Origin of the sequence: Methylocystis rosea SV97 (genome assembly GCF_000372845.1) — a bacterium.
In the GTDB taxonomy this organism is placed as follows: domain Bacteria; phylum Pseudomonadota; class Alphaproteobacteria; order Rhizobiales; family Beijerinckiaceae; genus Methylocystis; species Methylocystis rosea.
This window is the reverse complement of record NZ_KB889963.1, coordinates 2,710,270-2,766,140: the sequence shown is the minus strand read 5'-3', so window position 1 is coordinate 2,766,140 and position 55,871 is coordinate 2,710,270. Positions and strand designations below refer to the sequence as shown.

The following is a 55,871-nucleotide window of genomic DNA, read 5'->3' as shown; positions in this document are numbered from 1 at the left end:
CGGCTCGGCTCCTATCTCGATCTTCTGTGCCAGGGCGGCACCCCGAACTGGGCGACGGCGCCTTATACGCCGAACTGTTCGACGCTTTGGTCGAGCTATGATCCCAATGCTACGATCGACGCGAGCTTTCAGATTCCGGGCTGGGCGATGGTGGAGACTTCCGATCTCGACTCGGTCAAGACGGTCATCGCCAATGGCGGCGCGCTCTGTTACGGCACGGCGCTGAATTCGGCGTTCATCGCTTATGACGGCTCGCCCAGCCCAATGAATGGGCCCTTCGACAAGATCAAGAACCCCGACGGTGGTCTCGTCGGCCACTGCATGCTGATCATCGGCTACGACGACTCCCAAGGGGCTATTCTGATCCAGAACAGCTTCGGGACGGATTGGGGCGCCACATGGAACGGCAGCGGCGGCTATATCTGGATGGCCTATGATCTCTTCCAGTTCTTGGCGCAGGGGCAGGCGCAGTATATTACGTCCTGATGGTCGGATCTCGCATGGCGCTGCTTGAGTCGAGCGGCCTTTTAGCGCCCCGAAATATCGCGCTGCTGATCCTCGCCGCCGCCGTCGCGGCGATCGGCGGCGCCTACGCCTATGAGTCGCTCGGCTATCTGCCGTGCGAGCTCTGCTACAAGGAGCGCGTGCCCTATTACGCGGCGTTCGCGCTCGCGCCGCTCGCGGCCTTCGCCGCGCAAACGGGGAGGGCGGGAATGGCCCGCGCGGCCTTCCTGCTGATGGCGCTGCTCTTTGCCGGCAACGCCATCCTTTCGATCTATCATTCGGGCGTCGAATGGAAGATTTTCGCCGGGCCGTCCGATTGTTCCGGGCCGCTTTCGACCGCGCCGTCGGTCGCCGATTTCATGAAGCAGCTTCAGTCGGTGAAAGTCGTGCGCTGCGACGAGCCGAACTTGTGGATTTTCGGTCTGACCCTGGCGAATTGGAACGTCGCGATTTCCGCAGCGCTGGCGTGGATGGCCGTCGTCGGCGCGCGCCGCATATGATCATCGTTCGCCGCCCCCGGTCGGCGCTCATCCAATGATCCGCGCGCTGCGCGACCCTGTTCCGTCATCTCTGACCGCCCGCTTGGCCTTAGCCCGCCGCCAACCGCGCACTGGCGCGCAGCTTTTCCGTCTCGCTCTTCAGTTGTCCGCAGGCGGCGAGTATGTCGCGCCCGCGCGGCGTGCGCACCGGGCTGGCGTAGCCGGCGTTAAAGACGATGTCGGAGAAGCGCTCGATCGTCTCCCAATCCGAACATTCGTAGGGCGCGCCCGGCCAGGGATTGAAGGGGATAAGATTGATCTTGGCCGGCAGGCCTTTCAGGAGCCGCACCAGCTCCCGGGCGTCGGCGGGCGAGTCGTTCACGCCCTTCAACATCACATATTCGAAGGTGATGCGCCTTGCGTTCGACGCGCCGGGATAGTCGCGACAGGCCTGCAGCAGTTCTTTGATCGGATATTTTTTGTTGAGCGGCACAAGATCGTTGCGCAGCTCGTCGCGCACCGCGTGCAGCGAAATCGCCAGCGCCGGCCCGCATTCGGCGCCCAAGCGTTCGAACTGCGGCACGACGCCGGAGGTCGAGACGGTGATGCGCCGCTTCGACAGCGCCAGCCCGTCGCCGTCGGCCATGATCTCGATCGCCGCCATGACATTGTCGAGATTGTACAGCGGTTCGCCCATGCCCATGAAGACGATGTTGGAAACGGCGCGCACGCCTTCGCCTGCCGGCACGAGACCGTCGGTCGGTCGTTCGCGATCGGGAAAATCGCCGAGCCGCTGCCGGGCGACGAGCAATTGCCCGACGATCTCTGCGGTCGTCAGATTGCGCACGAGCCGCTGCGTGCCCGTGTGGCAGAAGCTGCAATTTAAAGTGCAGCCCACCTGCGAGGAGACGCAAAGCGTTCCGCGGTCGCTTTCCGGGATGTAGACGCACTCGACTTCGGCGCCCTTGTCGAAGGCGTCGACGGGTTGCAGCCGCAGCAGCCATTTGCGCGTGCCGTCGACCGAAATCTGCTCCTCGACGATTTCCGGAAGGCGTAGCGCGAAGGCCTCCGTTAGCTGCGCCCGCATCGCCTTCGAGACATTCAGCATTTCGCCAAAGTCGCGCGCGCCGCGGAAATAGACCCAATGCCAGAGCTGCGACACGCGCATGCGGATTTCGCGCTCCGGCAGGCCGAAGGCGCGCAAGGCGTCGCCGATCTCTGCGCGGGTCATTCCGGCGAGCGAGGGCTTAAGCGTCGTCACGGGCGCAGCGGGAGTGTCGGATAGGCTCATGAAATCCTCTGAACTGCGCCTCTTATATCATGTCTCTGCGCGATATTTTGAGAGCGCCGTGGAGGCCGCCAGGTCGACGCACGGCCTCTGCGATGCGAGGCGCGCGTGGATCAGCCGGCGGTCGCTTCCGCGTTCTGCATCGACTGGAGGAAGCGCTTCCAGTTTTCAGGCGTCACAACCTCGCGATAGCGCGCGGTCTGCGCCGGGTCCAGGAATTCCAGCATGAATGCGCCTTCGACCCACACTTCCGACAGCTGGAACAATCCGCCGCCGCGATCGCAGGCCCGAGCCGGCCAGCCGGCCCGTGTGGCGATGGCGATGATCTCCTCCGCCGGCCGAGCCACGCAAATGGCGAGATGCGCTTCGGAAAGACGCGTTTCCTGATTTTGCGGGGTCCAGTAGCCCTCGTCTGGGCCACAGGCCAGCACATGGCCGCGCGGCGCGATCTCAAGCTCGACTTCGCCGTCGCCCGACCAAGCCATCCAGGAGCTCGGCCCTGCGGGAGGGAAGGGCGTCGCTTCGCCCTGCATGATCTCTGCGAGCACTTTGGCGACGACCTCCGGATTGTCGGCTGGGATGGAAGCGTGGGCGATGCAGGTCATTTCTCTTCTCCATGTAAAAAAACGCGTTCAGGCGACAATTCGCGTTCATCGGCGGCCGGGCGGCGACCGAGCAGAACGGCGATCGCCTCGGACGCCGCGCGGCCGGCCTCGGCGCCCTCCAATCCCCAGAAATCCTTCAGGACCGACCAGGCGTAGGCGCTGTCGATCAGCTGGGCGACCGCAGCGCGCCGGCGTTTGGCGGCGTCGTCCATCTCGGGCAGCGCGTCGGCGACGCAGGCGAGCATCGCCGCCTGACGCTGCGGATTCGAACTTAAGCGCATTTCGCGTCCGGGTTCGGAAGAGATCGACGCTCTGATCAGCCCCTCTTCTTCATCGAATCGAGGGAACAGCCGCAACGGCGTGGCGATCAAATCGTCAGCGGTCTGCGGAAAGCCCGAACTGCCGACGCGCGCCTGCATGCGCGGCCAGACCGCCTTCAAGAGATCCTCGCGCGTCAGGAAGTGACGGTAGACGGTTCGTTCGGTCACCTGCGCGCGCTCAGCCACTTTGGCGATGGTGAGCGCATCCAGCTTTCCCTCGCGCATCTCGTCGATCGCGGCCTCGAGAATACGCGTTCGCGTATGATCCTTATGAGTCTCGCGAAGTGATGTCAGTTTATGTGATGTCATGTCATAGCGTGTGACATTGCGTCTCGCCGATGTCAAGCGCCGTCTTGTATGAACTTCAAGACTCGATCGTGCTTCTTAAGGCGCGCTGCCACGCCTCGGGCAGGGGCGTTTATTGATGTCGCTCGTCAAAACCGATAAACGCTGCGCGCTCACGGCCAAGAGGGCCGACGGAGCGACTCCTTGCATAGCGCCGCGCCAGACACATCCGATCCTTCGCTCAAGGCGACGCGCCGGGAGTGGATCGGGCTCGCCATCCTCGCTCTGCCCTGCCTGGTCTATGCGATGGACTTCACGGTGCTCAATCTCGCCATTCCGGCGCTGACGGCGGAACTGCGGCCGAGCGCGTCGCAACTGCTGTGGATCATCGACGTCTACGGCTTCATGGTCTCCGGCTTCCTGATGATCATGGGCGGGCTCGGCGATCGCATCGGCCGGCGCAAGGTGCTGCTGCTGGGCGCTGCGGCGTTCGGCGCCGTATCGATCATCGCCGCTTTCTCCAAATCGGCGCAGATGCTGATTTTAGCGCGCGCCGCGCTTGGCATCGCGGGAGCGACCCTCGCGCCGTCGACGCTGTCGCTGCTCGCCAACATGTTCCGCGATCCGTCGGAACGCACCTTCGCGGTCAGCATGTGGATTTCGAGCTTCTCCGCCGGCGCCATCATCGGGCCGCTCGTCGGCGGCGCGCTCATTCAGTCTTTCGGCTGGGGCTCGGTCTTTCTCGCGGGCGTCCCGGTGATGGTCCTTCTGCTTATTCTTGGGCCGGTGCTTCTGCCGGAATATCGCGACCCTGACGCGGGCCGGCTGGATCTCGCCAGCGCGCTTCTGTCGCTCGCGGCGGTGCTGTCCTTCGTTTACGGATTGAAGCGCGCCGCCGAGGCGGGCTTCGGCGCCGACGCGATCGGAGCGACGGCGGCGGGCGTCGCGCTCGCGCTCCTGTTCTTGCGCCGACAGTCGCGGCTCGAAGACCCTTTGATCGATCTCGCGCTGTTTCGCTCACGGTCGCTGAATTTGGCGCTTTGCATCAACATGCTTGGCGTCTTCTTCATGTTCGGGTCGTTCATTCTGCTCGCCCAGTATTTTCAGCTCGTCGCTGGTTTGACGCCGCTCGATGCAGGGCTGTGGTCGACGCCGTCGGCGATCGTCTTCATGATCGGCTCCTTCGCCACGCCCGCGCTCGCGCGCCGCATCACGCCCGTCAATCTTCTCGCCGGCGGATTGATCGTCGCTGCGGCTGGATTTGTCGGCCTCGCGCTGGCGACTGGATTCTACGGGGTGCTTTTATCGTCTCTGCTTCTCGTCGGCTTCACGCCGGTGATCGCGCTGACGACGGAAATCATCGTCACGTCGGCGCCGCCCGAGCGCGCCGGCGCGGCGTCAGCCTTGTCGGAAACGGCGATAGAACTTGGCGGCGCCCTTGGCATCGCCGCGCTCGGCAGTCTTGGCACGCTGATCTATCGCGCCAAAATGGCCCACGTCGTCGCGGGGCTCCCGGCGGACGTCGCGCGGGCGGCGGGCGCGACGCTCGGCGGCGCGGCGGACGCCGTCAAATTCTTGCCTCCCGAAGTGGCCGAGCGGACCCTCGCCGCCGCGCGCGACGCCTTCTGCGCCGGTTTTCAAGCGACCGCCTGGTTGGGCGCCTTGGGGCTTGTCGGCGCCGCGTTCGCGACGAAGATTGCGCTCAAGCAAGCGCGTCCTCCGTCGCCGGAAGGCGCAGGCGAAAAGCCGAGTTCGGCCCCGGCGTAGCACGTCGCCCGTCAAGGGCTCGAGTCTAGGTTAACGAGGCGTCATCTCACCGCGTCATGGCCGCGCTTGGCGCGGCCATCCACGCGATGACACGAGGCAAATGTCAGGACATGAGCCGAACATGCCGTCTCCGCGTGATGCGTTCGCGATGTCCCGGCGTGGATGCCCGCGCCAAGCGCGGGCATGACGGCGGAAAGTGAGCTGAAACTAACCCGAGTTCGAAGGCCTGCATCGCCCGTCATGTGCTTGTCACGACGCGCGTCGAGCTTTAGCCTCCAGCGCATTGTGTTGTTTTTTGCGCTTGGGGGATTTCATGAGACTCGCCTCATACAATGTTGAGAATCTTTTCGATCGCGCACGCGCAATGAATCTCAAGAGCCTTTCGCAAGGCAAACCTATTCTCGAACGCTTCGCGGAACTGAGTGCGCTGCTGGCGCAGCCGTCGTACAGCGCCGCCGACAAGAAGCGCATGGCGAAACTTGTCATTGAACTTGATTTGGAAAAATCCGACATCGGCGATTTCGTTATCCTGCGGCGCAACAGGGGCGGACTGATCAAACGCCCCAAGTCGGGCGGCGTTGAGATTGTCGCGAGCGGGCGCGCCGATTGGGTCGGCTCGCTGGAGTTGCGCGACGAGCCCATCGATGAACAGGCGATGCGGAATACGGCGCGGGTGATGAGAGATATCGAGGCGGACGTTCTCGGCGTCGTCGAAGTCGAGAGCCGGCCGGTGCTGCGGGATTTCAACGCGGACGTCGTCGCTGCGCTCGGCGGCGAGGCATTTCGGCACGCGATGGTGATCGACGGCAACGACACGCGCGGCATCGACGTCGGCCTGTTGACGCGGCAGAAATTTCCCATCGGCGTGCTGCGCAGCCACGTCGACGAAATGCTGGACGAGCGCAATCCGATCTTTTCGCGTGATTGCGCCGAGTTCGAGGTGTCGTCGCCGTCCGGCGGGCGCCTGCTGGTGATGCTCAATCACTTCAAGAGCAAGGGTTTCGGCTCGCAGCAATCGTCCAACGCCAAACGTCGCGCGCAGGCGAAACGCGTCGCGGAGATCTACGACGAGCGCATCGCCATGGGGATCAAGAACATCGCCATCATGGGCGACTTCAACGACACGCCGGACAGCGAGCCTTTGAGTCCTCTCTTAGAAGGGACGGATCTGAAGGACATCTTCTTGCATCCGAAATTCGAGGACGGCGGTTTTCCGGGCACCTACGGCAGTTGCGCCGCGGACAACAAGATCGACTTCATTCTGCTGTCGCCAGCGCTGTTCGACAGGGTCACGAGCGGCGGCGTGTTTCGCAAAGGCATGTGGCCGGGCGCGCGGGCCAAACGCTGGGAGGCCTATCCGGAAGTCGCCCGCAAGGAGGACGCAGCGTCGGATCATGCGGCGATATGGGTGGACATCGACCTATAAAGTCAAATGTCGGAGCAGGTTCTCATCAAAAGTCTGTCAACCTTTTGGGCGCCCCTAGTGGGAGAGTCGCTCCATCAGCGCCATGGCGGCGGCCGGATTGCGTTCCTTGGCGCCGCTGATGACGTAGAGAAAAACATCGCGAGGCGTCGCCGCTTTCTGTTGCGTTCGCGCGACATAGTCAAGCCCGCTCGGCGCAGCGCCACTCGCCCATTGTCGCGCACGCTGCGTCCATTGCTCGAGCGCATTATCGTCATAGCCGAGTGGAGCATCGGGACGCGTTCCCATGATGCGCGCATAGACGAAGGGCGCCGTCAGATCGGCGATAAGCGGATATTTTGAATCGCCCGCGACGACGATGGCGACGCCATGCTGTCGCGCCAGCGCGATGAATTCAGCCGTCTTGAAGCTCTCATGGCGCGGCTCAATCGCGTGCATCAGTGGTAGGCCGCCGATGTTCTTCGGCAGCAGGGAAAGAAAGGCGTCGAAGAATCCCGCGTCGAATTTCTTGGTGGGCAGGAACTGCCACAAGATGGGTCCGAGTTTGTCTCCCAGCTCCATCACGCCGCTTGCGAAAAAGCGGTCGATCGACTCACCCGCCTCCTGTGGCGTCTTGCGCATCACCGCGAAGCGCGGCGCCTTGACGCTGAAGATGAAGCCTTCGGGCGTTTCATCGCGCCATTTGGCGAAGCTCGCGGCGCTCTGTGTGCGATAATAGGTGCCGTTGATTTCAATGGAGGAGAGCTTGCGACTCGCATATTCGAGTTCGCGCTTATGTGCGAGGTCAGCGGGATAAAAGGATTCGCGCCAGGGGGCGTAATTCCAGCCGCCGACGCCGACATAGACGCGTCCGGTCTTTCGACTCATTTGCGTTCCAGCCTAGTATGGACTGGCGAGGGCTTGAGACTTACCCCCGCCGCGCCATCTTAGCGGCGTCGTCGATAACATATTTGTCTTCGTCGCCGACTGTCGATGGTTGAAGCTGCGGCTTCTCGTATTTACCGCGGTTCGTTTGGGGAGAAGGCGCCATGGCGGCGAATTTTTTCTGGAGATTTCTGTTCGCGCTGACCGCTACCGCGCTCGCCGCCTGCGATCGCGGCCCCGAAATGCCAGAGAGCGCTGGCTATGGACCCAATCCGACGCTGCCGTCGCCGCATCCGACCGGCGCATTTCCTTACGTGAATATCGCTCGCGCCGTGGGCTGGCCAAGCGGCGAAAAACCTACGCCCGCCGAGGGTCTGGACGTTGAGGCTTTTGCGACGGGGCTCGACCATCCGCGCTGGCTGTACGAATTGCCGAACGGCGATATTCTTGTCGCGGAAACCGATGCGCCGCCCAAGTCCGAGAATGAAGGCGGCGGCGTTCGCGGTTTCTTCATGGGCCTTTATATGCGCCAGGCCGGCTCGAATAAGCCGAGCGCCAACCGCATCACGCTGCTACGCGACGCGGACGGCGACGGCGTCGCCGAGACCAAGGAAGTCTTTCTGGAAAACCTCAATTCGCCGTTTGGGATGGCGCTGGTGGGCGATCAGCTTTATGTCGCCAACGCCGATTCGCTCGTGCGCTTTCCGTACAAGGAAGGCGACACGCGCATCGAAGCGCCGCCGGAGAAGGTCGTGGAACTGCCGTCGGGTCGCAATCATCACTGGACGAAGAGCCTTGTCGCGGATCCAGTGGGCTCGCGTCTTTACGTCGGCGTCGGGTCCAACTCCAACGCCGCCGAGAATGGCATGGAGGAGGAGCATAACCGCGCCGACATTCTGGAGATCGATCCGGCGACCGGCGACACGCGGGTGTTCGCTTCTGGACTGCGCAACCCGGTCGGGATGGATTGGAACCCCGCGACAGGCGACCTGTGGGTCGCGGTGAACGAACGCGATGAGATCGGCGACAATCTCGTGCCCGACTACATGACAAAGGTGCGCGAGGGGGCCTTTTACGGCTGGCCATACAGCTACTACGGACAGCATGTCGACGAGCGCGTGCAGCCGCAAGATCGGGAACTCGTCAAGCAGGCGATCCGGCCGGACTATGCGCTCGGCTCTCACACGGCCTCGCTTGGATTTACCTTCGTCGGCGATTCCGCCCTCGGGCCGTTCCAGAACGGCGCGATCATCGGCCAGCACGGATCGTGGAATCGCAGTCCCCGCGTGGGCTACCGCGTCCTTTTCGTAAAGTTCGAGAATGGCGCGCCGGTGGGCGCCCCGAAAGAGGTGCTGACCGGCTTTCTGAACGAGCGCGGCGAAGCGCGGGGCAGGCCGGTCGGCGTTATCGTCGATAAGCGCGGCGCACTGCTGGTGGCCGACGACGCCGGGGGCGTCGTGTGGCGGGCGAGCGCCGCCAAGAAGCAAGCGGAATAGATAGCGGAATCGGGTGAGAAGAACACGCGCTTCCTCGTCCTTCGAGACGCGTGCTGCGCGCGCTCCTCAGAAGGAGGAAGCCCTTCACCCGATCGCCCTGGCGGAATAGCCGGCTGCGCTCGCATTTGGCCGCCGCCTATGCTATCGGCTGCGGTCAGTCCGGTTTTTTCGGGCGGAGTCAAGGGTCTGGCGCACATGTCCGATATTTTCCATGAGGTCGATGAAGATGTCCGGCGCGACAAGGCGGCGGACCTTTGGCGGCGCTATCACACGCCGATCCTGATCTTCGCCGTGCTGATCGTCGCTGCGACCGGCGCGTGGAGCTATTACCAGACCAACCGTCAAAAAACGGCGGAAGCCGCGAACGCCCGCTTTGAAGCCGCGATCGCGCTCGCCAACGAAGGCAAGGCTCAAGAGGCAGCGGCCGCTTTCGACGCTGTCGCCAAGGACGCTCCCAAAGGCTATGCGGCGCTCGCGCGCATCCGGGCCGCGGAACTGCGCGAAGACAGGGCGCGCGCGCTCCAAGAATTGGAGGCGATCGCCGACGACAAGAATGTCGACAAACTGAATCAGGAAGTCGCTTTGCTGCGCGCTGCGCTGATCATCCTCGAGAGCGGAGACCGCCAGAAGATGGAACGCGCGCTCGGACCGATGATGACGTCGAACGGCGCATTCCGCTTTTCGGCGCAAGAATTGAATGGTCTCGACGCGCTGGCCAATGACGATTTCGAAGAGGCCGAGAGGGACTTCAACATTCTGCTCAGCGATCGCGACGCTCCGCAATCCGTGCGTCAGCGCGCCGCGGCTTATCAAGGGTTGCTGCACGCCAAACGCGGACCCAAGCCGGCGGCGGCGGCGCCGACGGCCGGAGCCGGAGGAGCCGCGAGCGGCGGCAATGTCACCGTGACGCCGGTGATCGAGCCGGAACAGGAAGGCGCCGCATCGTCCGGCGAGGCGCCGTTCGAGGTGAAGCCCTCGAAGTAGCGGCGAAGGGCGCGGCAGCGCAGCGAGAAACGAGTCATGTCCTTTTCGCTCGCGATCATCGGCCGGCCGAACGTCGGCAAATCGACGCTGTTCAACCGGCTGACCGGCAAGAAGCTGGCGCTTGTCGATGACCGTCCCGGCGTCACCCGCGATCGCCGGGAGGGCGAAGCCAAGCTCGCCGATCTGCGCTTCACCATCATCGACACGGCCGGGCTGGAGGAAGGCCGGGGCCCGACTCTGGAAGGGCGCATGCGCGCCCAGACTGAGAACGCGATCCTCTCCGCCGACGCAATTCTCTTTCTCATCGACGCGCGCGTTGGCGTCACGCCTGACGACAAATATTTCGCCGATCTGGTCCGTCGCGCTGGCAAGCCGGTTATCCTGATCGCCAATAAGGCGGAAGGAAAGGCCGGCGGGCCAGGCGTCTACGACGCCTTTTCGCTGGGTCTTGGCGATCCCGTGCCGTTTTCCGCCGAGCATGGCGAAGGCATGAGCGCGCTCTATGACGCGCTGCGCGAGGCTCTACCCGAGGAGACCGCCGAGCCTTTCGAAGACGACGTCGCCATTGAAGAAAATCTGCGCAACGACGATGAGGACGGCAGCGACCTCGATGTCACGAAGCCGCTGCGCATCGCGGTCGTCGGACGGCCCAACGCCGGAAAATCGACGCTCATCAACCGCATTCTCGGCGAGGAGCGCCTGCTGACGGGACCCGAAGCGGGAATCACGCGCGATTCGATCTCGGTCGATTTCGTGTGGCGCGACCGCAAGATGAAGCTCTTCGACACGGCCGGTCTGCGCAAGCGCGCCCGCGTCGTCGACAAGCTGGAAAAGCTGTCGGCAGCCGACGCGCTGCGCGCCGTACGGTTCTCGGAAGTCGTCGTGCTGCTCGTCGATTCGACGATTCCATTCGAGAAGCAGGATCTCTCGATCGCCGACCTCGCGGCGCGCGAGGGGCGCGCCGTCGTCATTGCACTCGGCAAGTGGGACCTCGTCGAGAACCGCGACGCTACGCTCATCAAGCTGCGCGAAGACGCAGAACGCCTGCTGGCGCAGCTGCGCGGCTGTCCGGTGGTTCCGGTGTCGGGCGCGACGGGGCAGGGGCTCGATAAGCTCATGCAAGCGATCCTCGCGGTTCATGAAATTTGGAACAAGCGCATCGGCACCGGGCGACTCAACCGATGGCTGCTGACGCAAATCGAGGAGACGCCGCCGCCGGCGGTTTCCGGGCGGCGCATCAAGATACGCTATATGACGCAAGCCAAGTCGCGGCCGCCGCATTTCGTGCTCTTCGGCAATCAGCTCGACGAGCTGCCAACGAGCTACGAGCGCTTCCTGATCAACGGTCTGCGCAAGACCTTCGACCTTCCCGGCGTGCCGATCAGGATCTCGAAAAAGTCGGGGGAGAACCCGTTCGAAGGACGTCACAAGGGCTGAGCGACTCTTGTGTCATGACGTCGCTCGCGAGATTGTGGCGCCATGCTCAAGCCTTCTCCTGAAAAACTTCTCGCTCTCGGCATGTCGTTCTGGAACGCCAAGGCGCTGCTTTCGGCAGTGGAGCTCGGCGTCTTCGACGCTCTCGCCGACGGCCCCGCCGACCTTGCGACGCTGACGCCCCAACTCGGCTTACACAAGCGCTCCGCGCACGACTTCTTCGACGCTCTCGTAGCAATGAAAGTTCTGGAGCGCGACGCCAACGGGCGTTACGCCAATACGCCCGAAGCGGATTTTTTCCTTGTGCGCGGTCGGCCGAGCTATGTCGGCGGGCTGCTGGAGATGGCCAATGCGCGCCTGTACGAGAGCTGGGGACATCTGTCGGAGGCGCTGAGAACCGGCCGACGCCAAAGCGAAAATCAGGACGAGAGCGATTTCTTCGCCGCGCTTTACGCCGATCCGCAACGTCTGCGCGGCTTCCTCTCCGCGATGAGCGGCGTGAGCGCCGGCGCCGCCCAGGCGATCGCCGACAAATTCTCCTGGCGGGACTATCGGACCTTCGTCGACGTCGGCGCCGCGCAGGGCATGGTCCCCGTCACAATCGCGCGGGCGCATCCGCATCTTTCGGGCGGCGGCTTCGATCTCCCCCAAGTCGGACCGATATTCGAGGAATTTGTCGTCGCCAATGGGCTCGCGGAGCGACTGCGGTTCTACCCCGGCGACTTTTTCAAGGACGATTTGCCCAAGGCCGACGTCATCATCATGGGGCACATCCTTCATGATTGGGATCTTGAGCAAAAGCGGATGCTGTTGAAGAAGGCATATGACGCCCTCCCGGAAGGCGGCGCGCTGATCGTCTATGAAGCCATGATCGATAATGATCGTCGCGAGAACGCTTTCGGCCTGCTGATGAGCCTCAATATGCTGATCGAAACCGACGGCGGCTTCGACTTTACGGGGGCCGACTGTGAGGGCTGGATGAAGGAAGCCGGGTTCTCCAGCTCCCGGGTTGAGCATCTGACGGGGCTGGATTCCATGGTGGTCGGCGTCAAATAGAGCCACCGCGCGCGCGAACGCGTCCACGGCGCCTGCGACGAATCCCCGCGCCGCCGCTCTGGATTTTGGTTGGACAGAAGCTAGTTTTGAATTATTCTAATTCTTGCGTCGGGGGCCTAACGGCCGCGCCGACTCAGATACTCGGAGGCAAGAAATGGCTATGCTCAAGGGCAGCAAGACCGAAGAAAATTTGAAGGCCGCTTTCGCCGGCGAATCGCAGGCGAATCGCCGCTATCTCTATTTCGCTCAAAAGGCTGACGTCGAGGGCTACAATGACGTGGCCACCGTGTTCCGCTCCACCGCCGAAGGCGAGACCGGCCACGCGCACGGCCATCTGGAGTTCCTGGAGACCGTCGGCGATCCTGCGACCGGCCTGCCGATCGGCAAGACCGCCGATAACCTCAAGGCCGCGGTCGCCGGCGAAACGCACGAATATACGGACATGTATCCCGGCATGGCGCGCTCGGCCCGTGACGAGGGCTTCGAGGAGATCGCCGACTGGTTCGAAACGCTCGCCAAGGCTGAGCGTTCGCACGCCGGCCGCTTCCAGCGCGCCCTGGACGAGCTGAAGTAAGCAGAGAATTACGTCCTTCGCGTCATGGCCGGGCTTGACCCGGCCATCCACGCGATGGGACCGGCGAAAGGCTCAGAGCCTGACCCGCGCGCCAGCGGCTGGGCTTCAGCATCCCTGTCGTGCGGCGACCGCTCCGCAGCATCCCCGCGTGGATGGCCGGGACAAGCCCGGCCATGACGGCCGTTGTGTTTTGGAACAACAAAGATGAGAGAAGGCAGCCTCGAGGCTCCGATCCGGCATCCGCTGGATTGGCGGAGCGACGATTTCTATGACGATGCGAAGCTCGACGTGGAAATGCGCCGGGTTTTCGATATTTGTCATACGTGCCGACGCTGTTTCAATCTGTGCGACTCCTTTCCGCGGCTGTTCGATCTCATCGACGAATCGAAAAGCGGCGAGCTCGACACCGTCGCGAGCGCGGATTTCAAACAGGTCGTCGACGCCTGCACCCTCTGCGACATGTGTTTCATGTCGAAGTGCCCCTATGTGCCGCCACACGAGTTCAACATCGACTTTCCGCATCTGATCCTGCGCTACCGCGCGGTCGAAGCCAAAAAGAAGGGCGTGCCCGCCGTCGATCGCGCGCTTGCCGACACTGACCGCTACGGAAAATGGGCGACGCTGATCTCAGGCGCGGCCAATTGGGCGACGCGCCGCGACAACGCAATGATGCGCGGCCTCGAGGAGAAAGTCGCGGGCGTCGATCGCAACGCCGAGCTGCCAAAATACGCCAGCAAGACGCTCGAAGCGCAGGCGGCTTCGAATCCGCCGATGCGCGACGAGTCGGCGCCGGCCAAGGCGCGCAAGGCCGTGCTCTACGCCACCTGCTACGGCGACTACAACGATACGTCGATCGGCATGTCGGCGCTCGCCGTGCTGGCAAGAAACGGCGTCGAGACCAAAGTCGTGCACCCGGCCTGTTGCGGCATGCCGAAACTCGAACAGGGCATGCTCGACGACGTGGCGGAAGCGGCGCGCAAGGTCGCCGCCGCCTTCGCGCCCTACATCGACCAGGGCTACGACATTGTTGCGCCGGTGCCGTCGTGCGCGCTGATGCTGAAGTTCGAATGGCCGCTGATTCTGCCGGAGGATGAAAGCGTCAAGCGTCTGGCTGAGGCGACCTTCGACCTCTCCGAATATGTCGTGGACATCGCCCGCAAAGAGGGGCTGGCCGAAGGCATGGCGCCGCTCAATGGCGGCGTCGCCTTCCATGTCTCCTGTCATTCGCGCGCCCAGAATATCGGCCAGAAAGGCGCCGAGCTGCTTGCGCTGATCCCTGAAGCCGATGTCGCCGTGGTCGAGCGCTGCTCGGGTCATGGCGGCGCCTGGGGCTACAAGAAGGGCAATTTCGAAACGGCGATGAAGGTGGGCAAGCCCGCCGCGCGGCAGTTGCAGAACGCCGACAAGAAGCACGTCGTTTCCGAATGCCCGCTTGCCGGACTGCATATCGAACAGGAGATCGAGACGCTCGGCGGCGAGACGCCGAAGCCGGAACGCGTCGGCCATCCGATCGTGCTGATGGCGAGAGCTTATGGACTTGCGGGCGCGTAAAGGTCGGGTTTTTTCCTCATCCTTAGGTGCGAGCGAAGCTCGCGTCTCGAAGGACGAGGAAAAATTTGCATAGGATGCCTCGCCCTCGTGCTTCGGAGACGCATCCCCCGGATGCTCCTCAGCATGAGCGCTCAGGTTGATGGAGCATCAAAAAGATGACGACACGTCACGAACTGACCCGCGCCGATATCCTCCCCTGGGCGGAATACGCCAAGGACCGGGCGGAACATCGCAAGCGCATCACGGCGCTCAAGCGGGATCGCCGGGTTGAGGTCGGCCCTTACGTCACCTTCTACTTCGAGAATTTCGACACGATGTGGTTGCAGGTGCAGGAGATGCTGCACATCGAAAAAGGCGGCGAGGCGCAGATCACGGACGAGCTTGCGGCATATAATCCACTGATTCCAAAGGGTAATGAACTCGTCGCGACTTTCATGATCGAGATCGACGACGCGCTGCGGCGGGCCCGCGTATTGGCGCAACTTGGCGGCGTCGAGGAGACGGCCTCCATCGAAGTCGGCGGCGAGCGCGTCGCCGGCAAGGCCGAGCAGGATCAGGATCGCACCACGGCTGAAGGCAAGGCAAGCAGCGTGCAATTCGTGCACTTCCCCTTCACGAAGGCGCAGATTGCAGCGTTCAGGGAGCCGAACACGCGCGTGATTTTGGGCCTGTCGCATCCCAACTACAGCCATATGGCTGTTTTGTCGGAAGCGACGCGCGCATCGCTCGCGGAGGATTTTGCCTGAAGGCGCGCTTGGCGGCGATCGATGATACCTTGGCCTTTGATGAAGCAAGATTGCAGTGAGCCTCGCTTGCCATTAAGTCGTCTTCAAGCGTTTCCCTCACAACCGACAGTGCATTGACAACTCCCGCCAACGACCCCGTTTCACGCCGCCGCACCTTCGCGATCATCTCGCACCCTGACGCCGGCAAGACGACGCTCACCGAAAAGCTGCTGCTCTTCGGCGGCGCGATTCAGCTTGCCGGCGCCGTCAAGGCCAAGCGCAACGCTCAGCAGACGCGCTCGGACTGGATGAGCATCGAGCGCGAGCGCGGAATCTCTGTCGTCACTTCGGTGATGACCTTCGAATACGGCGGCTGCGTCTTCAATCTCTTGGATACGCCGGGCCACGAGGATTTTTCGGAAGACACCTACCGCACGCTGTCCGCCGTCGACGCCGCGGTGATGGTGATCGACGCCGCTAAGGGCATCGAGGCGCGCACGCGCAAGCTCTTTGAAGTCTGCCGCCTGCGCGACATTCCGATCGTCACCTTCATCAACAAGCTCGACCGCGAGGCGCGCGACCCGTTCGATCTGCTCGATGAAATCGAGAAGACGCTCGCGCTTGACGCGACGCCGATCACCTGGCCGATCGGTTCGGGCAGAAGCTTTGCCGGCACATACCGCTTCGCCACGAAAACTGTGCGCCGGATCGATGAGGACGCCGAGCTGCTGCAAACGAGCGGCCTCAATGATCCGCTCTTCGACACGCTTTTGCCGAACGGCGCGGATGCATGGCGGGAGGAGGCGATGCTTGCCGAAGAAGGCAACAAGCCTTTCGATCTCTCCGCCTTCCGCGAGGGCCATTTGACGCCCGTCTTCTTCGGCAGCGCGCTGCGCAACTTTGGCGTTCGCGATCTGATCGACGCGATGGCGGAATATGCGCCGAGCCCGCGTGCGCAGGAGGCGGACAAGCGCCTCGTCGAGGCGAAGGAGCCGAAGATGACCGGCTTCGTCTTCAAGATCCAGGCGAATATGGACCCCAACCATCGCGATCGCATCGCCTTCATGCGCGTCTGCTCGGGTCGGCTCACGCGCGGCATGAAGGCGAAACTCATTCGCACGGGCAAGAATATTCCCATCAACGCGCCGCAGTTCTTCTTTGCGCGCGACCGCTCGATCGCCGACGAAGCATATGCCGGCGACGTGGTGGGCCTGCCCAATCACGGGCAACTGCGCATCGGCGACACGCTGACCGAGGGCGAGGAGATCGTCTTTCGCGGCGTGCCGAGCTTCGCGCCGGAAATTCTGCGCCGCATTCTCATCGGCGACGCCATGAAGGCGAAGAAGCTGCGTGAAGCCTTGCAGCAGCTTGCGGAAGAGGGCGTCGTGCAGGTCTTCACGCCGCACGACGGCTCTGGCGCGATCGTCGGCGTTGTCGGCGCGCTGCAGCTCGACGTGCTGGCGACGCGGCTCGAGGGGGAATATGGATTGCAGACGCGCTATGAGCAGCCGCGCTTTACCGTTTGCCGTTGGATCGTCTCGGACGAGCCCGCGAAGTTGAAGAGCTTCATCGATTCGAACGGCTCCAGCATCGCCGACGATCTCGACGGCGCGCCGGTGTTCATGAGTTCGTCGGCGTTCCAGCTCAATTATGACGCCGAACGCAATCCGGCGATCACATTCTCGGATGTGAAGGACTATCAGAAGCGGGCGGCGTAGGCCGCCAACAGCGGCGAAGAAAAACCGCTCACCTGCAGTAATCGATCGCGAAGACGTCGTTGGTGAAGGCGCCCGAATATAGGATCTGCCTCGGAAGCGAAGTGATCAGCGTAATGTGCGCGTTCAGCAGCTTGCCATAGGCCTGAATGATGTATCCCCCGTTCTCTTTTGCAACGTCTTCGACGGCGTATGCGTCGGTTCGTCCATCGTCCACGATCGCGAGCGTCGAACTGAGCGGGGAATAGGCCACCATATAGGGGGCTGCATAGAGATTGTCGCTATGGCGGCAGAGCAGCGTCAAAGGCTTCGCTTGCGCCGAATTTGCAAAAACCGAGGCGGTCGCAACCGCTAACAACGCCGCTGCAATGTTCACTTTCATCACCCATGTGTTGCTTGGGGCGAGTTGAAACATGCCTTGTTTGCGCGACGACGACAAGAACGCGGCGCCCGGCCGGCGCAAAGGGCTAGGCGCCCTTGATCAGCGCCAAGAACGCCCCGACGAGCGCCACGGTCGCGGCGAGAATGAGGACGTTTGCGGAGAACTCCAGAGCCTTTTGGGTCTCGGTCAGGACCGCGGAGAAATAATTGCTGTGCAGCAGAGCTGTCATGTTTGTTCCCTAAGACGCGCCGCGAGCGGACGGGAGCGATTGGTCAGGTTTAGACTCCGGCGAGTCCACGAAGACTTAAGCCCGCCAGCGTGTCGACGAGCCGCTCGAGCGCGTCTTCGTCGAATTTGAGCGAGAAGGGCGGCTGCGCGAGCCGCTCCGCGTCTCGCACGAAGAACATCGGCTGCTGGGCAAGCCACAGCATCGCGAATGTGACGGTCTCCGCGGAGGCCTCTTGCGGCAGGAACCGCCGCACGACCCGTTCCGCCAAACGAAAGATGCGGGGCGGCGAATGCGCGATGAAGGCGCTGAAGACTTCGCTCGGCTGCACGCTTTCCCAGGCGAAGATGCGCAGGAAGCGGCTGACGCGATCGCGCTTGACGAGCGGCAGCAGAAATTGATGCAGATAGCGCCGAAGCGCGTCCTCAGGCGAAAGCGCATCGAGCTCTTCGGGGTCCAAGAACGCATTCTCCTCGAAGGCCCGCGTCGCAGCGATCAGCACTTCGCGATAAAGTCCGTCCTTGCCGCCGAAGTGGTAATTGACGGCCGCCTGGTTGGCCATCGCCCTTTGGGTGATGAGCCGCACCGAGCCGCCGTCATACCCATATTCCGCGAAGACCGACGTCGCCGCTTTGATGAGAGCGGCGCGCGTCGTTTCCGTCGAGCGAGACGCGACGCGCGCCTGATCCAGATTACTCAAGGCATCATCCTCAAAAAGGATATACGTTGACGAGGCTAGACACTGCGCCGCCGAGCGACGTCGCGCTATTCCATGCCTTGCGGCCGAGCGGAGCCAATTTGGATGAGAGCCCTGTCGGGTCGAGCTTGGCCAACAAACTCCGTTCCTGTTGCTCCGCTTTCTCGTCCATTGTCTGGGGAGAGGCGGGCGGCTCGGCGTTGGTGGTCGGGGGCGCCGGCGGCGTCGACTCGACAGGGTTTCTCTTTTCCGGAGACGGCCTGCGCAGGGCGACGACTTTCGTCGTCCTGACGGGGATCGTCTCAGTCTTTTCAGCGGCGGCTTCGTTCGACCAATCCGAGATGCGCTCCTGCGGATAGACGGCGAACAGCGCCACAGCCGGCGAAGCGTTTTTCAACTTCAAGGATGGGCGCTCCGTCTCCGCGGAAGCGATCCGATCGATGATTTTGCCGCTCACCGGGTCGGTCGTGAAAGCGATTTCCTTCAGCGCTTCGCCATTCTTCCATTGTGGCGGCAGGAAAGCGATGAGCCAGGTCGCGACGAAGCAGACCGCAGCATCGATGAGCAACCTCCGTGACTTGGCGCTAAGCGCCGCAAATTTTGTTTCCAGATGATCGCTCATGACGAACCTCCGTTTAAAACGACTGATTGAAATTCAAACGCTCGTTTGAAGCGAAAATATGGCGACGCGGTGACGCGCTATTTCTGGCTCTTTGCGCGAGCGCAACATGCGTCATTTTGGCGCTTTGAGGAAACGGAGACGCTGGCGTGCGAAGCTTGCGCGGCTCACCCAAAGCCCCCACAACAAAACTGGGCTGACGAAGCCCGCGCGAAACTTGGGTGGCCTTAGACCGCGACGACGGCCGCTCTTCCCGTCGCGGCTTCGCCGTGATAAGCGACGCGTCTCACGATGCGCGTCCTAGGGACCGGCTTCGCCGATTAAGACCGGGAGCCGGTTTTTGTTTTCGTTCAGCGCCGTTAGGCATAGAGGTCCATTCCAATGAGCCAATCCGGTTTCTTCACCGCCTCCCTCAGCGCTTCCGATCCGGAAATCGCGAAGGCGATCGAACTCGAACTCGGCCGCCAGAGGCACGAGATCGAACTGATCGCGTCGGAGAACATTGTCTCAAAGGCGGTGTTGGAGGCCCAGGGCTCGGTTCTCACCAACAAATATGCCGAGGGCTATCCGGGAAAGCGCTATTACGGCGGCTGCCAATTCGTCGACATCGCCGAAAATCTCGCGATCGACCGCGCCAAGAAGCTGTTTGACTGCGGCTTCGCCAATGTTCAGCCCAACTCCGGCTCGCAGGCCAATCAGGCGGTGTTCCTCGCGCTTCTTCAGCCGGGCGACGTCTTCATGGGGCTGGATCTCGCCGCGGGCGGTCATCTGACGCATGGATCGCCGGTCAATGTCTCCGGCCGCTGGTTCAAGCCGGTGAGCTATACGGTGCGCAAGGACGATCAGCGCATCGACATGGAGCAGGTCGCCGCGCTCGCCATGGAGCATAAGCCGAAGCTCATCATCGCCGGCGGCTCCGGCTATTCCCGCATCTGGGACTTCGAAGGCTTCCGCAAGATCGCCGACAGCGTCGGCGCCTATTTCATGGTGGACATGGCGCATTTCGCCGGTCTGGTCGCTGCGGGACTTCATCCGTCGCCGCTGCCGCATGCGCATGTCGTCACCACCACGACGCATAAGACGCTGCGCGGTCCGCGCGGCGGCATGGTGCTGACGAACGACGAGGCCATCGCCAAGAAGATCAACTCGGCGGTCTTCCCCGGCCTGCAGGGCGGTCCGCTGATGCATGTCATCGCCGGAAAGGCGGTGGCGTTCGGCGAGGCGCTGACCCCGCAGTTCAAGACCTATCAGCAGCAGGTCAAGGATAATGCGCAAATGCTCGCGCAGACGCTCGTCGACGCGGGCCTTGCGATCGTCTCGGGCGGCACCGACAACCATCTGATGCTCGTCGATCTGCGTCCCAAGAAGATCACCGGCAAGGCGGCGGAAGCCGCGCTTGGCCGCGCGCACATCACCTGCAACAAGAACGGCATTCCCTTCGATCCGGAAAAGCCCTTCGTCACCTCCGGCATTCGTCTCGGCTCGCCGGCGGCGACCTCGCGCGGCTTCGGCCAGAGCGAGTTCAAACAGGTCGGGCAGATGATCGTCGAGGTGCTCGACGGCCTCTCCTCGCAGGGCGAAGAAGGCAACGCCGCGACGGAAACCGCGGTGAAGGAAAAGGTTCACACGCTGACCGCGAAGTTCCCGATCTATTAAAAAAGTGGGACGTTCCCTTCTCCCGCTTGCGGGAGAAGGTGTCGCGCCGAAGGCGCGACGGATGAGGGTTCTCTCCGTCGCATCATTTGTGATAGCCCTCACCCGACCCCGCTTCGCGGGGCCTCCCTCTCCCGCATGCGGGAGGGGGGAAAGGCGCCCGAAATGCGCTGTCCCTATTGCGGTTCCGTCGACACGCAGGTGAAGGACTCCCGTCCTGCGGAGGATTCATCCTGCATAAGGCGGCGCCGCGTCTGTCCGACTTGCGGCGGCCGTTTCACGACCTTTGAGCGCGTGCAGCTGCGCGAAATCATCGTCGTGAAGAAGTCGGGTCGCCGTGCGCCGTTCAATCGCGACAAGCTGATGCGATCGGTTGAGATCGCCTTGCGTAAGCGTCCGGTCGAAGCGGAACGCGTCGAGCAGATGATTTCCGGAATCGTTCGTCAGCTCGAAAGCCTCGGCGAAGTCGAGGTCGAAAGTCAGCGGATCGGCGAACTGGTCATCGAAGGCCTGCGTTCGCTCGACCCCGTCGCCTATGTGCGTTTCGCCTCGGTGTATCGCGATTTCCGCGAAGTTCGCGACTTCTCCGCGGTGATCGATGAATTGGAGAGCGGCGGCGACGGCGCGGCTTTTGCACCGGACGCCGACGACCCAGAGAAGGCATGACGATCCACGAAGCCTTTCCACAGACCGCGACCGACGACGCCTATATGGCGGCGGCGCTTGCGCTTGGCCGGCGCAATTTGGGCCGTACCGCGCCAAATCCCGCGGTGGGCGCGTTGCTCGTGCGCGACGGCGTCGTTATCGCCCGCGGCTGGACCGGGCCCGGCGGGCGCCCGCATGCGGAGGCGATCGCCATGGCTGCGGCGGGCGAGGCTGCGCGCGGCGCGACGCTTTACGTCACTTTGGAGCCCTGCGCGCATCATGGGGCGACGCCCCCTTGCGTCAACTCGATCATCGCCGGCGGCGTCGCGCGCGTCGTCACCGCCCTCGAGGACCCCGACCCGCGCGTCTCGGGCGATGGCTTCGCCCGGCTGCGCGAAGCAGGAATCGACGTCATCATTGGTCCCGGCGCCGCGGCGGCGCGCGCCGATCATCTCGGGCATATTTTGCGCGTCACGCGTCGCCGCCCGATGATAACGCTCAAGCTCGCGCGGACGGCGGACGGCTACGCGGCGGGCGCCGCGCATGATCCGCGCCTGCACATCACCGGACCTATCGCTGACGCCTTCACTCATGTGCAGCGATCGCTGCACGACGCGATCATGATCGGCGGCGGCACGGCGCGCGACGACGATCCGCTGATGACTGTGCGCTTGCCAGGGATGCAACAATACAAGCCGCTCCGCGTCGTGCTCGACGAGAAGCTGTCGCTGTCGCCGCGTTCGCGCCTGGCGTCCACCGCGCGCGAAACGCCGCTGCTCATCATCGCTGGAGCGGCCGTCGCCGATGAAGCGGCCAAAGCGTTTGAAGACGCCACTGGCGCAGAGGTTGTCCGCATCGCGATGCGCGACGGCCTTCTTGATCTTACCAGCGCCTTAAGACTTTTGGCAGATCGCGGCGTCACCCGCGTCTTCAGCGAAGGCGGGCCCCGCGTCGCCGAAAGTCTGCTCGCCGCGGATCTTGCCGATGAGGTCATCCTGCACACCGCGGTCAAGCCGCTCGGGAGGGCAGGCCGTCCGGCGCTGACTTCTGCGGCGCGCGCCGCCCTCGATGACGACTCGCGCTACCGTCTGATCGAGACGCGCGCGCTCGGCGCCGACACGATGACTCGATACGCGCGGGTCGACTGATGTTCACCGGCATCGTCACCGATGTGGGCGAAGTCATTGCGATGACGCCGCGTGGCGAACTGCGCCGCCTGCGCATCGCCTGTTCATACGATCCCGACGGCATCGCTCTGGGCGCCTCCATCGCCTGCTCGGGCGTATGCCTGACGGTCGTCGCCGTCGCGCGCGAGGGCGCGCGAACGGTCTTCGAAGTGGACGCCGCCGCCGAGACGCTCGCCGTCACGACGGTCGGCACATGGGCCTGCGGAACGCGCGTCAATCTGGAACGCGCGTTGAAGATCGGCGACGAACTCGGCGGCCATATCGTCACCGGCCATGTCGACGGCGTCGCGCGCGTCACATCGCGCGACGACTTTGATGACATGTCCAGATTCTGGATCGAGGCGCCGCGAGCGCTGTCGCGCTTTATCGCCAAGAAAGGCTCCGTGGCGTTTGACGGCGTTTCGCTCACGGTGAACGAGGTCGACGGCGATACCTTTTCCGTGCTGCTCATTCCGCATACGCTTAGCGTTACGACGCTCGGCGCGCGCAGAGCAGGGGATGCGCTCAATATCGAGGTCGATCTGATGGCGCGCTATGCGGCAAGGTTGAGCGAAGCGCGGTAGCCTGAGTTTGGCGCCAGGATGTGTATAACGGCCATATCGGCTGACAGAGCGTCGCTCCTGTGACATAACGCGCCCATAATCGGTTCGCGGCGTCCCCCTCCCACAGGGAGAGGGATCCGGCCAAAGGGCGTCTGTAAGGACGCCCGTCGTCAACGACGGGCTTTTGGCAGTGTCGGGTGAGGGGTTTGCGCCTCAGCGTTAATGCGTTCGCTGTGGCGGCGCGTCCCGCACCTTTGCAATTGAGAACGCTAACCCTCGCTTGGCTGCTTCGCAGCCCAACCCTCTCCCCGCGGGAGAGGGTTGCGTGCACTCCTGGAGTCGCCTGAATGGCTGGTTTTGCACCCGACGACGCTGACGTCGCGCCCGTGCCGGGCGCGCATATTCTCGTCGTCTCGACGAAGTTCAACGGCGGAATCGTCGCCATGTTGCGCGAAGGCGCGCTTGATGCGTTGCGCGCGCTCCAAGCGCAGGCGACGGTGATCGAAGTCCCTGGCGCGCTGGAGATCGCAACAGCGGCCGCGATCGCGCTCGACGATGCGGAGCTTGCCGGCGCGCCTTACGATGGAGTCGTTGCGCTCGGCTGCGTCATCCGCGGCGAGACCTATCACTTCGAACTCGTCGCCAATGAAAGCACGCGCGCGCTGATGAATCTATCCGTCTCGCGCCGCCTGCCGCTCGGCAATGGCGTGCTCACTGTGGAGAATGAGGCGCAGGCGATCGTGCGCGCCGATCCCAAGCAGGGCGACAAGGGCGCCGACGCGGCGCGCGCGGCGCTCGCGCTTGTGCGCCTCAAACGGGGCGTCGTATGAGCGTCGATCAACGCTCGGCGTCGCGTCTGGCGATCGTGCAAGCGCTTTACCAAATGGAAGTCGCCGGCAAAGGGCTCAACGAGATTTTCGCCGAGTTCGAGTCTCACTGGATCGGGCGAGAGATCGAAGGCGCGCAGTATAAGCCGGCGGACGCCGCCTTTTTTCGCGACGTGCTGCAAGGCGTGCTCACCGATCAAGTCGCCATCGACCGGCAGATTGATCGCGCGCTTTCCGGCGGCTGGCCATTGTCACGACTGGAGTCCGTCATGCGCGCCGCCTTGCGCGCCGGCGTCTATGAACTGCGGTCGCGCAAGGACGTCCCGGCCCGCGTCGTCATCAAGGAATATGTCGACGTCGCCGGCGCCTTTTTCGGACCGACCGAGTCGGGGATGGTGAACGCCGTGCTCGACAGGATCGCGCATGAGGAGCGCGCCGAAGAGTTGAGTTGACAGGAAAGCAGCCTCCGGCTTCCTCGTCCTTCGAGACGCCCGCTGCGCGGGCTCCTCAGGATGAGGAGGCCGGCGGCGCCTAAACCTCGCCCTCATGCTGAGGAGCGAGCGAAGCTCGCGTCTCGAAGCACGAGGGCGAAGCCATGCCGCGCTATAGCGAAGACGACATCATCGCCCGCGTGTTCGCGCCGATCGCGGGGACGGCCGCGCTCGGCCTTAAGGACGACGCGGCGCTTCTCGCGCCCGAAAGCGCGCCGCTCGTCGTCACGACCGACATGGTCGTTGCCGGCGTGCATTTCTTCGCGGACGATGACCCTTCGCTAATCGCCAAGAAGGCGCTGCGCGTCAATCTCTCCGATCTTGCCGCCAAGGGCGCAGAGCCGATCGGCTTTCTGCTCGGCTTGGCGCTGCCGGCCGACTGGACCAACGCTTGGCTGGACGCTTTCGCCGCCGGGCTCGCCGAGGATGCGCGCGCGTATCACGCGCCGCTCATCGGCGGCGACACGGCTGCGACCCCGGGGCCGCTGACCATCTCGATCACGGCGCTTGGTCGCACGCGGCGCTTCGTGCCCCGCACCGGCGCAAAGCCAGGAGACGCCATCTTCGTCTCGGGCCCGATCGGAGACGCGGCGCTGGGTCTCGCGCTGCGCCGCGACCCTACGCTGGAGCGACGACTGTCGGATGAGGCCCGAGACTATCTGATCGGACGCTATCTGCTGCCACAGCCGCGCGTGGATCTCTCGGCGTGGCTTTGCGCCAACGCCAGCGCCGCGATGGACATTTCCGACGGCCTTGCGGGCGATCTCGCCAAGCTTTGCCGCGCCTCCGGCGTGAGCGCGGTTGTCGATCTCGCCTCCGTGCCGCTTTCAGCAGCGGCGCGAGAGGCAATGGCCATCGATCCCGCGCTCTTCGAAACGGCGATAACGGGCGGAGACGACTACGAAATCCTCATCGCGGCAGGGAGCGCAGCGCCGCCTGCCGCGCCCGCCTGCCGGATCGGCGAATTTATGGCGGGAAGCGCGGCCCCGATTTTACTCGATGCGCACAAAAAACCGGTTTTTTTCAAAAAATTGTCCTTCCAACACTTCTGAAGAATACGGGATCGCGCAGCATTGCCGTGCGGCCACGTTTCTGGCAGAAAGCCCGCTGGAAAGCTGCTGTCTCCGCCCGATTCGCTCGGCGGGGCCGCTGCTCCTTTTTTTGTTGCGCGACTCCGTTCGCGGCGACGCGACCAGTTCGGCCATTCCCCGGTCGAGGAACGAAAAGGCGAAGCCAAAATGGTTCTGTTTCTAACCATCGTCTTCGGATTGATGTCTATCGTCTATGGCGTGAAGACCTCGCAGGAATTGCTCGCAGCCGATCCGGGGTCGGCGCGGATGCAGGAAATTTCGGGCGCCGTCGCCGAGGGCGCGCAGGCCTATCTCAACCGCCAATACAAGACCATCGCCATGGTTGGCGGCGTGATCTTCGTCATCCTCGTCATCCTGCTCGGCTGGGCGGTCGCCTTCGGATTCCTGCTCGGCGCGGTGCTCTCCGGCGCGGCCGGCTATATCGGCATGAACGTCTCGGTGCGCGCCAATGTCCGCACGGCGCAGGCGGCGACGAAATCGCTGGCCGGCGGCCTCGACATCGCCTTCAAGGCCGGCGCGGTCACCGGACTTCTGGTCGCCGGGCTCGCGCTGCTTGGCGTCGCTGTCTATTACGCGATCCTGACCTGGTTCGCCGGCTATGCGCCCTCCGACCGTACGGTCGTCGACGCGCTGGTGGCGCTCGGTTTCGGCGGATCGCTGATTTCGATTTTCGCCCGTCTCGGCGGCGGCATCTTCACCAAGGGCGCGGACGTCGGCGCCGATCTTGTCGGCAAGGTCGAGGCCGGCATTCCCGAGGATGATCCGCGCAATCCGGCCACGATCGCCGACAATGTCGGCGACAATGTCGGCGATTGCGCCGGCATGGCGGCCGACCTCTTCGAGACCTATGCGGTGACGGTCGTCGCCACCATGGTGCTCGCCTCGATCTTCTTCGCCGGTCAGGAAGGCCTGTCGTCGGCGATGATCTATCCGCTCGCGATCGGCGGCCTTTCGATCCTCACGTCGATCGCCGGCACCTATTTCGTGAAAATGGGCGACGACGATGACACGCCGTGGGGCAAGTTTGCTTCGCCTTATTTCAAGCAGCTTGGCATCGACGATTCCATCATGGGCGCGCTTTACAAGGGCCTCATCGCCGCCGGCGTGCTGTCGGTCGGAGGGCTCTTCCTGGCGACGACTTTTACCGTCGGCTGGGGCGAGATCGGCAAGGCGAATGGCGAAGCCATCCACGGCTATGGCCTGTTCCTCTCTGGGGTGCTGGGCCTGATCGTCACGGGCGCCATCGTCTACATCACCGAATATTACACCGGCACCGGCAAGCGTCCGGTGGTGTCGATTGCTCAGGCGTCGGTGACGGGCCACGGCACCAACGTCATCCAGGGCCTCGCCGTGTCGCTTGAATCGACAGCGGCGCCGGCGCTCGTCATCGTTCTCGGCATCATCCTCACCTATGAGCTTGGCGGGCTCTATGGCACGGCGATCGCGGTGACGACGATGCTGGGCCTCGCCGGCATGGTCGTGGCCCTCGACGCCTTCGGCCCCGTCACCGACAACGCCGGCGGCATCGCCGAAATGGCGGGTCTGCCGAAGGAAGTGCGTCGCAACACCGACGCGCTCGACGCCGTGGGCAACACCACGAAGGCCGTGACCAAGGGCTACGCCATCGGCTCGGCGGGCCTCGGCGCGCTGGTGCTCTTCGCCGCCTACACGAACGATCTGAAGCATTTCATCGACACCGACGTGCCGTTTTTCAAAGGGCTGGGGAAGATCGACTTCGAACTCTCCAATCCCTATGTCGTCGCGGGCCTCATCTTTGGCGGCCTCATTCCCTATCTCTTCGGCGGCATCGCCATGACGGCGGTGGGGCGCGCGGCGGGCTCGGTGGTCGTCGAGGTGCGTCGCCAGTTTAAGGAAAAGCCCGGCATCATGGCGGGCACGGACCGGCCGGATTATGGCCGCGCCGTCGATATGCTGACGCAGGCGGCGATCAAGGAAATGATCGTGCCGTCGCTGCTGCCGGTGCTGGCGCCGATCGTCGCCTTCGTCGTCGCCTGGATCCTTGGCGGCAAGGCCAACGCCTTCGCGGCGCTGGGCGCGTTGCTGCTGGGCGTCATCGTCAACGGGCTCTTCGTTGCGATTTCGATGACGTCGGGCGGCGGCGCTTGGGACAACGCCAAGAAATCCTTCGAAGACGGCTTCATTGATAAGGACGGCGTGAAGCATGAGAAGGGCTCCGAGGCCCATAAGGCGGCGGTGACCGGCGACACGGTCGGCGACCCCTATAAGGACACCGCCGGCCCCGCCGTGAATCCGGCGATCAAGATCACCAATATCGTGGCGCTGCTGATGCTGGCGATCTTGGCGCACTGAGAGTTTGCTTAAAGCAGTTTGCGAAGGGGCGGGGGAAACCTCGCCCTTTCTTTTTGAATGTCTTGAAAATAAATAAATATCAGCAACTTCTCCTGGGTTCAGGAATATAGCCCGCGTTCGCGAGAACTTTACGACCCAAGTCGAAAGCGCTTTGCTCGCCGAAATTCGCATGCTCGCAAAGCATGAGGGCCGGCAGCTTGAATCCGTCGTAGAGGACGCGCTGCGAACCTATGTCAAAAAACGCAGCAGGACGAAGCCGCGACATCGCCCATCGACGCCTATCGAGCGAGCCTTGGGCGCTACGGCGCCCTTTATGAGAAGCTCGCCAAATGAACCGACCTGCGCGTCACGATGATTGGCGCTCGGCATCGGCGGCGACGGGCCCAAGCCATGTGACTTTCCCGCGGGCGTCTTGCATTATCGCGGCCGACGAGCGCCTCCGTCGCAGCTTGGGGAGCGCAGGCGGACTTCATGACCCATCCCTTCTACTGCCTTCACACGCATGGCTTCATCCGAGTCGCCGTCGCGACGCCGACCGTGCGAGTCGCCGATCCGGCTTTCAACGTCGCGCGGACGATCGAACTGGCGCGCCAGGCGGATCAGCACGGCGCTTCGCTGGCGCTGTTTCCGGAGTTGGGGATCTCCTCTTACGCGATCGACGATCTCTTGCAGCAGGAGGCGTTGCTCGGCGCCGTCGACACGGCGCTCGTCGAACTCGTCGAGGCCTCTTGCGGCATTCATCCGCTGATCGTCGTCGGCGCGCCGCTGCGCCATCGCGGGCGTCTCTACAATTGCGCCGTGGCGATCCTGCGTGGCCGCGTGCTCGCCGTGACGCCCAAGGTCTATCTGCCGAATTATCGCGAGTTTTACGAACAGCGCCACTTCGCGTCCGGCGCTTTTGTTTCGGGCGAGGACATCGTCGTCGCCGGACAAACCGCGCCCTTCGGCTCCGATACGCTCATCGAAGCGACGGATTTTCCCGGACTCGTGATCCACACGGAGATTTGCGAGGACGTATGGGTTCCCATTCCCCCTTCGGCGCGCGCCGCGCTGGCGGGGGCGACCGTGCTGCTCAACCTCTCGGCGTCGAATGCGATCGTCGGCAAATCCGACTATCGCGAGACGCTCTGCGCTGCGCATTCGGCGCGCTGCCTAGCGGCCTATCTCTATTCGGCGGCGGGGCAGGGCGAGTCGACGACGGACCTCGCGTGGGACGGAGAAGCGCTGATCTGCGAGAAGGGCGACGTTCTCGCCAAGGCGCCGCGCTTCTCCGACGAACCGCAGCTGGCGCTCGCCGATGTCGATATCGGTCGTCTTCTTGCCGAGCGCATGCGGCATGGGACATTCGGCGCCTGCGCCGACGTGGAGCAGGGCGCGACGCATTATCGTCGCATAGCTTTCGAACTCGCTGCGCCTTGCGACCGCGACCTTGGATTTCTGCGCGAGGTCGGACGCTTTCCCTTCGTCCCGGCGGATGAAACGCGGCTCGCCGAGCTGTGTTTCGAGGCGTTCAACATACAATCGCACGGCCTCGAACAACGGCTGCGCGCTACGAAAATAAAAAAGGCAGTGATCGGCGTCTCTGGCGGACTCGACTCCACGCAGGCGCTGCTCGTCGCGGTGACGGCGATGGATGCGCTCGGTCTGCCGCGCGAAAATGTGCTCGGCTTCACGCTGCCGGCCTTCGCCACGAGCGAAAGCACCAAGGCCAACGCCTGGCGGCTGATGCGCGCGCTCGGCGTCACCGCGCAGGAAATCGACGTCACCGCGGCTTGCAAGCAAATGCTCGTCGACATCGATCACCCGGCTGCGCGCGGAGAGGCGGTTTACGACACGACTTACGAGAATGTGCAAGCGGGGGCGCGCACGTCGCTGCTGTTTCGTCTTGCCAACCGCCATGGCGCGCTCGTCATTGGCACTGGCGACTTGTCCGAACTCGCCCTCGGTTGGTCCACCTATGGCGTTGGCGATCAGATGTCGCATTACAACGTCAACGCCTCAGTGCCCAAGACGCTTATTCAGCACCTCATCCGCTGGTGCGCTCGAGACGCGCGATTCGGCGCCGAAACGGCGGCGGTGCTTGAAGATGTTCTCGCGACGGAAATATCCCCCGAGCTCGTGCCGGGAGAAGCAAGACAGAGAACCGAGGATACTGTCGGGCCGTATGCGCTGCAGGACTTCAATCTCTACTATACGACGCGCTACGGATTTGCGCCTGCGAAGATCGCCTTCCTCGCCTGGCGCGCCTGGCGGCATGCGTCCGCCGGCTCATGGCCTGCAGGGATCGCGCAAGAAGACAAGATTGCCTATGACCTCTCGACGATCAAACATTGGCTCGGCGTTTTCGTGAAGCGATTCTTTGAGGGAAGTCAGTTCAAACGGTCGGCGCTGCCAAACGGTCCGAAAGTCAGTTCGGGAGGATCCCTGTCGCCGCGCGGCGACTGGCGCGCGCCATCGGATTCGGTTGCGGACGCGTGGCTGAGTTCGCTGGACGACATTCCCTGACAACGACAAGCCGGCCGCTCACGAAAAGCGGTCGGCTCATAACCTTCGAGGAACGATGATCGGTCAGGCGCGCCGGACGAGGCCGAGAACGACAGAAACGACCAGGAGAACCAACGCCAGCCAGAACAATATCCGCGCGCCGTCCACCGCGACGCCGGCGACGCCCCCAAAGCCCAGAAATCCGGCAATGAGAGCGACGACCAGGAACACCACGGCCCAATACAGAAGGTTGCCCATTTTGACCTCCGCTTGTGAACTCTCGTCCTAAAACGCGTCCGCTGCATACATGTTCCGACGCGAACTCATCCCCGCGATTGCTCAGGTCTCGACGCGCGGGAAATCCGCATTAAGATAGGCCGAAGCGTTACCTGCACAGTGACCGTGATCTATGTGCTATTCGCTTGAGGCAAGCATTACGGCTGGGCTCGGCCTGGGGTTGGCGGGCTACGGCATGGTCTCAAAAGCGCTGCGCTACGACCGGCGCATGGTGCTTTTCGCCGCGTTTCCGCTGGTGTTCTCGGCGCACCAGTTCGTCGAAGCTGCGGTATGGCTCACGCGGGCCGATCCTGTCGCCGGGCAGCCTTATCGTTATGTCTACACCTTAATCGCTTTTACGATGTGGCCCGTGCTGACGCCTGCGGCAGCCGCCTATGCGGAATCGGATCCGGAGCGAAATCGTCTTTGGTGGACCATGGGCGGCGTAGGCATTGTCCTCGCCGCCTATCTTATCGCCAAACTCGCGGGCGCCGACGGTATCGACCTGTCGGTGTATCGGCATTCGCTCGCTTACGATCCGCTGTTCGAGCGTCCGCCGCTCGTGACGGATTTTCTCTATCTCGTACTGACCGTGTCGCCGCTCATTTTCAGCCAGCGAAGGGCGATCAATGTATTCGGCGTCGCGGTGTTGGCTACGTTTTTCTTGGCGCTCGCCGCTAACCGGCCGGCTTGGTATTCGGTTTGGTGTCTCGCTGCTGCGCTGTTCAGCCTGATCATCGCGCTCGCGATTGAAGAAGAGCGCAGCTCCGACTTCGACGGATTGGAAATGCAGCGCTAGCGAGCGCTGGCCGCGTTCGTCGCCCATTCGATGTAGCGCTTGCGCAGCAGGCGACTCCTGTCGCCCGGCGCGCCAGATCCGATGGGGCGGCCATCGAGCGAGACAACCGGCAGGACGAGATTGGAGGCGCTCGTGAGGAAGGCTTCCTTCGCCTCATACGCTTCGGCGACCGAGAAACTGCGCTCCTCGACGGTCAATCCTTCCCGCTCCGCGATCACCTGCACGGCCTTCCGTGTACAGCCCGGAAGAACTGCCGAGGAGTTTAGACGGGTCACGAGCACGTCCTCGCGGGTGAGGATGAAGGCGGTCGAGGATGAGCCTTCGGTCACGAAACCGTCTTGATCGACCATCCAGGCCTCCTGGCAGCTGCCCTCGAGCGCCGCTTGCTTCGCCAGAACCTGCGCGAGCAGCGCCGTGCTCTTGATGTCGCGTCGCGCCCATCGCAGATCCGGAACGGTGAGCACCTTCACGCCGGTTTCGGCGGCGGGAGAGGCGATGATGTTTTTCTCCTGAGCGAAGGCGACGAACGTCGGCGCTGCTTCCGCGGGAAATCCGAACTCGCGCTCGGCGGCGGCGCCTCTGGTGATTTGCAGATAGACGAGGCCTTCGCTCAAGCCATTCTTCGCGATAAGTTCGGCCTCGATTTCCTTGATGCCCGCCATCGGAACAGGATTTTCGATACGCAGTTCGCGCAGCGAACGCTCGAGACGCGAAAGATGCGAGTCATTGTCGATCAGCCTGCCGCCGATGACGGCCGCAACCTCATAAACGCCGTCGGCGAACAGGAAGCCGCGGTCGAGAATCGACACGCGCGCCTCGTCGATGGGGATGTAAGCTCCGTTCACGTAAGCGATATCAGACACGGTCGGCTCCTGGGGAAGCGAGCAATCTACAGCAGCGCTCGCGGCTTGTCCTGCCGACGCTTCGGGCTCTATCGATACGGCCGGGGAGAACTAGATAGATGATCTGCGGCGGATCGCCCTTGAGGGCTCCTCGCGACCTCGGTCGCGGACGCCGATGCGCCGGTGCGCTTGAGACGCGGATAACTGCGCTTGCGAGCGGAAGGAGGATCCTTGGGCGAGGACATCAAAACCACGGGCTTCACGCCCGCCGACAAGGCGCGTTTCGCCGGCCGGCTCGCGCAGGAAACGGATCTCGCACGCGTCCTGTTTGAACAGGACAAATTTTCGCGCGACGGCCACATGGTCGGCTTCGAAGTCGAAACCTGGATCGTGGATCACAATTATGCGCCGTCCTCGATCAACCAGGATGTCCTCGAAACCCTCGATGATCCGCTCGTCGTGCCGGAGCTGTCGCGCTTTAACGTCGAGTTGAATTGCGCGCCGTTCCACCTCAAAGGCGATGCGCTGACGCAAGCGCACAGGTCGCTGACGGACCTCTGGACGAAATGCAACGACGTGGCTCACCAGCTCGACGCCAATCTGGTGATGATCGGCACGCTGCCCACGATCCGCGACAGCGATCTGACGATTGCCAATATGTCGCCGCTCAACCGCTACTATGCGCTCAACCAGGAAGTGCTTCGTCTGCGCGGCGGGCAGCCGTTGCACGTCAATATCGCGGGCCGCGACCGCCTTGCGTCCGAGCACAAAGATGTGATGCTCGAAGCTGCGACGACCTCATTTCAAATCCATCTCAAGGCCCCGGCCGATCTGGCGCATCTCTATTACAACGCCTCGGTGGCGGCGTCGGGACCGATCCTCGCGGCCTGCGGAAACGCACCGTTCCTTTTCGGTAAGGCGTTGTGGGAGGAAACGCGCATCCCGCTGTTTGAACAAGCAGTGAAGATGCCGGGCCCGGCCAGGGTCTGCATGGGCTCGGGCTACGCCGACCATTCCCTCATCGAGATCTTTGAGGAAAATTTACGCGACTATGAGGCGCTGCTTCCCGTGGCCTATGACGACCCGCCCGAGGCGATGCGCCACCTGCGGTTGCATAATGGCGTCATCTGGCGCTGGAATCGTCCGCTGATCGGCTTCGACGAAAGCGGGGCGCCGCATCTGCGCGTCGAACACCGCATTCTGCCCGCCGGACCGACCTTCATCGATATGATGGCGAACGCCGCGCTTTACCTTGGCCTCGCGCGCGCCATCGCCATGAGCGGGGAGGGCGGCGCCGGCGGCCTCGCCTTCGCTGACGCCAAGCGAAATTTTTACGCGGCCGCGCGCTTTGGCCTCGACGCCAAGCTCGAATGGCCGGGCGAAGGCGAGATCGCCGCCGATCGTCTGCTGCTCGATCGGCTCATTCCCGACGCCAGGGCGGGGCTTCGCGACCTGGGCGTCGCCGAAGCCGATTTCCTCGATATCGTCGAAGCTCGGGTGCAGACGCGGCAGACCGGCGCGGCTTGGCAGCGAAAAGCCCTTGAGGCGCGCGGCGGGGACCTTTATGCCCTGATGGCGGCCTATTGCGAGCGCCAGCGGAGCGGCGCCCCCGTCCATCAGTGGGAAACATGACGAGAACAGTGACCGACGCGCCTTGCGCCTTGCTCGACCGGCTGCCTGACGGATTTCTCGACTGCCCCGCCAATCGCCTGAAGCACATCCTTCCCCGACCGACGCTGTTCGACCTTCCGGGCCGCGACCCGCAACCGCTGTTCGTGTCTACGCTGCTGCACGGAAATGAGACGAGCGGGCTCGCCGCCGTGCAGGAGATTTTGCGCCGTCGCGCCGCGCGCGGGCTCGATCGGTCGCTCATTCTGTTCATCGGCAATGTCGAAGCCGCGGCCGCGAATGTGCGCACGCTGCCGAACCAGCGCGACTTCAACCGGGTGTGGCCCGGCACGGCCTTTCCCGATGATCCGCTCGCGCATATGGCGCGCTGGATTTACGAATACGTTGAGAGGCGCCGAGCCTTCGCCGCCGTCGACATCCACAACAACACCGGCTTCAATCCTCACTACAGCTGCATCACTAGGCTTGAGCCTAAATATGTCGCCCTCGCGCAGCTTTTCTCCCGCATTGTCGTGCATTTTCAGCGCCCGCGCGGCACCAGCGCAGCGGCCTTCGCCGAACTATGTCCGGCGATCACGGTCGAATGCGGCAAGTCGGGCGCCGATGCCGGCGTGGCGCATGTCGTCGAATTGCTCGACGCCTGCCTATCGATCGCAGAGCTTCCCGACCACGCGCCGGCCCCGCAGGACATCGAGTTGCTGCGCACATGCGCCATCGTGAAGCCGCCCGCCGGCGCAAGCTTTTCCTTCGACGGGACGCCGGCGGACTTTGTCTTCCGCCCCGATATCGACCATCTGAATTTCAGCGAATTGGGCGCGGGCGCCTCTTTCGGCGCGTTGGGCCATGAAGACGCGCGTCTCGAAGTCCTCTCCGGCGAAGGGTTCGACACGCAGCCGATCAACTATTTCGATTACGCGGGTGGCCAAATCAGGCTCGCGCGCCCCGCCATTCCGGCCATGCTGACAGTTGACCCACGCGCCGTGCAGCAGGATTGTCTATGCTATCTGATGCACCGCATCGGCATGGACGGACGGGGATATAGCCGCACCGACGCGAGCGCGCATTAGGGTTTCTCCGGCCGCACGTCCTCAATGACATAGAGGCCTTTCGCGTCGCGACTGATCGTGAATTTGATCTTCATGCCCTTCGACAGGCTGGAGAGATCCACGTTTGGCGCCACGTGAAACGCCATTGTCATCGGCGACATTTCCAGCGGTCCGGCGATCGGCCCATGCGTGATCATGAGCCTGCGATCGTCCGCATCGACAGCTCTGACGACGCCCTCGCCTTGGCCCGTCGTCTTCTCCGCGTTTTCCGTCGCCTGGGCGACAGTGTCGCGCGGCGCGCCCTGGTCTGCCGCGCTGGCCGAGGCGCCGGCAATCCCGATGGAGATGGCGGCGCAAGCGGCGACGCGCGCGAATGCGTATCGCGTGGTCTTCATCGAAGCTCCCGGACCTGCTGCTTGGAGTCGGCTAGACCTTACGGCATTCGTCGGCGCATTTCTGGCACGATTTGCCGCACTCCACGCATTCCTTGACCTTGGGGAATTTGTCGCATTGTTTTTTGCAGTCATCGCAAATCATGGCCACCGTTTTCGCCAGCGGACCGACATGCGAGGAGTTGACCGCCGCAAGCGACGCCAGCGCGTTACAGGCAGCGACAAGCTGGTAAGCGGCGTCCGCACACTCAGCCATGCTCGTGTCTTTCATCGCGAACATGCCGAAACAGTGGCGAAGGCAGTCATTGCCGGTGGAGACACATTCGATGCTCGCATGTTCCAGGTTTTTGTAGAGCGGCGGATGCATATCCTCCATTTTGGCCGCGCTGTCCTGTTGGCCGGTCGCCTGAGCAAACGCTTGTGTGGCGGATGCGACGGCGGCGGCGGTTCCGACTGCGATGAATTCGCGACGTTCCATGATGTTTCTCCAGGTGGGCTTCACTACACGCGCCGAGAGGGCCCGTTCGCGGGCTCCATCGGCATGGCTGCGCTCGTGTCGTCATTTCGAGACACGCGGCGCAACGCTGGCTCCAGGCTAGTGCGCGTCAACGTTTTCGTTACCGGCGAAAGATGACGCTGAGATTATGGGCGGGCATGTCCACGATTTGAGGCTCTCCAAATCCTTTTGCGCGCGCGCAGGCCGCGACATCTTCGAGATCGCGGATGCCCCACGCGGCGTTGCGAGCGCGCAGGCGCGCATCGAACTCAGCGTTGCTTGGCGCTGTATGCGCGCCGCCGCGCTTGTATGGACCGTATAGATAGAGCGGCGCTCCCGCGGACAAGGTCCTGACTCCGCCTTCGAACAACGCCTCGGTCGCGCTCCAGGGCGAAATGTGGGTCATGTTGATGCAGATGATGGCGTGCGCCGCATTGATCGGCCAAGGAAATTCCTCGACGTTCAGCGCGAGCGGCGCATTCACATTGGCGAGTCGCGTGGAGGCGATCCAGGCCGAAATGCTTTCTCGCGCTTCAGCGCTCGGGTCCGACGGACAGAATGTCAGTCCGGGCAGATGCTGCGCGAAAAATGTGACATGTTCTCCCGCGCCGCTCGCAATCTCGAGCGCCACCCCTTTTTCCGGCAAGACGTTGCGCAGGACGTCGAGGATCGGGCCGCGATTGCGCGCGGTCGATGGCGCGAAGAGGCGCTTGTCATTCATCTGTTTCTCTCACGGCGAGACCCTTGTCTGTTCCCAGGCATGAAATTTGATGCGCTCATCTACGAAAGGCGGGGCTCCTGACCGTCCTTCAAGAAGCGCGCCTGCGCGACGGCGTGCAAAAACGCGTCTCTTGCTGTGTTGAACTGCCGATGGGGTGTTGAAAATGTCTCAGCTTTTCGAGCTTGTCGCCTCAAAGCATCGAACGTTTGTCGTATTGGCGACGCTCCGCCTTCCCGGCCACCCCCTGCGGCGCTTTACCAAAGAAGAGGCGGCGATCCTTTCGCGCGCCCTCGACTCCGTGGCGAAGGGCGACCGCGGCGAACAGCAAATCTATATGAGCCCCATCGCCAGCGATCATGACTTCGATGCGAAGGTCGAGCAGAGCGGCATCCTCGTCTCCTCCGAAGGTCAAGCGGACGTCAAACTGGACTGGAACGAAGCGCGCGCCATGGCCGAACAGTTGAGATCGTTCGCCTCCGTGTGACGCGCGGCCTTACGCTCGAGCGGCGCGCTCGGGTTCACAGCGGCGTCGCGGTCATTTTGCGACCAGCTCAAATCGAGCGCACACGGGCGCGTGAAGCGAGCCCTCGACAGGCTCTTCCGCGTAGACTTCGTCCTGCAGCCCTTCGTTCAGGATCGTGGTCTCGCGCCAATTGGCGGCCAATGAGCGTGAGGCAAGGAGGTGGTCGATCAGCGTCGGACGTCCCGCATGTCTCACGGTGAAGCGCCGCGACGGCGCGACGCGCTCTTCCAAGGCGATGAGGGCGCGGTCGCCTTCCGCCGCTTCGTCTCCGCCGCCGCGCAAGAGTCTGGTCGGCGCGTCATGCGCGTCGGCGTTGAAGTCGCCGACAATTGCGATCTGTGCCTGCGGGTCCGCGTCAAAGAGCGTTTCGGCGAACAGCCGGGCCTCCAGCGCTTGGCCTTCGCGCTTGAGCGCCGCCACGAACTGGCCCTCGATCTGTGCGCGGCTCGATCCGAAACCTCGCGCCGTCGCGATAGGAATGGCGCGCGGCGCGCGTAGATGCAGATTGACGACGTGGAGCGCGCATCCGTTGGGAAGCTCGACAGCAGCGTAGAGCAGGGGCCTATCCCACGCGATCTCCACCGGCTCCGGTTGGGAGCCGTCGGCGTCCCGCGGCGGCGGCCAGACCCATCGCGCCACAATGTCGTGGTGGATCTGCCGTTGCGCGCGCATCGGCCATCGTGAAAGGATTGCCAGATTATGCACGTCGGCGGGGGCGTCGCCGCCGGGCCTGATGGTCGTCGCCCGATGAAAATTCGCGTATCTGGTCGTCGCAAGCAACCGGTCTAGCGCGATATATTGCCGCGCGTCGTGCTTGTGACGCCTCTGCGCATGAATTTCCTGCAGGCACAATATATCGGCGTCGAGCGTCTCCAGCAGGGGGCGTAGCGCGTCGGTTCGGCGCGCAAACGCCTCCGGTTTGGTCCCCGACCAATCGAGATTTTCCAGATTGAAGGTCGCGAGTCGGAACGCTTGCATCATCAATCATCGCCCGAAGAGTCTGCGTCCGCCAGCAGATTGCGCCTCGACGACGTCGACATTTAGCGGCAATATCGGCGCTATTTCCAATTCAGGAGCGCGATGTGTCCCTATTTGACGGGATTCCTTTCTTTGTTGGCCTTGACCCGACGCGCGGCGAGCAGCTGGCGCGCCAATGCGTGCGCAGGCGCTACGCCGAGCATGAGCTGGTCCTCGATTTCGACGATCCTTCGACTGACGTGTATTTCATCGTCAGCGGCGACGTTCGGGTGCTGATACGAACCGCCGCCGGCAAGGAAATGATTTTCGGGGACTTCGGACCAGGCAAATTCTTCGGCGAGATGGCGGCGGTCGATGGGGCCAAGCGCTCCGCCAATGTGACGGCGCTTACCAACGCGGAACTTTTGCTGGTGCCGCCAGTGGTCTTCAAGGAGATCCTGTTCCGCGAGCCGGAGATTTGCGAGCGACTGTTGCGTCTGCTGACGGCGCGGGTGCGGGAACTGAATACGCGCCTGTTCGAGCGCTCGGTGCTCGATCTCAAGCATCGGCTCTATTCCGAATTGTTGCGCATGTCGGCGCCGCGCAAGGGGTCGACGGGACAGTCGATCGTATCGCCGCCGCCGTTTCAGCATGATCTCGCCGCCCGTATCGGTTGTCGGCGCGAACAGGTCAGCCGCGAGCTCTCGGCCATGATCGACGAAGGCCTCGCCGAAAAAATTCGCGGCGGTCTCGTGCTGTTGCGCCCGTCGGTCCTGGAGAAGCGGGTTCAAGAGGCGCTCAACGAAGCTGAATGATCCGTGTGCGTTCTCACACAAACAGATGAGGAACAGGGCGCTACCGTCGCTATGCTGCCGACAAGAGGCAAAGGACCCGTGGCAGAGCAAGCGACTGGGAGAACCTGAAAATGATTCCCGAATTGACGCCGATCGAGCGTTGCGCCGAAATGGCGGGTCTGCGCAGCCATGAACTCATCTTGGGCGTGAGCCCCAGCGACAAGCACCATCGCATGCTGGCGCGATACCGCCGGGCCGTGTCGCTCGACGCCGCGCGCGGGCGAGTCGTCGCCGACATCCGCAACGCCGTGGAGATCGGCGCGTCGCGCCGCGCCGCCGACTTGCTGATCGTGCTGCGCTGGCTCTTCGCGCCGGGCGCGTCTTGCGATGATTCACGCGCCATCGCGCGTCCGCGCCGCCGGGCGTTCTCGGCGCGCTGGCGTAGGGGCGTCATTCTTTCCTCGGTCGCGGAGCGGTCGTCGACGGAAAGCGGCGAAGTTGTCTCTCTCTTCGATGGCGGGCTACGGCGTTAGCCGCGCGTCGCGCCTGTGCTTTCAAGGCAACACCCGAGAATTTGTTGTATCCGCCGTTCGCGCAAGGAGAATGGGCACAAAAGGCCTTAAGCCGTTGCTGCATAGGATTAATTCGCAGCAGACACATTGCGCCGTCGTGTCGTTCGCATCGGCGCATCTTCCGGCGCTAGCTTGCTACTCCAGGCGACATGAGTCAGCTTCCGGTTCAGCTGACGGTCCGGGCTTCGATCGCCGTTTCCGATTTTTTACGGGGGCTTGCCATTTATGTTCGCATATAGAGCGGCGCCGAGGCTTTTGGGCGCACTGTTTGCCGCATTCGCACTTTTCAGTCCGGCTCTGGCGCAGGAGGATCCGCGCGCCGAACAGGAGCGCCTCGCAGCCTATATTCAGCATAATCCAACCGACTATGACGCGACCTATCGCTACGTCCTGCTGTCGACGGAGCTACGCGACTATGAAGCGGGGATCGGCGCGCTCGAACGTATGCTGATGTTCAACCCGAACTTGTCGCGCGCCCGAAAGGAGCTTGGTTTCCTTTATGCGCGGCTCGGCGCCTATGAACTCTCGGCGCAGCATTTGCGCAACGCGCTCGCCGAAGGCGGCCTCGATCCGGTTCAGGTGGCTCAGGTCGAAGCGCAGCTGCCCGATATCGAGAAGCGCACGCAAGCCAACCGGCTTTATCTGCGGATGCACGTCGGCCTCCGGGCGCAATCGAACGCCAATTTCTTCCCGACCAATAATCTTTTCCAGGTCGGCGGCGTCGGCGTCGCGTCGGCCGCCTCGCGCAAGGGCGACATCAACAGCTTTCAGTTGGTGCAGGCCGCGCATGATCTGGATTTTCAGAATGCGCGCGGCGACCAGCTCGAGACGCGCGTGACGGGCTACGCCACCGAGCAATTTCGCCTGCCGCAATATAGCGTCGCGCTATTCGCCGGCTCCGTAGGACCCCGCATCCATATCGCGCCCGATCTTTATCCGGGCCTCTCCATCAAGCCATACGTGACCGGCGCGGTGGCGCTGCTCGGCGGCAGCAATTATCTGAACGCCGGCGGCGCGGGCATGAGTTTCGGCGCGGAACTCAGTCGCGACCTGTGGTTCGAGCCGGGCGCCGAATGGCGGGCGATCTGGGTTGATCCCTCGCCGGGCTTCCTCGGCTATACCGGTTTTTCGCCCTATTCGACAGTATCGACGTTGGCGACTGGCGACGTCGTCACAGGCTACTTGAGCAGCTCCTACAGACTGACAAACGACCTGAGGCTTGAAGGTCGCGTCGCCTATACGCGGGCGTGGGCGGGCAATCCGCAGCAATCTTCCGATCAGGTGGACGTTCAGGCGATGCTGCGGCTCGAGGTCGACCCGCCATTTCCAATTATTCCGCGCAGATGGACCTTCGCGCCTTATGGCCGCTTTACGCATCTTGCCTTCGACGCCGCCAATCCGGTGATCAATCCCTTCGTCGCGCGTCGAGACACCGTCTGGATCGGCGGCCTGATGGTGGACTTGCCGATCACGCCGTATTTCGGTTTCGCCGGCAACGTCGAGTATGCGCGCAACGATTCAAATCTGCCGAATTTCAAGACTGACAACGTGTCTGTCAGTTTCGGGCCAACGGCAAAGTTCTGACGGAGACGATAAATGAAAAAGTTCTCCGCGGCCGCCACAACCGCTCTCGCGCTCGTCGCGGGCCCCGCGCTCGCAGATAACGTCGGGAACGTCGGCGCGGTCAATCAGAGTGCCCATGGCACGCCGCCGGGCGCCGCGAAGCGCTCGCTATCGGTTGGCCTTGGCGTGCAGCGGCGCGAACGCATCGAGACGAGTCCGTACGGCAGCGCCCAGATCGTCTTTAACGACACATCGACGATGACCGTCGGGCGCAACAGCGCCGTCACCGTTGACGATTTTGTCTATTCACAAGGCGGCGGCGGTCAGCAGGGCGTGTCGATGGCGAAGGGCGTCATGCGCTTCGTCGGCGGCGGCGTCAGCCACGAAGGCGGCACAAAGCTGCGGACGCCGACGGCGTCCATTGGCGTGCGCGGTGGGACGGCGCTGGTTCGGGTTGGCGGCTCGTGCGGCACGCTCGTCGTGCATCAATATGGTTTCATCGATGTTGGCGGCCAGGCGCTCACGCGTCCGGGCTATGGCGTTTGCGCGCCGAGCGGCGGGCCGGTGTCGGAGCCTTTTCTCGTGCCGCCTGAAACGATCGCGCAAATCGTCGCCGCGTTGGAGAGCGGCAAAACGCAGCGCGGCGGCGCCAAGCGCTCGCCGACAAACGAAGAGGCGAATCTCGCGCTCGGCAACGACCGTCCGCCGGACGTCGTCAGCCCGCCGGGCCTCGACGCGCTCGGTCCGGTTTGGTTCGGCAATGCGCTGGTGCAGAGCCGCGCCAATGTCGACAACCAGCCTGCGCCGCTGCCAACGCCAGCGCGCCAGGGCGGAAATGACGGCCACCACGACGATCATGATCACGGCGGACACGGCGGACACGGCGGACATGGCGGCCATGATCACGGGGGTCATGAAGGCGGCGAAGGCGGTCATGGCGGACATGGCGAGGGCGGCCACGGCGGTCATGGCGAGGGCGGCCACGGCGGACATGGCGAGGGCGGCCACGGCGGCCATGGCGAAGGTGGTCACGGCGGCGAGGGCGGTCACGGCGGCGGTTATGGCGGCGGCCATGGCGAAAGCGGCCATGGCGGCGGCTATGAAGGCGGCGAGGGCGGCCAGTACGGCGGTGGCGAGGGCGGTCACGGCGGCGAAGGCGGCGGTGGAGGCCTCTTCGGGGGCGGCGGCTCGGGCCATGGAAGCGGCGGCGGCCAAGGGAGTCACGGAAGCAGCGGTCATGGGAGCGGCGGTCACGGAGGCGGGCCCGTTGCGATTGACGGTCCGGGCTACTAGTTCTGCGGCGTCGCCAGCCTCGCCAATCCCCCTGGCGGCGGCGTGACCGTCATGCGAGGTGGAAATGTTGAAGCGGCGTCGCGCCTACCTTCTCGCGATCGTCGCCGCTGCGGTTCTCATTTTTCCCTGGGGAGTTATTCAACCCCGGGCGCTCGACGACCTTCGCAACTTTGTCTTCGACACGTTCCAGCGTCTGGCTCCTCGCGCCTATGATCCCGAGGCGCCGACGCGGGTCGTCGGCGTCGACGAGAAAAGTCTCAGCGCCTATGGGCAATGGCCTTGGCCGCGCGCCCGGCTCGCCGAACTTCTTGACCGCCTGCGCGAACTCGGCGCGGCGTCCATCGCCTTCGACTTCATCTTCGCGGAGGCGGATCGCGCCGGAGCGTCCCAGCTCATCGAGGCGATTCCTGACCCACGCGCCCGCGCCGAGGTGGCGAAGCTCGTCGCAAAAGCGCCGAGCGGCGATCAAATCTTGGCTCAGGCGCTCTCGAAGGCGCCCGCCACGCTTGGAGTCACGCTGACCGACGCGGTTTCGGCGCCGCTGCCCGCGAAGTCGGGGCTGGTCACCACGGGCGACGATCCCGCACCCTTTCTCGCCGCGTTCGCCGGCGCGGTCGGCCCGGCACGAAAGCTTGCGGAAGCGGCGCGAGGACTCGGCGCGACAAACTGGCTGCCCGATCACGACCAGATCGTTCGTCGGGTGCCGCTGGTGACGCGCGCCGGCGACGTTGTCATGCCCTCCCTGGCGCTCGAAGCCCTGCGCATCGCCCAGGGCGAGCCGGCCATCGTCATTCGGTCTTCAAACGCCAGCGGACAAACGGCCTTCGGCAAACAGACGGGCGTCAACGCGATAAAGGTCGGCGCCTTCGAGATTGCGACCGGCCCCAACGCAGAGGTTCGGCCACGCTATTCGCATACCAATGCTGTGCGAGACATTTCAGCCAAGGACGTGCTCGAGGGCCGCGTCGCGCGCGACGAAATCGAGGGGCGCATCATCTTCGTCGGCGCGTTGGCGACGGGTCTCGGCGACGTCCGCGCGACGCCCCTGGAGCCGGTCGTTCCCGGCGTCGACGTGCATGCGCAGATCGTCGAATCGATCGCATCGGGCTCGCTGCTCGCGCGCCCGGACTGGGCGCCCGGACTGGAGTTCGTCGTCGCCGCCTTCGCGTTTTTGCTGATCATGAGCCTGCTCTTCGTCGCGCCGCCGCTCGTCTCGGCGGCGGCGGCGCCGCTCGCCGTCGCGGGGCTATTCGCCGGCGCCTTTTATCTGTTCGATCGCCGCGGCTTGCTGCTCGACCCCTCTTATCCGAGTCTCGCAATTATTGGCGGTTATCTCTTCGGCGCAGTGACGCTCTGGCGGTCCGAAACTTCCGCGCGTCGCCATGTCCGTCAGGCATTCGGTAAGTTCGTCTCACCTACCGTCGTCGATCGCCTCGCCGAACATCCGGAACGGCTGGTGCTCGGCGGCGAGACGCGCGAATTGACCGTGCTGTTTTCAGATCTGCGCAATTTCTCAGGGATTTCAGAAGGGATGAACGCGCGCGAACTCACGCAGTTCATGAATGAATATTTGACCCCGATGACCGACGCCATCCTCGAAAAGGAAGGCACGATCGACAAATATATGGGCGATGCGGTGCTCGCCTTCTGGAACGCGCCGCTCGATATCGACGACCATCCGCGCAAGGCCGTTCAGGCCGCCCTGACGATGCGCGAGGCTCTCGTCAGCCTCAACAAAAGGCGCGCCGAGGCCGCTGCGTCGTCGGGCAATGATGCGCAGCCCGCGGCGATGGGGCTTGGCCTCAATCTCGGCCCTTGCAGCGTCGGCAACATGGGGTCCATCCGCCGCTTCGACTATTCGATTCTCGGCGACACGGTGAATCTCGCGTCGCGGCTCGAAGGGGCGAGCAAGGCCTTTCAGACGGACATTGTGGCCTCTGGCGCGGTGCGCGACGCCGCGCCCGACCTCGCCTGGCTTGACCTTGGGCGTGTCCGCGTCGTCGGAAAGAGCGAACCGACGAGGGTTTTCGCGCTCGTCGGCGACAGCGGGGTGGCTGTCTCGGACTCGTATGTGCGCTGGCGCAAGTCGCACGACCTCATGCGCCAGGAATATGAGTCGGGCCGATTCGAGGCCGCCGCCGAGGGCGCCTCGGCGTTGGCGCGATCGGTTCCCGAGCCCTGGCCCGCGCTCTATGTCGTTCTGGAGCAGAGGTATCGCGGTCTCGCCAGGGAGGGATCGCAGGATAACTGGTCTTCGGTATGGAATCTTTCGAGCAAGTGACGTCTTCGTCCGGGCGCGACTGCTGTCCTGCCGTGTAGCCGCACGTATTATGGGTTTCTCTTATGATCGCTACTCGCGCATGATCTCCAATCCGGTACGGAATTATTGGGCCCTGATTGCCGCACGTCATGACACGAATGCTTTTTCGGTTATCGACGCCGCCTATCGCGAACCGCAACGCAGGTATCATGATTGGGATCATATCGTCGATTTACTGACGAAGCTCGACCGCTTGAAGGCGCTCGCCGTCCGGGCAGATCTGATCGCCGCCGCCATCTTCTGGCATGACGCTGTCTATGTGACACGCGACGACGACGGTCTGCTTCGTCCCGACGCCGAAAATGTTCGCGCGAGCGCAACGCTCTTCGAACGTCACTCGAAATTCGACGAAAGGGATACGCAGGCCATCCATGACCTTATCATGGCCACAGCGAACCACCTCAACGCGCGCGCGAAGGCTGAGCATTATCCGGGCTTTTCGCGCGATCTGGACCTCTTCCTGGACCTCGATCTTTCCTCGCTCGGCGCGTCCTGGCCCGAGTTCGAGCAAAATCTGGCGCGGCTTCGTTTCGAATACGCCTGGGTGCCAGAGCCGCTCTTTTGCCTCGGGCGGCTCCAGATGATCGACACATTCGCGGCGCATGGAGACGCGCTTTACCGCCTCGACGAGACGCGCAAGCTCTGGTCCACGCGGGCGCATCAAAATCTCGCGCGCGCGCAGGAGGAATTGCGCCGGCAGGTGGCGCGGCTCGCCTCGTCGGCCTAGAGCGCTTCCCGATCACATCGAAACATGTGATTGATTAGGAAGCGCTCAAAATCAAAATGTTGGAGCAGGTTCTCACCGAAAAAGTCTGTCAACTTTTTCGGACCCTGCTCCAATTACAGAGCGAGCGCCGAGCGCACCTTCGCCGAATAGCCGTAAATGTCGTCGTAAAGTTTCAGCGCGCCGTCGTCGTTCACCACGGCAGTGAAATATTCGATGTGCACCGGAATGGGCTTCGCCAGATTGATGCGGTGCTCCTTCTTGCCGATCAGAGCCTTCAGGCGCTTTTCGTCATAGTCAGGACGCCCGATGACTTCTTCCGCGAGCTTGAACGGATTCTGGACACGCACGCATCCGTGACTGTATGCGCGCTTGGCGCGAGCGAAGAGTTTCTTCTGCGGCGTGTCGTGCATGTAGATCAAGAGATCGTTCGGGAAGACGAATTTGAGCCGGCCAAGCGCGTTCTTCTCGCCGGGCTCCTGCTGAACGAATGGCTTTCCATTGCGGTAGGTCACTTTGTATCCGCGCGTGCGAAGCTTGGAGAGCTTGCCGCCGGTTTTGGGCTCCAGCTCCTTTTCGATAATCGACTCCGGAACGGTCCAGGTCGGATTGATGATGAGATATGGCATCACGTCGGAAAATACCGGCGTTGGCGACGTCTTCTTCCCGACGACAACGCGCTCGCGCTGCACGAGTTCATTGTCGCGCGTGAAGGCCACCTCGTATTGCGGAATATTGATTTCGAGGCGCGTCGCGCCCATGTCGCGCGGCTCCCAACGCCACCGCTCCATATTGGCGATGATCTCCGCCTCGACGCGCTTCGCCTTGGCTTCGGGCAACGAGGCAAAATTCGTGATGGGCCGCGCATCCGACTCGTGAGCTGCGGCGGCCTCGCGGCGCGGATGGCCGCGCGCGGCGCGCAGTTCGGCAAGTTTCTCGCGCAGGGCGGCATAGGCCGGGTGCGGCGGATTGAAGGCGGCAAGCCGCGCGCCGGCCTCATCCCCAGCCTCGGCGATCGCGTCGAGCGCTTGCGCCGGCTTGACCACCGATGGCCGCTCCTCAATGTCAGGCGAAATAGTTGCGGGATTGACCCGGGCGCCGCTCGCTTGCGCCGCATAATCGGCCACGGCCTCCGATAGCGCCAGTTCGCCCTCGGCGCTCCAGGACGACTCTTGCGCAGGAGTCTTTACGCGCAGGCCGTCGCGGCCGGCGTCGCGCAGAGTGTCCAGGGCGCTTTTCGCCGATTTGGCGAAGCCGTCCGCATCGCGCCAGATCGGCGCATAATCGCGGTTCTTGTAGTAAGCGGCGATTTCCGAACGCTGGACGCTTTGGCTGTCGTCGGGCTCCTCATTCGACCAGTCGCGCAGCGCCCGCGCCAGGCTTTCGCGCGCATCGGTCGCTTGCCGCTCATCGGCCCTCTGCTTGTCATCGAAGCCTTGCGGCGCGTCGGCTTCCTTTTGCTTTTCGAGCCCCTCGCGCTCATCGCTCTGCTGCTCATCAACTTCCCGCGGCGCGTTGGTCGTCGGCCGGTCGGAATTCTCGCGCTCTAGCGCCGGCCTCGCCCTGCGCTCTGTGGCTGCTGGCGAGTCGGGCGCATCGTTTTGCGCCTTCGACATCTGCGCCATGGCCGGGGCGGCGAGCAGTGCGCCTGCGATGATGAAAGGAGCAGCCTGCGGAAGGAGCGAAACGCGAAACATGACTCGAACTCCTGTGAGCCTCTACAAGGCCTTGCGGCAAACGAAACGGATCGTTTCTCCGCGCACGCCATAGCCCTCGTCGGTCTCGACGGTGACGCCATGACAATTCTGCGTAGGATCCGACTGCGCGACGGCGGTCGACTCCTGCCAGTCGATGGGGAGGATGAAGGGCTTTACGGGCGAGGCGTCAGCGGCGACGCGCGTAAGCTCCCTGTCCGGCGCCTTGACAAGGAGCGCCTTGGCGGCGGCGAAGCTGACATTGGCGGCGAGGATCGCGAAGGCGATCTTCATGGCCAGCGCGATACGAACCGGTCGCGAAGCGAAGCTGGTCTTGGTCGTGCGGTTCGTCGTGTTGTTCATTGAACGGTTCATGGCGAGTTCCCCGTGGTCCGTCCGCTCGATCAGCGGATGGTCGGACCCTAGAACGCCGCATGGGGAGTCGCGGTGCGCTGGCGCACAGGGCGCCAGATACAAGAACTCCCGGCCTTGTGGGCCGGGAGCCAAATTTCATCAGACGTCGAAGCCGCCGTCGCCGCCGCTATCGAAGCCGCCGCCGTCATCGAAGCCGGGGTCCGCGCCATAATCTGCGTCCTCCACCCCGCCGGCGTTGTCGCCGGAGTCATAACCGGCGTCGGCGGCGCCCGACTGCTGATCGCCGTAGTAGTTGTTGATCACCGTATCGCCGCCGGTTGGCGTAAAGCCGGAGCCGATGCCGAGATTCCCCATCCCGCCATAGCCGGCGCCATGCGAGAACAGGTTGCGGATGCCGTCGGCGAGCAGCACGCCGCCCGCGACGCCCGCGGCGGTCCCGAGCGCGCCCTTGAGAAATCCGCCGCTTTCAGGCGCTGGCGGCTGCTGTTGGCCCCAGCCCTGCGGCGCGTAGCCGCCGGCCACGGGATTCATGCCGCCCTGCTGGGCGCCGCCCCAAGGTCCGCTCGGACGCGCCTGTTGAGGAGGACGCGGCGGCTCCGGACGGGGACCACCGCCGAACAGGCCGCCAAGGAAACCGCCGGCGGGCTTTGACTCAAGCTCCTGCACACGCGCCTCGAGCTCCTCGATGCGCGCATTGGCGCCTTGCAGCGCCTGATCCTGCACGATCACGGTCTGCGCCAGGAGATAGGGCGCCGCCGGCTGAGCTTTGATCTGTTCGCTGATGAAAGCCTCCGCCGCCTGGTCGCGCGGCGTCGAGGCGGCGCTCTTGGTGCGCTCGAACAGTCCAGCGATAAGTTGGCGTTCTTCCGGTGACATAGAGTTCTCCATCGTTGCCGCCCTCGAAGGCGCGACGCAGGAAGATATGGCCCCGGCGCAAAACGCCGCCAAGCCCCAAGCGCGAACGCGGCCGATTAAACTTTCGAAATCTGGCGGTAAAGTGGGACGCGCCCCAATTCTTCCGCGCTACGCGTGCGGCCAGTGGCGTTCGCGGAACCAGTTGCGATAGTCCGTCATCTTCGCGCGTTGGGCGGCCGGCGCGCGCCGCGTGCATGTCGCCGCCTCGGCGCTCCCGTCCGAAGCGCCCCACCGCAGCTCGACGCAGTCGTTGGGGTTGTAGCCCATCTCAAGGTCCGCCGCGCGGTCCATGACGTCTTTGAGCGAGAGCGTCCAGGCGGAGCCGTCGCTGCGCGTATAGGAAAAGGTGCGCGCCGCGAGCTCGCTCGCCAGCGCGCTTTGCAGTTGGGCCTGAACGCCCGCCAGACCTCTGCCAAACGGCATGGCGTAGCGATCGCTGCGTCGAGCGACACGATCTGGAAATCCGCGCACAACATCGATCGCAATCAGCAGGCGGAGGTCGCGCGCCGGCGTCGAGAAGTCTTCCCACGCGCCGGAGGTCGCAAAGATCGCGGGACCGTCGGGCATCGATGCCTCGCCGCGCCCGCCGTTCTGGAACTTTCGACCGTTTTCGACCGCCGTCGCGCGCGTCTTCACCTGCTCTTCAAGCGCCATGATGGCGGCCATCATCGCGCGCGTCGGATCGAGCGGCTCAGGCGACATCACCTCGTCCATGCGATCGTAGAAATCCTCGGCGCTGAGTTGTGATTGCTCCAGAGAGAAATCGCCGTAATCCGAGTTCCTGGCGATCTCGGCGTTGGTGAGCGCCCGCAACCCGCCGTTCTCCCGCACGATCGGCCGGAAGCGTTTGAAGCCCGGGCTGCCGAGGGAAGCGCCGTTCGCGAAAAGGAAATTGCCGCGCCAGAACCGCTTGCGCGTGACGGTGCCATCCGGCTCGGCGTCGACGGCGAGAAACACGCCGGCGGCGTCCGCCGTCTGCGGAATGCGTTGCACCAGCATCATGACGTGCCCGTACGGATCAGCGTAGGCGGTTCCGGGACGCAGCGTCTCCTGCGTCAGCGGAATCGTGTAAAAGTCGGACTTGTCGCTGTTTGCCGGCGCGCGCACCGAACCGGAATGAACGACGTCGCCCACTGCCCGGAAATATCCGGCGACGCCGGCCGGCCGCTTCGGCGCAGGCGGTTTCGCGGGAGCCGCCGCGGGGGCGGCTGGCGCTCCGGCCTGGACCTGCTGCGGCTGTGAAAACAGTTGCTGCAAGAGATTCGTAGGCGCCGCTGCCGGTGCAGGGGCTGGCGGAGCTGCGGCCGACGCCACGGCTTGTTCGGGCGGCGGCGCGGGTCGGGTCAGTTGGGGATGCAGTATATCGAATCGTTCATTGCATCGCGGCGGCGCGCCGCCGGCCCCGCGCGAGCAATTCGAATAGGCGAAAGGCAGCCCCATCTTGTAAGCGAAATAGGCGCGCAAGAAGTAGACGAAATCGGCGCAGTCGGGTTTCAGCGATAGGGTGAGACTGTCTTCGTTCGTTCCGAGATGATTGAACAGGACATTCCGCGAAGGATTTCGCAGCACCTCATGCCACGTCTTCCAGGACTGCTCCGCTTCGAGCGGCGCATCAAAAAGCTTGGCGACCCAGGCCGAATACAAATTCTCCGTCGCGCGGTTCCATGTGTTGTGCACCTGCCAGACGGCGCCTTCCGCCGCGCGCGACGCGGACGTCTTGGGCGCGCTCACGTCGATTTCCTTCGTGCTGCAGCTAGACGAAGTGGTGTTGAGCGTCGCATGCCACGCGCCGGCGGCCGGCGACGCAACTTCGGCGAACCAGACATAGGGGGGCCCGCCCCGCTGTCCGCGCGATCTGGCCGCGACCCTTCCATCAGGCCCAATCAGCGAAAGCTCGCCGTCGAGCGGCTTTTCCGCTGCGACGAGGATGCGCAAGGGCGCCCCTGTCCAAGGCGACGCCGGCGACGTTACAACCGCGACCTCAGCCGATTCCTCGCAGGGCGAATCTTGAGCCTGGGCGTTTGAGAAGGGAAAAAGAAAGGCAAAAAAGGCGCTTGCGACAGGCAAGGATGTAGCGAATCGGCGCGCTGAAAACATTTGTGACCCTCTCTTGGACCGCCCTCGATGGGTTTCTTCGTCAGAGGCCGGTTCGCAGGATACGGAGCTGGCGGGAATCCGGCTGGGGACCTGATGCGCGACTTTCGCACAGCGGCCCATTGCTTGCGGCTCATTCTTTGAAAGAAATGGGTCAAAATGGCGACGTCCGCCCGCCACGCTCACGACGTCGCGCTCGTCCGGTCCAGCGGCCGGCGCAGGGAGCTAAAGCTTCGTCGACCGGCTTACGGGACGATGCCGTCGCCGGGCCCCTTCGGCCCGGCGGCTGAGACAGTGCTATATCCAGCGGCGCTTCAACCTTACGCGGCTGCGGCTATCGTCGGGACGTTACCTTTCAGCGTCATGCCCGCGCTTGTCGCGGGCATCCACGCGGCGCCGCTGCGCAGCGCTTTCAGCCTTCGCGCAATGTCCCGGCGTGGATGGCCGGGACAAGGCGGCCATGACGCGGAACCCCGCTTACGCCGCCGTAAACTTCTCGCTGAAGATGCGATCATGCGGGACGCCAGCGGCACGGCCAGCTTCCTCGGCCGCGGCGATGAGCGCAGGCGGGCCGCAGGCGTAAATGTCCGGCGTCTCGGATGCCGTCGACAGCGCCTGCGCGAGCGCCTCAACAGGCGTCCCGACGAAATCGGGCCATTCCTGTTCCGGCTTCCACACGCAGAGCGTTACGACGAGTTGCGGCAATGCCGCTTTCAGCGCGTCGATGGCGTCGAGCGCGAAAAGCTCGTCGACTTTGTTGACCCCGAAGAACAGCCGGCAGGAACGCTGATCGGCGAATTCGGCCATTTGCCGCAGCATCGAGAGAGCCGGCGCGAGGCCGGTGCCGCCGACGACAAACCAGCGCGGCGCCGCGCTCGACTCATCGAGCGTGAACTGCCCCTGCGGACCGCGCACAAGCAGCGTATCGCCGATGGCGGCGCGATCACGAAGATAATCCGAAAAGGCGCCGTGCGGCTGAAGGCGGATGAACAGCTCGAGCATTCCGCCCCAGTTCGGCGCATTGGCGAGCGAATAGGAGCGCTTCGGGGAGCCGTCGGGAAGCGTGAGTTCGATAAATTGCCCGGCGGTGAACTGCGCCGCGCGCCCGAACGTCGGATCGTCCTCATATTGAAGCTGCAGGCGCATGGCGCCCGAGCCTGCGGGTTCAATCGCAACGAGCGTCGCGCGCCGTTCGGGCACAGGCGCAAAGCCGACCGCCGCTTCGTCGAAGGGCGCCCGCAATGCAAGATCGCTGCGCGGCTGGGCGCGGCACAGCAATATGTCGCCCGCCATGCGCTCGTCCTCGCTTAGCGCTACGCTGCTGTAGGACATGAGTTCGACGTCTCCGCTTGCGCGAGCGACGCGGCAGGCGCCGCAGCCGCCCTCCCGGCAGGAGGAGGGGAGATAAATGCTCGCGCGTTCGGCGGCGTCCAGTAGCGTGTCGGAGGGATCGGCGTCGAAGGCGATCGTCGCGCCGTCGCGCGTGAGAAGGCTGACCTTGTACATGGCGGATTCCGGCAATGGGCGGACGCCCGAGGTGGGCGTCCGCTGCATGATGGCTAGGCGGCGCGGGCGAGCGAGGCCGCGATGTCGGATTTGGCGTCGCCGATCGGCTGGACGCCGAACTTTTCCACCAGCACGTCAACGAGCGCGGGCGTGAGGAAGGCCGGCAGCGTCGGGCCGATACGCACATTGCGCACGCCGAGCGCGAGCAGCGTGAGAAGAACGGCCGCGGCCTTCTGCTCGAACCAGGAAACGATGAGCGACAGCGGCAGTTCGTTGACACCGACGCCGAAGGCTTCAGCGAGTTTCGTCGCGACGACGAGCGCGGAATAGGCGTCGTTGCACTGGCCCATGTCGAGAAGACGCGGCAGCCCGCCGATCGTCCCGAAGTCATGCTTGTTGAAGCGATATTTGCCGCAGCCGAGCGTCAGGATCACCGTATCCTTCGGCGCTTCGTCGGCAAAGTCGGTGTAGTAGTTGCGGCCCGGCGCGGCCCCGTCGCAGCCGCCGACGAGGAAGAAGTGGCGGATGGCGCCGCTCTTGACCGCGTCGACCACCTTGTCGGCGACGCCGAGCACGGCCTCGCGCCCAAAGCCGATGGTGATGGTCTGCTCCGGCGCGTCCTCAGTGAAGCCGGGCAGGGCCTGCGCCGCCTGCGCGACAATCGCGAAATTCTCGTCGGCGATGTGGCGTACGCCGGCCCATCCAACAGGACCCGCCGTGAAGATGCGTCCGCGGTAGCGCGGCTGCGGCTCGATGAGGCAGTTGGAGGTCATCACGATCGGGCCGGGGAATTCGGCGAATTCCTTCTGCTGTTCCTGCCAGGCGCCGCCGTAATTGCCGGCGAGATGCGGATAGGCCTTGAGCTTGGGATAGGAATGCGCCGGCAGCATTTCGCCATGCGTATAGACGTTGATGCCCTTGTCCTTCGTCGCTTCGAGGATCGCGTGCAGATCCTTCAGATCATGGCCGGAGACAAGGATCGCTTTTCCCTTGATCGGCGTCACGCGCACGTTCGTTGGCGACGGCGCGCCGAAGGCGCCGGTGTTGGCCGCGTCGAGCGCCTCCATGGCGAGGAAGTTGGCGCGGCCGAGCGCCAGCGCCTCGTCGAGCAGCGTCGCGACGTCGCGCTCTTCGCGCGCCAGCATATCGAGCGCATGTTCGACCGTCGCATAGATCGCGTCGCGCTCTTCGCCCAGAACGCGCGCGTGATGCGCATAGGCGCAAACGCCTTTGAGGCCATAGAGAATGAGCGCACGCGCGCCGACCGCATCCTCGCCGAGGATCGCTGCGTCCTTGCGCACCGCCGCCTCCGAGGCTTGTGAGGAAAGTCCGGCCATGTCGCTGGCAGGCGCGAAAGCGGCGGGTCCGGAGAGAGTCTCGGGCGTCTTGCTCGCGGCGCGCGCGGCGTCTTCGTAAAGCGCCTTGGCGCGATCGCGGATCTGCGAGGCCTGCTGGATCAGTTCGACGAATTTCGCTGCATTGAAATTGACGTTGGTGAGGGTCGTGAAGAAGGCGAAGAGGATGAAGCGGTCGGCTTCAAAGTCCGTCGCCCCAAACTGGCGCGCGCGATGCAGATATTGGCCGACGCCCTCGCAGACATAGAGCAGAATGTCCTGCAGATCGGCGGTTGTCGCGTCCTTGCCGCACATGCCTTTCGCGCCGGCGCAGCCGGCGCCCTCATCCGACCGGTAAGTCTGCTCGCATTGGTAACAGAACATGTCGCTCCCTCCTGGCTCCCTTAATAGGTATTTAGAATGCGTATTAAAAAGCTCGGAAGTCAAGACGTGACGAGCGATGCTCGCGGCGCATGTTCAGGCGGAGAGATCGGCGAGGGGAAAGGTGGCGGTTTTTTCGAGGCAGTCGTGCAGGGTGTAGCGATCGAGTTCGCGCATAAATCCCTGTTCGGCGCGCGCTAACATGCCCTTCAGTCGGCAGCGCGGCAAAAGCGCGCAGTTGCTGCCTTGCGCGCTGAAACATTCGACCAGCGGTTGGTCATCAAGCCTTCGGACCACCTCGCCGATTCGGATATCGCGCGGATCGCGCGCCAGTCGCACGCCGCCCTGTGCGCCGCGGATGCCCTCGACATATCCGGCCGCGGCGAGCTCCTGCAGCACTTTCGCCATATGGTGGCGCGAAACGTCGAAATGATCGGCGATCGCCGCCGCGCTCATCACCTCCGGATTGCGGTCGGCGAGGAGGATGAGGGCGCGCAGGCCAAAGTCGGTGAAGGTCGTGAGCCGCATGGACTCAATTTAACACGGTATTTGTAATTCTGAAATATTGCGTCTCACCGCGAGCGAGTACGGCCGCGAGTCCCTCGGCGTCATGCCCGGCCTTGTGCCGGGCATCCACGTGGCTCCGCTACATGCGCCCTGCAGCATTTGCGAAATGTCGCGGCGTGGATGGCCGGGTCAAGCCCGGCCATGACGGGCTCGGGATTGCTTGCGCTAATGAACCCGTCCCCTCTTCCTTCGAGACACGCGCTGCGCGAGCTCCTCAGGATGAGGGAACTTGGGTGGTGCGCATGAAAGCCTGATCTTGCAGCCGCATAACGTTGCGTTCAGCATGCAGGAAAAAAGCAGTCCTCATCCTGAGGAGCGCCTGTAAGGCGCGTCTCGAAGGACGAGGACTGCGAAGCATCGCCTCTACACGCTTCACCCTCCGCCCAGCGCCATGTCGTCGCGGTGGATGATCTCGTCGGGCCCTTTAAAACCCAGCAGCGCCTCGATGTCCTTTGTCGAGCGCCCGACGATCTTCGCCGCATCGACCGCGTCATAGGTCACGAGGCCACGGCCGATCTCGCCGCCCTTGGCGTTGCGGATCAATATGCAATCGCCGCGCGCGAAGCCGCCCTCGATTCGCGTCACGCCCGCCGGCAGCAGGCTCCGGCCTGAGCGCAGCGCCTTTGCTGCGCCGTCGTCGATATGCACCGCGCCTTTCGGCTCCAGCGAGCCGGCGATCCATTTCTTGCGCGCCGTCACCGGATTGGACGGCGTCAGAAACCAGGTGCAGCGCCCGCCTGCCGCGATGCGCGCAATCGGCGCCTCTTCGCGACCGTCGGCGATCACCATATGCGCGCCGCCGGTCGTGGCGATTTTCGCCGCTTCGATCTTGGTGCGCATGCCGCCGCGCGAATATTGCGAGGCGGCGCCTCCCGCCATCGCTTCGATCTCGGCGGTGACGCGTGGCACGACGTCGATGTGTCTGGCGTCGGGGTTGGAATCGGGTGGGGCGCTGTAGAGCCCGTCGACGTCGGAAAGCAGGATCAACAGATCGGCGCTCGCCATGGTGGCGACGCGGGCGGCGAGGCGGTCATTGTCGCCATAGCGGATTTCCGCCGTCGCGACCGTGTCGTTCTCGTTGATCACCGGCACGGCGCGCAGCGACAAAAGCCGCGTCAGGCATTCGCGCGCATAGAGATAGCGGCGGCGCTCCTCCGTGTCGCCGAGCGTCACCAGCACCTGCCCGGCGACGAGGCCGCGGTCGTGCAGGATCTCGGCCCAGAGCCGCGCCAGGGCGATCTGGCCGACCGCGGCGGCGGCCTGGCTGTCTTCGAGTTTCAGCGCGCCGCGCGGAAAGCCCAGCACGCTGCGTCCCAGCGCCACGGCGCCTGACGACACGACCAGCACGTCGGCGCCGGCGCGATGCAGATCGGCGACGTCGTCGGCGAGGCGCTTCAGCCAGGCGCGTTTCGCCGACGCCTTGTTGGGGTCGACGATGAGCGATGAGCCGACCTTCACGACGATGCGTTTAAAGTCGGCGAGGACGGGAGCGCGCTTGGTCATGCGAGCGAGGCGAAATGTCCGAGATAGGGGGTTTGCGAGCGCGGCTTAGGGAACGCTTGAGTTAGCCCAGCCCGCCAACGACCGCAAATCGGCGCTTATGGCCCGCCCTTCTGCCAGCGGCGGATGAACTCGAAAGGATAGATGAAACTCAGCACATTGAGAGTGAAATTGTCTCTAATGTTCAGCGCGACTCCGACTTCAAGAAGTACGGCTATTGCGATGACGGCCAAAGCCGGGAGCCGCCACGCAAGGACGAAGCCCAGCGCCATCGCCAGCGTATCGGCAAGCGAATTGACGATGCTGTCTCCTG

At 63.7% G+C, this 55,871-nt stretch carries 54 protein-coding genes (2 of these 54 only partly in view); 31 read left to right on the top strand and 23 right to left on the bottom strand.

Going from position 1 to position 55,871, the window contains the following annotated elements; all coding sequences use genetic code 11:
- Together A3OO_RS0114615 and A3OO_RS0114610 are read left to right on the top strand one after the other, a co-directional pair.
- Positions 1–486, top strand: the 3' portion of a protein-coding gene (locus tag A3OO_RS0114615; RefSeq protein ID WP_018408581.1) for a C1 family peptidase. It extends 330 nt beyond the left edge of the window; only the last 486 of its 816 coding nucleotides appear in the window; the start codon falls outside the window, past its left edge; it ends in the stop codon at positions 484–486.
- Positions 487–500: 14 nt separating this feature from the next.
- Complete coding sequence (locus tag A3OO_RS0114610; RefSeq protein ID WP_040573913.1) at positions 501–1,004, top strand: disulfide bond formation protein B; 504 nt, start codon at positions 501–503, stop codon at positions 1,002–1,004.
- 88 nt (positions 1,005–1,092) lie between these two features.
- On the opposite strand, the gene rlmN is transcribed toward A3OO_RS0114610, so the two are convergent.
- The 3 genes from rlmN to A3OO_RS0114595 form a co-directional block, all read right to left on the bottom strand.
- Positions 1,093–2,274, bottom strand: coding sequence for a dual-specificity RNA methyltransferase RlmN (gene rlmN / locus A3OO_RS0114605; protein ID WP_026223005.1), 1,182 nt, complete (start codon positions 2,272–2,274; stop codon positions 1,093–1,095).
- A 110-nt stretch (positions 2,275–2,384) separates the two neighbouring features.
- Positions 2,385–2,876, bottom strand: a complete 492-nt coding sequence (locus A3OO_RS0114600) for a hypothetical protein (RefSeq protein WP_018408578.1) — start codon at positions 2,874–2,876, stop codon at positions 2,385–2,387.
- Complete coding sequence (locus tag A3OO_RS0114595) at positions 2,873–3,505, bottom strand: TetR/AcrR family transcriptional regulator (RefSeq protein ID WP_018408577.1); 633 nt, start codon at positions 3,503–3,505, stop codon at positions 2,873–2,875. Before A3OO_RS0114595 ends, A3OO_RS0114600 begins: the two co-directional genes overlap by 4 nt.
- A gap of 180 nt (positions 3,506–3,685) precedes the next feature.
- On the opposite strand from A3OO_RS0114595, the gene A3OO_RS0114590 reads away from it, so the two are divergent.
- Together A3OO_RS0114590 and A3OO_RS0114585 are read left to right on the top strand one after the other, a co-directional pair.
- Positions 3,686–5,248 (top strand): MFS transporter, encoded by a 1,563-nt coding sequence (locus A3OO_RS0114590; RefSeq protein WP_018408576.1) that lies wholly within the window; start codon positions 3,686–3,688, stop codon positions 5,246–5,248.
- 313 nt (positions 5,249–5,561) lie between these two features.
- Positions 5,562–6,674 carry an endonuclease/exonuclease/phosphatase family protein gene (locus A3OO_RS0114585; protein ID WP_018408575.1) on the top strand — a complete coding sequence of 371 codons (1,113 nt, stop codon included), beginning with the start codon at positions 5,562–5,564 and terminating at the stop codon, positions 6,672–6,674.
- A gap of 54 nt (positions 6,675–6,728) precedes the next feature.
- Here A3OO_RS0114585 and A3OO_RS0114580 read toward each other — a convergent pair whose 3' ends face one another.
- Positions 6,729–7,538 carry a DUF72 domain-containing protein gene (locus tag A3OO_RS0114580; protein ID WP_018408574.1) on the bottom strand — a complete coding sequence of 270 codons (810 nt, stop codon included), beginning with the start codon at positions 7,536–7,538 and terminating at the stop codon, positions 6,729–6,731.
- Positions 7,539–7,699: 161 nt separating this feature from the next.
- Between A3OO_RS0114580 and A3OO_RS0114570 the strand changes: the two genes are divergently transcribed.
- From A3OO_RS0114570 to A3OO_RS0114535, 8 genes are all read left to right on the top strand, one after another.
- The gene (locus tag A3OO_RS0114570) at positions 7,700–9,031 is read left to right on the top strand and encodes a PQQ-dependent sugar dehydrogenase (protein WP_018408572.1); all 1,332 of its coding nucleotides are present in this window, start codon (positions 7,700–7,702) and stop codon (positions 9,029–9,031) included.
- Between the two features lie 195 nt (positions 9,032–9,226).
- Positions 9,227–10,015: a tetratricopeptide repeat protein gene (locus A3OO_RS0114565; RefSeq protein WP_026223004.1), complete on the top strand. Its 789-nt coding sequence runs from the start codon at positions 9,227–9,229 to the stop codon at positions 10,013–10,015.
- Between the two features lie 36 nt (positions 10,016–10,051).
- A complete protein-coding gene (gene der / locus A3OO_RS0114560; RefSeq protein WP_018408570.1) occupies positions 10,052–11,452 on the top strand; it encodes a ribosome biogenesis GTPase Der in 1,401 nt (466 codons plus the stop codon).
- A gap of 42 nt (positions 11,453–11,494) precedes the next feature.
- Positions 11,495–12,505 (top strand): methyltransferase, encoded by a 1,011-nt coding sequence (locus tag A3OO_RS0114555; RefSeq protein WP_018408569.1) that lies wholly within the window; start codon positions 11,495–11,497, stop codon positions 12,503–12,505.
- Between the two features lie 154 nt (positions 12,506–12,659).
- Positions 12,660–13,079, top strand: coding sequence for a rubrerythrin family protein (locus A3OO_RS0114550; RefSeq protein ID WP_026223003.1), 420 nt, complete (start codon positions 12,660–12,662; stop codon positions 13,077–13,079).
- Positions 13,080–13,283: 204 nt separating this feature from the next.
- Complete coding sequence (locus A3OO_RS0114545) at positions 13,284–14,630, top strand: heterodisulfide reductase-related iron-sulfur binding cluster (RefSeq protein ID WP_018408567.1); 1,347 nt, start codon at positions 13,284–13,286, stop codon at positions 14,628–14,630.
- Between the two features lie 155 nt (positions 14,631–14,785).
- The gene (locus A3OO_RS0114540; protein ID WP_018408566.1) at positions 14,786–15,376 is read left to right on the top strand and encodes a DUF3501 family protein; all 591 of its coding nucleotides are present in this window, start codon (positions 14,786–14,788) and stop codon (positions 15,374–15,376) included.
- Between the two features lie 113 nt (positions 15,377–15,489).
- Positions 15,490–17,073 (top strand): peptide chain release factor 3, encoded by a 1,584-nt coding sequence (locus tag A3OO_RS0114535; protein WP_018408565.1) that lies wholly within the window; start codon positions 15,490–15,492, stop codon positions 17,071–17,073.
- A gap of 28 nt (positions 17,074–17,101) precedes the next feature.
- Here the strand turns inward: A3OO_RS0114535 and A3OO_RS0114530 are convergent, their stop codons facing one another.
- Genes A3OO_RS0114530 through A3OO_RS0114515 form a run of 4 tightly spaced genes read right to left on the bottom strand, consistent with a single transcriptional unit; the run spans position 17,102 to position 18,997 of the window.
- A complete protein-coding gene (locus tag A3OO_RS0114530) occupies positions 17,102–17,485 on the bottom strand; it encodes a hypothetical protein (RefSeq protein ID WP_156824834.1) in 384 nt (127 codons plus the stop codon).
- A gap of 52 nt (positions 17,486–17,537) precedes the next feature.
- Complete coding sequence (locus tag A3OO_RS23640; protein ID WP_018408563.1) at positions 17,538–17,681, bottom strand: hypothetical protein; 144 nt, start codon at positions 17,679–17,681, stop codon at positions 17,538–17,540.
- A 49-nt stretch (positions 17,682–17,730) separates the two neighbouring features.
- A complete protein-coding gene (locus A3OO_RS0114520) occupies positions 17,731–18,378 on the bottom strand; it encodes a TetR/AcrR family transcriptional regulator (RefSeq protein ID WP_018408562.1) in 648 nt (215 codons plus the stop codon).
- A gap of 10 nt (positions 18,379–18,388) precedes the next feature.
- Positions 18,389–18,997, bottom strand: coding sequence for a hypothetical protein (locus A3OO_RS0114515; RefSeq protein WP_051080357.1), 609 nt, complete (start codon positions 18,995–18,997; stop codon positions 18,389–18,391).
- 378 nt (positions 18,998–19,375) lie between these two features.
- On the opposite strand from A3OO_RS0114515, the gene glyA reads away from it, so the two are divergent.
- From glyA to A3OO_RS0114465, 9 genes are all read left to right on the top strand, one after another.
- Entirely contained in the window at positions 19,376–20,650 is a 1,275-nt protein-coding gene (glyA, locus tag A3OO_RS0114510) for a serine hydroxymethyltransferase (RefSeq protein ID WP_018408560.1), read from the top strand.
- Positions 20,651–20,812: 162 nt separating this feature from the next.
- Positions 20,813–21,313, top strand: a complete 501-nt coding sequence (gene nrdR, locus A3OO_RS0114505) for a transcriptional regulator NrdR (RefSeq protein ID WP_036242014.1) — start codon at positions 20,813–20,815, stop codon at positions 21,311–21,313.
- Positions 21,310–22,440: a bifunctional diaminohydroxyphosphoribosylaminopyrimidine deaminase/5-amino-6-(5-phosphoribosylamino)uracil reductase RibD gene (gene ribD / locus A3OO_RS0114500; RefSeq protein ID WP_018408558.1), complete on the top strand. Its 1,131-nt coding sequence runs from the start codon at positions 21,310–21,312 to the stop codon at positions 22,438–22,440. Before nrdR ends, ribD begins: the two co-directional genes overlap by 4 nt.
- Complete coding sequence (locus A3OO_RS0114495; RefSeq protein WP_018408557.1) at positions 22,440–23,042, top strand: riboflavin synthase; 603 nt, start codon at positions 22,440–22,442, stop codon at positions 23,040–23,042. The genes ribD and A3OO_RS0114495 overlap by 1 nt, the downstream gene beginning before the upstream one ends.
- 326 nt (positions 23,043–23,368) lie before the next feature.
- Positions 23,369–23,851: a 6,7-dimethyl-8-ribityllumazine synthase gene (ribH, locus tag A3OO_RS0114490; protein ID WP_018408556.1), complete on the top strand. Its 483-nt coding sequence runs from the start codon at positions 23,369–23,371 to the stop codon at positions 23,849–23,851.
- Entirely contained in the window at positions 23,848–24,300 is a 453-nt protein-coding gene (gene nusB, locus A3OO_RS0114485; protein ID WP_018408555.1) for a transcription antitermination factor NusB, read from the top strand. The genes ribH and nusB overlap by 4 nt, the downstream gene beginning before the upstream one ends.
- Before the next feature lie 143 nt (positions 24,301–24,443).
- Entirely contained in the window at positions 24,444–25,391 is a 948-nt protein-coding gene (gene thiL, locus A3OO_RS0114480) for a thiamine-phosphate kinase (protein ID WP_018408554.1), read from the top strand.
- A gap of 186 nt (positions 25,392–25,577) precedes the next feature.
- Positions 25,578–27,761 carry a sodium-translocating pyrophosphatase gene (locus tag A3OO_RS0114475; RefSeq protein ID WP_026223002.1) on the top strand — a complete coding sequence of 728 codons (2,184 nt, stop codon included), beginning with the start codon at positions 25,578–25,580 and terminating at the stop codon, positions 27,759–27,761.
- A gap of 471 nt (positions 27,762–28,232) precedes the next feature.
- Positions 28,233–30,266 carry an NAD(+) synthase gene (locus tag A3OO_RS0114465; protein WP_018408551.1) on the top strand — a complete coding sequence of 678 codons (2,034 nt, stop codon included), beginning with the start codon at positions 28,233–28,235 and terminating at the stop codon, positions 30,264–30,266.
- Positions 30,267–30,329: 63 nt separating this feature from the next.
- On the opposite strand, the gene A3OO_RS23010 is transcribed toward A3OO_RS0114465, so the two are convergent.
- Entirely contained in the window at positions 30,330–30,503 is a 174-nt protein-coding gene (locus A3OO_RS23010; protein WP_018408550.1) for a DUF1328 domain-containing protein, read from the bottom strand.
- Between the two features lie 151 nt (positions 30,504–30,654).
- On the opposite strand from A3OO_RS23010, the gene A3OO_RS0114455 reads away from it, so the two are divergent.
- Complete coding sequence (locus A3OO_RS0114455; RefSeq protein ID WP_018408549.1) at positions 30,655–31,320, top strand: DUF6629 family protein; 666 nt, start codon at positions 30,655–30,657, stop codon at positions 31,318–31,320.
- Here the strand turns inward: A3OO_RS0114455 and A3OO_RS0114450 are convergent.
- Positions 31,317–32,183: a D-amino-acid transaminase gene (locus A3OO_RS0114450; RefSeq protein ID WP_018408548.1), complete on the bottom strand. Its 867-nt coding sequence runs from the start codon at positions 32,181–32,183 to the stop codon at positions 31,317–31,319. The genes A3OO_RS0114455 and A3OO_RS0114450 overlap by 4 nt on opposite strands.
- A gap of 210 nt (positions 32,184–32,393) precedes the next feature.
- Between A3OO_RS0114450 and A3OO_RS0114445 the strand changes: the two genes are divergently transcribed.
- Positions 32,394–33,794, top strand: a complete 1,401-nt coding sequence (locus A3OO_RS0114445; protein ID WP_018408547.1) for a glutamate-cysteine ligase family protein — start codon at positions 32,394–32,396, stop codon at positions 33,792–33,794.
- The gene (locus A3OO_RS0114440; RefSeq protein WP_018408546.1) at positions 33,791–34,858 is read left to right on the top strand and encodes a M14 family metallopeptidase; all 1,068 of its coding nucleotides are present in this window, start codon (positions 33,791–33,793) and stop codon (positions 34,856–34,858) included. Before A3OO_RS0114445 ends, A3OO_RS0114440 begins: the two co-directional genes overlap by 4 nt.
- Here A3OO_RS0114440 and A3OO_RS0114435 read toward each other — a convergent pair.
- The 3 genes from A3OO_RS0114435 to A3OO_RS0114425 form a co-directional block, all read right to left on the bottom strand.
- A complete protein-coding gene (locus A3OO_RS0114435) occupies positions 34,855–35,232 on the bottom strand; it encodes a copper-binding protein (RefSeq protein WP_018408545.1) in 378 nt (125 codons plus the stop codon). The two genes, A3OO_RS0114440 and A3OO_RS0114435, sit on opposite strands and share 4 nt — an antisense overlap.
- A gap of 31 nt (positions 35,233–35,263) precedes the next feature.
- Positions 35,264–35,707, bottom strand: a complete 444-nt coding sequence (locus A3OO_RS0114430; RefSeq protein ID WP_018408544.1) for a four-helix bundle copper-binding protein — start codon at positions 35,705–35,707, stop codon at positions 35,264–35,266.
- A 139-nt stretch (positions 35,708–35,846) separates the two neighbouring features.
- Positions 35,847–36,446, bottom strand: coding sequence for a DUF938 domain-containing protein (locus tag A3OO_RS0114425; protein WP_018408543.1), 600 nt, complete (start codon positions 36,444–36,446; stop codon positions 35,847–35,849).
- A gap of 163 nt (positions 36,447–36,609) precedes the next feature.
- Between A3OO_RS0114425 and A3OO_RS0114420 the strand changes: the two genes are divergently transcribed.
- On the top strand, positions 36,610–36,930 hold the full coding sequence (locus A3OO_RS0114420) for a hypothetical protein (protein WP_026223001.1): 321 nt from the start codon (positions 36,610–36,612) through the stop codon (positions 36,928–36,930).
- Positions 36,931–36,981: 51 nt separating this feature from the next.
- Here A3OO_RS0114420 and A3OO_RS0114415 read toward each other — a convergent pair whose 3' ends face one another.
- Positions 36,982–37,950 carry an endonuclease/exonuclease/phosphatase family protein gene (locus A3OO_RS0114415; protein WP_018408541.1) on the bottom strand — a complete coding sequence of 323 codons (969 nt, stop codon included), beginning with the start codon at positions 37,948–37,950 and terminating at the stop codon, positions 36,982–36,984.
- A gap of 101 nt (positions 37,951–38,051) precedes the next feature.
- On the opposite strand from A3OO_RS0114415, the gene A3OO_RS0114410 reads away from it, so the two are divergent.
- The 6 genes from A3OO_RS0114410 (at position 38,052) to A3OO_RS0114385 (ending at position 45,195) form a co-directional block, all read left to right on the top strand.
- Positions 38,052–38,741, top strand: coding sequence for a Crp/Fnr family transcriptional regulator (locus A3OO_RS0114410; RefSeq protein ID WP_018408540.1), 690 nt, complete (start codon positions 38,052–38,054; stop codon positions 38,739–38,741).
- A gap of 110 nt (positions 38,742–38,851) precedes the next feature.
- Positions 38,852–39,253, top strand: a complete 402-nt coding sequence (locus A3OO_RS0114405; RefSeq protein WP_018408539.1) for a hypothetical protein — start codon at positions 38,852–38,854, stop codon at positions 39,251–39,253.
- Between the two features lie 294 nt (positions 39,254–39,547).
- Complete coding sequence (locus tag A3OO_RS0114400) at positions 39,548–40,876, top strand: tetratricopeptide repeat protein (RefSeq protein WP_245257164.1); 1,329 nt, start codon at positions 39,548–39,550, stop codon at positions 40,874–40,876.
- Between the two features lie 12 nt (positions 40,877–40,888).
- The gene (locus A3OO_RS24585) at positions 40,889–42,148 is read left to right on the top strand and encodes a FecR family protein (RefSeq protein WP_018408537.1); all 1,260 of its coding nucleotides are present in this window, start codon (positions 40,889–40,891) and stop codon (positions 42,146–42,148) included.
- Positions 42,149–42,212: 64 nt separating this feature from the next.
- The gene (locus A3OO_RS0114390; protein WP_018408536.1) at positions 42,213–44,429 is read left to right on the top strand and encodes a CHASE2 domain-containing protein; all 2,217 of its coding nucleotides are present in this window, start codon (positions 42,213–42,215) and stop codon (positions 44,427–44,429) included.
- A 49-nt stretch (positions 44,430–44,478) separates the two neighbouring features.
- Positions 44,479–45,195, top strand: a complete 717-nt coding sequence (locus tag A3OO_RS0114385; RefSeq protein ID WP_018408535.1) for an HD domain-containing protein — start codon at positions 44,479–44,481, stop codon at positions 45,193–45,195.
- Between the two features lie 113 nt (positions 45,196–45,308).
- Here A3OO_RS0114385 and A3OO_RS0114375 read toward each other — a convergent pair whose 3' ends face one another.
- From A3OO_RS0114375 to A3OO_RS0114335, 9 genes are all read right to left on the bottom strand, one after another.
- On the bottom strand, positions 45,309–46,889 hold the full coding sequence (locus A3OO_RS0114375; protein ID WP_018408533.1) for a L,D-transpeptidase family protein: 1,581 nt from the start codon (positions 46,887–46,889) through the stop codon (positions 45,309–45,311).
- Positions 46,890–46,910: 21 nt separating this feature from the next.
- Positions 46,911–47,261: a hypothetical protein gene (locus A3OO_RS0114370; protein WP_018408532.1), complete on the bottom strand. Its 351-nt coding sequence runs from the start codon at positions 47,259–47,261 to the stop codon at positions 46,911–46,913.
- Positions 47,262–47,399: 138 nt separating this feature from the next.
- Complete coding sequence (locus A3OO_RS0114365) at positions 47,400–48,137, bottom strand: DUF2076 domain-containing protein (protein ID WP_018408531.1); 738 nt, start codon at positions 48,135–48,137, stop codon at positions 47,400–47,402.
- Between the two features lie 147 nt (positions 48,138–48,284).
- Positions 48,285–50,273 carry a hypothetical protein gene (locus tag A3OO_RS0114360; RefSeq protein WP_018408530.1) on the bottom strand — a complete coding sequence of 663 codons (1,989 nt, stop codon included), beginning with the start codon at positions 50,271–50,273 and terminating at the stop codon, positions 48,285–48,287.
- Between the two features lie 474 nt (positions 50,274–50,747).
- Positions 50,748–51,776, bottom strand: a complete 1,029-nt coding sequence (locus A3OO_RS0114355) for a 2Fe-2S iron-sulfur cluster-binding protein (RefSeq protein ID WP_018408529.1) — start codon at positions 51,774–51,776, stop codon at positions 50,748–50,750.
- Positions 51,777–51,829: 53 nt separating this feature from the next.
- Positions 51,830–53,494, bottom strand: coding sequence for a hydroxylamine reductase (hcp, locus tag A3OO_RS0114350; protein WP_018408528.1), 1,665 nt, complete (start codon positions 53,492–53,494; stop codon positions 51,830–51,832).
- A gap of 93 nt (positions 53,495–53,587) precedes the next feature.
- Positions 53,588–54,019: an Rrf2 family transcriptional regulator gene (locus A3OO_RS0114345; protein WP_018408527.1), complete on the bottom strand. Its 432-nt coding sequence runs from the start codon at positions 54,017–54,019 to the stop codon at positions 53,588–53,590.
- Positions 54,020–54,430: 411 nt separating this feature from the next.
- Positions 54,431–55,561 (bottom strand): glutamate 5-kinase, encoded by a 1,131-nt coding sequence (gene proB, locus A3OO_RS0114340; RefSeq protein WP_018408526.1) that lies wholly within the window; start codon positions 55,559–55,561, stop codon positions 54,431–54,433.
- Positions 55,562–55,656: 95 nt separating this feature from the next.
- Positions 55,657–55,871, bottom strand: partial view of a DUF2585 domain-containing protein gene (locus A3OO_RS0114335; RefSeq protein ID WP_018408525.1) — the final stretch only. The gene runs 361 nt beyond the window's last position; only the last 215 of its 576 coding nucleotides appear in the window; the start codon falls outside the window, past its right edge; it ends in the stop codon at positions 55,657–55,659.

What these genes read in the sequence shown, in the direction of transcription:
- A3OO_RS0114610 (WP_040573913.1), top strand. Translation starts at nt 501, where the DNA reads ATGGCGCTGCTTGAGTCGAGCGGCCTTTTAGCGCCCCGAAATATCGCG.
- rlmN (WP_026223005.1), bottom strand. Translation starts at nt 2,274, where the DNA reads ATGAGCCTATCCGACACTCCCGCTGCGCCCGTGACGACGCTTAAGCCC.
- A3OO_RS0114600 (WP_018408578.1), bottom strand. Translation starts at nt 2,876, where the DNA reads ATGACCTGCATCGCCCACGCTTCCATCCCAGCCGACAATCCGGAGGTC.
- A3OO_RS0114595 (WP_018408577.1), bottom strand. Translation starts at nt 3,505, where the DNA reads ATGACATCACATAAACTGACATCACTTCGCGAGACTCATAAGGATCAT.
- A3OO_RS0114585 (WP_018408575.1), top strand. Translation starts at nt 5,562, where the DNA reads ATGAGACTCGCCTCATACAATGTTGAGAATCTTTTCGATCGCGCACGC.
- A3OO_RS0114580 (WP_018408574.1), bottom strand. Translation starts at nt 7,538, where the DNA reads ATGAGTCGAAAGACCGGACGCGTCTATGTCGGCGTCGGCGGCTGGAAT.
- A3OO_RS0114570 (WP_018408572.1), top strand. Translation starts at nt 7,700, where the DNA reads ATGGCGGCGAATTTTTTCTGGAGATTTCTGTTCGCGCTGACCGCTACC.
- A3OO_RS0114565 (WP_026223004.1), top strand. Translation starts at nt 9,227, where the DNA reads ATGTCCGATATTTTCCATGAGGTCGATGAAGATGTCCGGCGCGACAAG.
- der (WP_018408570.1), top strand. Translation starts at nt 10,052, where the DNA reads ATGTCCTTTTCGCTCGCGATCATCGGCCGGCCGAACGTCGGCAAATCG.
- A3OO_RS0114555 (WP_018408569.1), top strand. Translation starts at nt 11,495, where the DNA reads ATGCTCAAGCCTTCTCCTGAAAAACTTCTCGCTCTCGGCATGTCGTTC.
- A3OO_RS0114550 (WP_026223003.1), top strand. Translation starts at nt 12,660, where the DNA reads ATGGCTATGCTCAAGGGCAGCAAGACCGAAGAAAATTTGAAGGCCGCT.
- A3OO_RS0114545 (WP_018408567.1), top strand. Translation starts at nt 13,284, where the DNA reads ATGAGAGAAGGCAGCCTCGAGGCTCCGATCCGGCATCCGCTGGATTGG.
- A3OO_RS0114540 (WP_018408566.1), top strand. Translation starts at nt 14,786, where the DNA reads ATGACGACACGTCACGAACTGACCCGCGCCGATATCCTCCCCTGGGCG.
- A3OO_RS0114530 (WP_156824834.1), bottom strand. Translation starts at nt 17,485, where the DNA reads ATGTTTCAACTCGCCCCAAGCAACACATGGGTGATGAAAGTGAACATT.
- A3OO_RS23640 (WP_018408563.1), bottom strand. Translation starts at nt 17,681, where the DNA reads ATGACAGCTCTGCTGCACAGCAATTATTTCTCCGCGGTCCTGACCGAG.
- A3OO_RS0114515 (WP_051080357.1), bottom strand. Translation starts at nt 18,997, where the DNA reads ATGAGCGATCATCTGGAAACAAAATTTGCGGCGCTTAGCGCCAAGTCA.
- glyA (WP_018408560.1), top strand. Translation starts at nt 19,376, where the DNA reads ATGAGCCAATCCGGTTTCTTCACCGCCTCCCTCAGCGCTTCCGATCCG.
- nrdR (WP_036242014.1), top strand. Translation starts at nt 20,813, where the DNA reads ATGCGCTGTCCCTATTGCGGTTCCGTCGACACGCAGGTGAAGGACTCC.
- ribD (WP_018408558.1), top strand. Translation starts at nt 21,310, where the DNA reads ATGACGATCCACGAAGCCTTTCCACAGACCGCGACCGACGACGCCTAT.
- A3OO_RS0114495 (WP_018408557.1), top strand. Translation starts at nt 22,440, where the DNA reads ATGTTCACCGGCATCGTCACCGATGTGGGCGAAGTCATTGCGATGACG.
- ribH (WP_018408556.1), top strand. Translation starts at nt 23,369, where the DNA reads ATGGCTGGTTTTGCACCCGACGACGCTGACGTCGCGCCCGTGCCGGGC.
- nusB (WP_018408555.1), top strand. Translation starts at nt 23,848, where the DNA reads ATGAGCGTCGATCAACGCTCGGCGTCGCGTCTGGCGATCGTGCAAGCG.
- thiL (WP_018408554.1), top strand. Translation starts at nt 24,444, where the DNA reads ATGCCGCGCTATAGCGAAGACGACATCATCGCCCGCGTGTTCGCGCCG.
- A3OO_RS0114475 (WP_026223002.1), top strand. Translation starts at nt 25,578, where the DNA reads ATGGTTCTGTTTCTAACCATCGTCTTCGGATTGATGTCTATCGTCTAT.
- A3OO_RS0114465 (WP_018408551.1), top strand. Translation starts at nt 28,233, where the DNA reads ATGACCCATCCCTTCTACTGCCTTCACACGCATGGCTTCATCCGAGTC.
- A3OO_RS23010 (WP_018408550.1), bottom strand. Translation starts at nt 30,503, where the DNA reads ATGGGCAACCTTCTGTATTGGGCCGTGGTGTTCCTGGTCGTCGCTCTC.
- A3OO_RS0114455 (WP_018408549.1), top strand. Translation starts at nt 30,655, where the DNA reads ATGTGCTATTCGCTTGAGGCAAGCATTACGGCTGGGCTCGGCCTGGGG.
- A3OO_RS0114440 (WP_018408546.1), top strand. Translation starts at nt 33,791, where the DNA reads ATGACGAGAACAGTGACCGACGCGCCTTGCGCCTTGCTCGACCGGCTG.
- A3OO_RS0114435 (WP_018408545.1), bottom strand. Translation starts at nt 35,232, where the DNA reads ATGAAGACCACGCGATACGCATTCGCGCGCGTCGCCGCTTGCGCCGCC.
- A3OO_RS0114430 (WP_018408544.1), bottom strand. Translation starts at nt 35,707, where the DNA reads ATGGAACGTCGCGAATTCATCGCAGTCGGAACCGCCGCCGCCGTCGCA.
- A3OO_RS0114425 (WP_018408543.1), bottom strand. Translation starts at nt 36,446, where the DNA reads ATGAATGACAAGCGCCTCTTCGCGCCATCGACCGCGCGCAATCGCGGC.
- A3OO_RS0114420 (WP_026223001.1), top strand. Translation starts at nt 36,610, where the DNA reads ATGTCTCAGCTTTTCGAGCTTGTCGCCTCAAAGCATCGAACGTTTGTC.
- A3OO_RS0114415 (WP_018408541.1), bottom strand. Translation starts at nt 37,950, where the DNA reads ATGATGCAAGCGTTCCGACTCGCGACCTTCAATCTGGAAAATCTCGAT.
- A3OO_RS0114405 (WP_018408539.1), top strand. Translation starts at nt 38,852, where the DNA reads ATGATTCCCGAATTGACGCCGATCGAGCGTTGCGCCGAAATGGCGGGT.
- A3OO_RS24585 (WP_018408537.1), top strand. Translation starts at nt 40,889, where the DNA reads ATGAAAAAGTTCTCCGCGGCCGCCACAACCGCTCTCGCGCTCGTCGCG.
- A3OO_RS0114390 (WP_018408536.1), top strand. Translation starts at nt 42,213, where the DNA reads ATGTTGAAGCGGCGTCGCGCCTACCTTCTCGCGATCGTCGCCGCTGCG.
- A3OO_RS0114385 (WP_018408535.1), top strand. Translation starts at nt 44,479, where the DNA reads ATGGGTTTCTCTTATGATCGCTACTCGCGCATGATCTCCAATCCGGTA.
- A3OO_RS0114375 (WP_018408533.1), bottom strand. Translation starts at nt 46,889, where the DNA reads ATGTTTCGCGTTTCGCTCCTTCCGCAGGCTGCTCCTTTCATCATCGCA.
- A3OO_RS0114370 (WP_018408532.1), bottom strand. Translation starts at nt 47,261, where the DNA reads ATGAACCGTTCAATGAACAACACGACGAACCGCACGACCAAGACCAGC.
- A3OO_RS0114365 (WP_018408531.1), bottom strand. Translation starts at nt 48,137, where the DNA reads ATGTCACCGGAAGAACGCCAACTTATCGCTGGACTGTTCGAGCGCACC.
- A3OO_RS0114360 (WP_018408530.1), bottom strand. Translation starts at nt 50,273, where the DNA reads ATGTTTTCAGCGCGCCGATTCGCTACATCCTTGCCTGTCGCAAGCGCC.
- A3OO_RS0114355 (WP_018408529.1), bottom strand. Translation starts at nt 51,776, where the DNA reads ATGTACAAGGTCAGCCTTCTCACGCGCGACGGCGCGACGATCGCCTTC.
- hcp (WP_018408528.1), bottom strand. Translation starts at nt 53,494, where the DNA reads ATGTTCTGTTACCAATGCGAGCAGACTTACCGGTCGGATGAGGGCGCC.
- A3OO_RS0114345 (WP_018408527.1), bottom strand. Translation starts at nt 54,019, where the DNA reads ATGCGGCTCACGACCTTCACCGACTTTGGCCTGCGCGCCCTCATCCTC.
- proB (WP_018408526.1), bottom strand. Translation starts at nt 55,561, where the DNA reads ATGACCAAGCGCGCTCCCGTCCTCGCCGACTTTAAACGCATCGTCGTG.